Source organism: Streptomyces hokutonensis, from assembly GCF_042751305.1.
In the GTDB taxonomy this organism is placed as follows: domain Bacteria; phylum Actinomycetota; class Actinomycetes; order Streptomycetales; family Streptomycetaceae; genus Streptomyces; species Streptomyces hokutonensis_A.
In genome coordinates this window covers 191,259-240,275 of sequence record NZ_JBHYWD010000014.1, presented here as the reverse complement: position 1 = coordinate 240,275, position 49,017 = coordinate 191,259, and the positions used below count along the sequence as shown (strand labels likewise).

At 70.1% G+C, this 49,017-nt stretch carries 46 protein-coding genes and 1 pseudogene (1 of these 47 cut by a window edge); 20 read left to right on the top strand and 27 right to left on the bottom strand.

All coding sequences use genetic code 11. The annotated features are described in order from the left end of the window. Positions 1 to 207 precede the first annotated feature (207 nt). The 6 genes from ACFXC1_RS32895 to ACFXC1_RS32870 form a co-directional block, all read right to left on the bottom strand. Positions 208 to 1,497: a citrate synthase gene (locus ACFXC1_RS32895; protein WP_093626980.1), complete on the bottom strand. Its 1,290-nt coding sequence runs from the start codon at positions 1,495 to 1,497 to the stop codon at positions 208 to 210. A gap of 180 nt (positions 1,498 to 1,677) precedes the next feature. Beyond that, positions 1,678 to 3,966 carry an SF1B family DNA helicase RecD2 gene (gene recD2, locus ACFXC1_RS32890; protein WP_381249574.1) on the bottom strand — a complete coding sequence of 763 codons (2,289 nt, stop codon included), beginning with the start codon at positions 3,964 to 3,966 and terminating at the stop codon, positions 1,678 to 1,680. A 41-nt stretch (positions 3,967 to 4,007) separates the two neighbouring features. Continuing rightward, positions 4,008 to 4,205 (bottom strand): DUF397 domain-containing protein, encoded by a 198-nt coding sequence (locus tag ACFXC1_RS32885; RefSeq protein ID WP_381249571.1) that lies wholly within the window; start codon positions 4,203 to 4,205, stop codon positions 4,008 to 4,010. A gap of 8 nt (positions 4,206 to 4,213) precedes the next feature. Beyond that, positions 4,214 to 4,402 carry a DUF397 domain-containing protein gene (locus tag ACFXC1_RS32880; protein ID WP_381249567.1) on the bottom strand — a complete coding sequence of 63 codons (189 nt, stop codon included), beginning with the start codon at positions 4,400 to 4,402 and terminating at the stop codon, positions 4,214 to 4,216. Between the two features lie 4 nt (positions 4,403 to 4,406). Beyond that, positions 4,407 to 4,595 carry a DUF397 domain-containing protein gene (locus ACFXC1_RS32875; RefSeq protein ID WP_381249565.1) on the bottom strand — a complete coding sequence of 63 codons (189 nt, stop codon included), beginning with the start codon at positions 4,593 to 4,595 and terminating at the stop codon, positions 4,407 to 4,409. Positions 4,596 to 4,603: 8 nt separating this feature from the next. After that, positions 4,604 to 5,449 carry a helix-turn-helix domain-containing protein gene (locus tag ACFXC1_RS32870; protein ID WP_381249562.1) on the bottom strand — a complete coding sequence of 282 codons (846 nt, stop codon included), beginning with the start codon at positions 5,447 to 5,449 and terminating at the stop codon, positions 4,604 to 4,606. A 231-nt stretch (positions 5,450 to 5,680) separates the two neighbouring features. On the opposite strand from ACFXC1_RS32870, the gene ACFXC1_RS32865 reads away from it, so the two are divergent. Next, the gene (locus ACFXC1_RS32865; RefSeq protein WP_381249559.1) at positions 5,681 to 6,094 is read left to right on the top strand and encodes an ATP-binding protein; all 414 of its coding nucleotides are present in this window, start codon (positions 5,681 to 5,683) and stop codon (positions 6,092 to 6,094) included. 86 nt (positions 6,095 to 6,180) lie between these two features. Here the strand turns inward: ACFXC1_RS32865 and ACFXC1_RS32860 are convergent, their stop codons facing one another. Next, complete coding sequence (locus ACFXC1_RS32860; protein ID WP_381249556.1) at positions 6,181 to 7,275, bottom strand: ABC transporter substrate-binding protein; 1,095 nt, start codon at positions 7,273 to 7,275, stop codon at positions 6,181 to 6,183. Positions 7,276 to 7,546: 271 nt separating this feature from the next. Here ACFXC1_RS32860 and ACFXC1_RS32855 point away from each other — a divergent pair, with 271 nt between their 5' ends. Genes ACFXC1_RS32855 through rbsD form a run of 5 tightly spaced genes read left to right on the top strand, consistent with a single transcriptional unit; the run spans position 7,547 to position 13,397 of the window. Next, a complete protein-coding gene (locus ACFXC1_RS32855) occupies positions 7,547 to 8,593 on the top strand; it encodes a LacI family DNA-binding transcriptional regulator (RefSeq protein WP_381249553.1) in 1,047 nt (348 codons plus the stop codon). Next, positions 8,590 to 10,119 (top strand): sugar ABC transporter ATP-binding protein, encoded by a 1,530-nt coding sequence (locus ACFXC1_RS32850; RefSeq protein ID WP_381249550.1) that lies wholly within the window; start codon positions 8,590 to 8,592, stop codon positions 10,117 to 10,119. The genes ACFXC1_RS32855 and ACFXC1_RS32850 overlap by 4 nt, the downstream gene beginning before the upstream one ends. Continuing rightward, a complete protein-coding gene (locus tag ACFXC1_RS32845) occupies positions 10,109 to 12,061 on the top strand; it encodes an ABC transporter permease/substrate-binding protein (protein ID WP_381249548.1) in 1,953 nt (650 codons plus the stop codon). The genes ACFXC1_RS32850 and ACFXC1_RS32845 overlap by 11 nt, the downstream gene beginning before the upstream one ends. Positions 12,062 to 12,108: 47 nt before the next feature. Continuing rightward, a complete protein-coding gene (locus ACFXC1_RS32840) occupies positions 12,109 to 13,011 on the top strand; it encodes a ribokinase (RefSeq protein ID WP_381249545.1) in 903 nt (300 codons plus the stop codon). Then, positions 13,008 to 13,397 (top strand): D-ribose pyranase, encoded by a 390-nt coding sequence (gene rbsD / locus ACFXC1_RS32835; RefSeq protein WP_381249543.1) that lies wholly within the window; start codon positions 13,008 to 13,010, stop codon positions 13,395 to 13,397. Before ACFXC1_RS32840 ends, rbsD begins: the two co-directional genes overlap by 4 nt. Before the next feature lie 20 nt (positions 13,398 to 13,417). Here rbsD and ACFXC1_RS32830 read toward each other — a convergent pair whose 3' ends face one another. From ACFXC1_RS32830 to ACFXC1_RS32820, 3 genes are all read right to left on the bottom strand, one after another. Beyond that, entirely contained in the window at positions 13,418 to 14,383 is a 966-nt protein-coding gene (locus tag ACFXC1_RS32830) for a hypothetical protein (protein WP_381249540.1), read from the bottom strand. Positions 14,384 to 14,447: 64 nt separating this feature from the next. Then, positions 14,448 to 14,876 carry a hypothetical protein gene (locus tag ACFXC1_RS32825; protein ID WP_381249537.1) on the bottom strand — a complete coding sequence of 143 codons (429 nt, stop codon included), beginning with the start codon at positions 14,874 to 14,876 and terminating at the stop codon, positions 14,448 to 14,450. 141 nt (positions 14,877 to 15,017) lie between these two features. After that, positions 15,018 to 16,100: a DUF5937 family protein gene (locus tag ACFXC1_RS32820; RefSeq protein WP_381249534.1), complete on the bottom strand. Its 1,083-nt coding sequence runs from the start codon at positions 16,098 to 16,100 to the stop codon at positions 15,018 to 15,020. A 357-nt stretch (positions 16,101 to 16,457) separates the two neighbouring features. On the opposite strand from ACFXC1_RS32820, the gene ACFXC1_RS32815 reads away from it, so the two are divergent. Further along, on the top strand, positions 16,458 to 16,835 hold the full coding sequence (locus ACFXC1_RS32815) for a DUF937 domain-containing protein (RefSeq protein WP_381249531.1): 378 nt from the start codon (positions 16,458 to 16,460) through the stop codon (positions 16,833 to 16,835). A gap of 98 nt (positions 16,836 to 16,933) precedes the next feature. Here the strand turns inward: ACFXC1_RS32815 and ACFXC1_RS32810 are convergent, their stop codons facing one another. The 5 genes from ACFXC1_RS32810 to ACFXC1_RS32790 form a co-directional block, all read right to left on the bottom strand. Then, positions 16,934 to 17,290 (bottom strand): hypothetical protein, encoded by a 357-nt coding sequence (locus ACFXC1_RS32810; protein WP_381249528.1) that lies wholly within the window; start codon positions 17,288 to 17,290, stop codon positions 16,934 to 16,936. Positions 17,291 to 17,657: 367 nt separating this feature from the next. Continuing rightward, positions 17,658 to 18,155, bottom strand: coding sequence for a hypothetical protein (locus ACFXC1_RS32805; RefSeq protein ID WP_381249525.1), 498 nt, complete (start codon positions 18,153 to 18,155; stop codon positions 17,658 to 17,660). Positions 18,156 to 18,159: 4 nt separating this feature from the next. Beyond that, entirely contained in the window at positions 18,160 to 18,960 is an 801-nt protein-coding gene (locus ACFXC1_RS32800) for a sugar phosphate isomerase/epimerase family protein (RefSeq protein ID WP_381249605.1), read from the bottom strand. A gap of 35 nt (positions 18,961 to 18,995) precedes the next feature. Continuing rightward, positions 18,996 to 20,147 (bottom strand): dihydrodipicolinate synthase family protein, encoded by a 1,152-nt coding sequence (locus ACFXC1_RS32795; RefSeq protein ID WP_381249522.1) that lies wholly within the window; start codon positions 20,145 to 20,147, stop codon positions 18,996 to 18,998. After that, positions 20,144 to 21,301 (bottom strand): Gfo/Idh/MocA family protein, encoded by a 1,158-nt coding sequence (locus ACFXC1_RS32790; protein ID WP_381249519.1) that lies wholly within the window; start codon positions 21,299 to 21,301, stop codon positions 20,144 to 20,146. The genes ACFXC1_RS32795 and ACFXC1_RS32790 overlap by 4 nt, the downstream gene beginning before the upstream one ends. A 227-nt stretch (positions 21,302 to 21,528) precedes the next feature. Between ACFXC1_RS32790 and ACFXC1_RS32785 the strand changes: the two genes are divergently transcribed. The 5 genes from ACFXC1_RS32785 (at position 21,529) to ACFXC1_RS32765 (ending at position 26,807) form a co-directional block, all read left to right on the top strand. Next, positions 21,529 to 22,575, top strand: coding sequence for a LacI family DNA-binding transcriptional regulator (locus ACFXC1_RS32785; RefSeq protein ID WP_381249516.1), 1,047 nt, complete (start codon positions 21,529 to 21,531; stop codon positions 22,573 to 22,575). Positions 22,576 to 22,725: 150 nt separating this feature from the next. Then, entirely contained in the window at positions 22,726 to 23,595 is an 870-nt protein-coding gene (locus ACFXC1_RS32780) for a hypothetical protein (protein ID WP_381249514.1), read from the top strand. A 126-nt stretch (positions 23,596 to 23,721) separates the two neighbouring features. Continuing rightward, positions 23,722 to 24,657, top strand: coding sequence for a bifunctional helix-turn-helix transcriptional regulator/GNAT family N-acetyltransferase (locus ACFXC1_RS32775; protein WP_381249512.1), 936 nt, complete (start codon positions 23,722 to 23,724; stop codon positions 24,655 to 24,657). A gap of 17 nt (positions 24,658 to 24,674) precedes the next feature. Next, the gene (locus tag ACFXC1_RS32770; RefSeq protein WP_381249510.1) at positions 24,675 to 25,475 is read left to right on the top strand and encodes a sugar phosphate isomerase/epimerase family protein; all 801 of its coding nucleotides are present in this window, start codon (positions 24,675 to 24,677) and stop codon (positions 25,473 to 25,475) included. Positions 25,476 to 25,553: 78 nt separating this feature from the next. Continuing rightward, positions 25,554 to 26,807 (top strand): MFS transporter, encoded by a 1,254-nt coding sequence (locus tag ACFXC1_RS32765; RefSeq protein WP_381249507.1) that lies wholly within the window; start codon positions 25,554 to 25,556, stop codon positions 26,805 to 26,807. Here ACFXC1_RS32765 and ACFXC1_RS32760 read toward each other — a convergent pair. Genes ACFXC1_RS32760 through aroA form a run of 3 tightly spaced genes read right to left on the bottom strand, consistent with a single transcriptional unit; the run spans position 26,788 to position 29,241 of the window. Further along, positions 26,788 to 27,363, bottom strand: coding sequence for an RBBP9/YdeN family alpha/beta hydrolase (locus tag ACFXC1_RS32760; protein ID WP_381249504.1), 576 nt, complete (start codon positions 27,361 to 27,363; stop codon positions 26,788 to 26,790). The two genes, ACFXC1_RS32765 and ACFXC1_RS32760, sit on opposite strands and share 20 nt — an antisense overlap. Further along, a complete protein-coding gene (locus tag ACFXC1_RS32755) occupies positions 27,360 to 27,989 on the bottom strand; it encodes a GNAT family N-acetyltransferase (RefSeq protein ID WP_381249502.1) in 630 nt (209 codons plus the stop codon). The genes ACFXC1_RS32760 and ACFXC1_RS32755 overlap by 4 nt, the downstream gene beginning before the upstream one ends. A gap of 10 nt (positions 27,990 to 27,999) precedes the next feature. Continuing rightward, a complete protein-coding gene (gene aroA, locus ACFXC1_RS32750) occupies positions 28,000 to 29,241 on the bottom strand; it encodes a 3-phosphoshikimate 1-carboxyvinyltransferase (RefSeq protein WP_381249499.1) in 1,242 nt (413 codons plus the stop codon). Between the two features lie 672 nt (positions 29,242 to 29,913). Here aroA and ACFXC1_RS32745 point away from each other — a divergent pair. Both ACFXC1_RS32745 and ACFXC1_RS32740 read left to right on the top strand, forming a co-directional pair. After that, complete coding sequence (locus ACFXC1_RS32745) at positions 29,914 to 31,698, top strand: glycoside hydrolase family 3 protein (protein ID WP_381249496.1); 1,785 nt, start codon at positions 29,914 to 29,916, stop codon at positions 31,696 to 31,698. 112 nt (positions 31,699 to 31,810) lie between these two features. Beyond that, on the top strand, positions 31,811 to 32,431 hold the full coding sequence (locus ACFXC1_RS32740; RefSeq protein WP_381249494.1) for a hypothetical protein: 621 nt from the start codon (positions 31,811 to 31,813) through the stop codon (positions 32,429 to 32,431). 36 nt (positions 32,432 to 32,467) lie between these two features. On the opposite strand, the gene ACFXC1_RS32735 is transcribed toward ACFXC1_RS32740, so the two are convergent. The 5 genes from ACFXC1_RS32735 to ACFXC1_RS32715 all read right to left on the bottom strand — a co-directional run bounded on the left by ACFXC1_RS32735 (position 32,468) and on the right by ACFXC1_RS32715 (position 40,262). Beyond that, positions 32,468 to 33,883 (bottom strand): S28 family serine protease, encoded by a 1,416-nt coding sequence (locus ACFXC1_RS32735; protein WP_381249491.1) that lies wholly within the window; start codon positions 33,881 to 33,883, stop codon positions 32,468 to 32,470. A gap of 96 nt (positions 33,884 to 33,979) precedes the next feature. Continuing rightward, on the bottom strand, positions 33,980 to 34,366 hold the full coding sequence (locus ACFXC1_RS32730) for a hypothetical protein (protein ID WP_381249602.1): 387 nt from the start codon (positions 34,364 to 34,366) through the stop codon (positions 33,980 to 33,982). Positions 34,367 to 34,491: 125 nt separating this feature from the next. Continuing rightward, positions 34,492 to 38,241: an ABC transporter ATP-binding protein gene (locus ACFXC1_RS32725; protein WP_381249489.1), complete on the bottom strand. Its 3,750-nt coding sequence runs from the start codon at positions 38,239 to 38,241 to the stop codon at positions 34,492 to 34,494. A 94-nt stretch (positions 38,242 to 38,335) separates the two neighbouring features. Continuing rightward, on the bottom strand, positions 38,336 to 39,370 hold the full coding sequence (locus tag ACFXC1_RS32720) for an esterase-like activity of phytase family protein (RefSeq protein ID WP_381249487.1): 1,035 nt from the start codon (positions 39,368 to 39,370) through the stop codon (positions 38,336 to 38,338). A 46-nt stretch (positions 39,371 to 39,416) separates the two neighbouring features. Beyond that, entirely contained in the window at positions 39,417 to 40,262 is an 846-nt protein-coding gene (locus ACFXC1_RS32715) for a serine hydrolase (protein WP_381249484.1), read from the bottom strand. 145 nt (positions 40,263 to 40,407) lie between these two features. On the opposite strand from ACFXC1_RS32715, the gene ACFXC1_RS32710 reads away from it, so the two are divergent. Both ACFXC1_RS32710 and ACFXC1_RS32705 read left to right on the top strand, forming a co-directional pair. Continuing rightward, a complete protein-coding gene (locus ACFXC1_RS32710) occupies positions 40,408 to 42,690 on the top strand; it encodes an ArnT family glycosyltransferase (RefSeq protein WP_381249481.1) in 2,283 nt (760 codons plus the stop codon). Positions 42,691 to 42,907: 217 nt separating this feature from the next. Continuing rightward, positions 42,908 to 43,714 carry an endonuclease I family protein gene (locus ACFXC1_RS32705; RefSeq protein WP_381249478.1) on the top strand — a complete coding sequence of 269 codons (807 nt, stop codon included), beginning with the start codon at positions 42,908 to 42,910 and terminating at the stop codon, positions 43,712 to 43,714. A 64-nt stretch (positions 43,715 to 43,778) separates the two neighbouring features. Here ACFXC1_RS32705 and ACFXC1_RS32700 read toward each other — a convergent pair whose 3' ends face one another. After that, positions 43,779 to 44,762 carry a tetratricopeptide repeat protein gene (locus tag ACFXC1_RS32700; protein WP_381249475.1) on the bottom strand — a complete coding sequence of 328 codons (984 nt, stop codon included), beginning with the start codon at positions 44,760 to 44,762 and terminating at the stop codon, positions 43,779 to 43,781. 175 nt (positions 44,763 to 44,937) lie between these two features. Further along, the gene (locus ACFXC1_RS32695) at positions 44,938 to 45,720 is read right to left on the bottom strand and encodes a GntR family transcriptional regulator (RefSeq protein ID WP_381249472.1); all 783 of its coding nucleotides are present in this window, start codon (positions 45,718 to 45,720) and stop codon (positions 44,938 to 44,940) included. A gap of 176 nt (positions 45,721 to 45,896) precedes the next feature. Between ACFXC1_RS32695 and ACFXC1_RS32690 the strand changes: the two genes are divergently transcribed. The 3 genes from ACFXC1_RS32690 (at position 45,897) to ACFXC1_RS32680 (ending at position 47,171) form a co-directional block, all read left to right on the top strand. Further along, positions 45,897 to 46,361 carry an ATP-binding protein gene (locus ACFXC1_RS32690; protein ID WP_381249469.1) on the top strand — a complete coding sequence of 155 codons (465 nt, stop codon included), beginning with the start codon at positions 45,897 to 45,899 and terminating at the stop codon, positions 46,359 to 46,361. 61 nt (positions 46,362 to 46,422) lie between these two features. Then, positions 46,423 to 46,722, top strand: a complete 300-nt coding sequence (locus tag ACFXC1_RS32685; protein WP_381249466.1) for a hypothetical protein — start codon at positions 46,423 to 46,425, stop codon at positions 46,720 to 46,722. Next, complete coding sequence (locus ACFXC1_RS32680) at positions 46,719 to 47,171, top strand: type II toxin-antitoxin system VapC family toxin (RefSeq protein WP_381249464.1); 453 nt, start codon at positions 46,719 to 46,721, stop codon at positions 47,169 to 47,171. Before ACFXC1_RS32685 ends, ACFXC1_RS32680 begins: the two co-directional genes overlap by 4 nt. A gap of 46 nt (positions 47,172 to 47,217) precedes the next feature. Here the strand turns inward: ACFXC1_RS32680 and ACFXC1_RS32675 are convergent. Beyond that, positions 47,218 to 47,632, bottom strand: a pseudogene (locus ACFXC1_RS32675) (HXXEE domain-containing protein). A gap of 171 nt (positions 47,633 to 47,803) precedes the next feature. Here ACFXC1_RS32675 and ACFXC1_RS32670 point away from each other — a divergent pair. Continuing rightward, positions 47,804 to 48,586 (top strand): VOC family protein, encoded by a 783-nt coding sequence (locus ACFXC1_RS32670; RefSeq protein WP_381249462.1) that lies wholly within the window; start codon positions 47,804 to 47,806, stop codon positions 48,584 to 48,586. A 45-nt stretch (positions 48,587 to 48,631) separates the two neighbouring features. On the opposite strand, the gene ACFXC1_RS32665 is transcribed toward ACFXC1_RS32670, so the two are convergent. Then, on the bottom strand, positions 48,632 to 49,017 hold the 3' end of the coding sequence (locus tag ACFXC1_RS32665) for a thiamine pyrophosphate-binding protein (RefSeq protein WP_381249459.1). The gene runs 1,300 nt beyond the window's last position; the window shows 386 of its 1,686 coding nt (coding positions 1,301–1,686); its start codon lies beyond the right edge, outside the window; it ends in the stop codon at positions 48,632 to 48,634.

Sequence of the window (49,017 nt, the reverse complement as noted above, 5' to 3'; positions counted from 1 at the left end):
GCCGCCCGCGCTGCGCCCCGGGCGGCCCCGGGGCGGCCGCCTGCCCACCCCGCCCCGCCGCTACGCGCTCCCGCGGGCGGGGGGCCGCGTGAGCCGAAGGGGCGCCGTGTTGCAGCGGACCTGTTTGCGGCTTTCAGGGGCGCGGGGAACTGCGCGACCAGCCGCCACCGGGCCCGCAGACAAAAACCGGCGGGCCCAGCGGAGCGTCTAGCGACCCTCGACCGGCACGAAGTCCCGCTCGACAACTCCCGTGTAGATCTGGCGCGGACGCCCGATACGCGATCCGGGCTCCTTGATCATCTCGTGCCACTGGGCGATCCAGCCCGGGAGGCGGCCCAGGGCGAACAGGACCGTGAACATCTCGGTCGGGAAGCCCATGGCCCGGTAGATCAGGCCCGTGTAGAAGTCGACGTTCGGGTAGAGGTTGCGCGAGACGAAGTAGTCGTCGGACAGCGCGTGCTCTTCGAGCTTCAGCGCGATGTCCAGCAGCTCGTCGGACTTGCCGAGGGCCGAGAGGACGTCGTGCGCGGCGGCCTTGATGATCTTCGCGCGCGGGTCGAAGGACTTGTACACCCGGTGGCCGAAGCCCATCAGGCGGACGCCGTCCTCCTTGTTCTTCACCTTGCGGATGAAGGAGTCGACATCGCCGCCGTTGGCCTGGATGCCTTCCAGCATCTCCAGGACCGACTGGTTGGCGCCGCCGTGCAGCGGGCCCCACAGCGCGTTGATGCCGGCCGAGATCGAGGCGAACATGTTGGCCTGCGAGGAGCCGACGAGGCGGACCGTGGAGGTCGAACAGTTCTGCTCGTGGTCCGCGTGCAGGATCAGCAGCTTGTCCAGCGCGGAGACGACGACCGGGTCGAGGTCGTACTCCTGGGCGGGGACCGAGAAGGTCATGCGCAGGAAGTTCTCGACGTAGCCGAGGTCGTTGCGCGGGTAGACGAACGGGTGGCCGATCGACTTCTTGTACGCGTACGCCGCGATCGTCGGAAGCTTCGCGAGCAGCCGGATCGTGGAGAGGTTGCGCTGCTTCTCGTCGAACGGGTTGTGGCTGTCCTGGTAGAAGGTGGACAGCGCCGAGACGACCGACGACAGCATCGCCATCGGGTGGGCGTCGCGCGGGAAGCCCTTGTAGAAGTTCTTGACGTCCTCGTGCAGCAGGGTGTGCTGCGTGATGTCGTTCTTGAACACGGTGAGCTCGTCGACGGTCGGCAGCTCGCCGTTGATCAGCAGATAGGCGACCTCCACGAACGTGGAACGCTCGGCCAGCTGCTCGATCGGGTAGCCGCGGTACCGGAGGATGCCCTGCTCACCGTCGAGGTAGGTGATGGCGGATTTATAGGCGGCGGTGTTCCCATAACCGCTGTCCAGCGTCACCAGACCGGTCTGAGCACGGAGCTTCCCGATGTCGAAGCCCTTGTCGCCGACGGTGCTGTCGATCACCGGGTAGGTGTACTCGCCGTCGCCGAACCGCAGTACTACAGAGTTGTCGCTCACGTCATCCCTCACCGACGTTGTGCCTCTTCTTCGAGGTTGCCCTGACTGTCTCTACCATCCCCCATTTGGCGCAGGAGAGTGCACTCGGGGTCGACCATTGGGCCTATCGGCGGCACTCAGTGCCGCCAACTTCCTCATCCTGCCCCCTCCACCCCGGCAACTGGAAGTGCTGTGTGACCTTCATGACTCATTTGATCGATCATTTTTTACGGTCAGTCTGAAGTCCAGTGCCGTGCACCGCCGCCCGGCCGACACCGTACGCACGGCCTGGCCGATCGCCTTGCGCGATCCGACCAGCACAACCAGCTGTTTGGCCCGGGTGACGGCCGTATACAACAGGTTCCGCTGGAGCATCATCCACGCGCTCGTCGTGACCGGGATCACCACGGCCGGATACTCACTTCCCTGCGACCGGTGAATTGTCACCGCATACGCGTGCGCCAGCTCGTCCAGTTCATCGAATTCGTACGGAACCTCCTCGTCCTCGTCCGTCAGCACCGTGAGGCGCTGGTCCACCGGGTCGAGTGAGGTGACGACGCCGACCGTGCCGTTGAAGACACCGTTGGCGCCCTTCTCGTAGTTGTTGCGGATCTGGGTGACCTTGTCGCCGACCCGGAAGACCCGGCCGCCGAACCGCTTCTCCGCGAGGTCGGGCCGGCCGGGCGTGATCGCCTGCTGGAGCAGCCCGTTGAGGTTGCCCGCGCCGGCCGGTCCCCGGTGCATGGGCGCGAGCACCTGCACGTCCCGGCGCGGGTCGAGCCCGAACTTCGCCGGGATCCGGCGCGCCACCACGTCCACGGTGAGCCGGCCGACCTCCTCCGTGTCGTCCTCGACGAAGAGGAAGAAGTCCTTCATGCCGTCGGTGACGGGGTGTTGGCCGGAGTTGATCCGGTGGGCGTTCGTCACCACACCGGACTGCTGCGCCTGGCGGAACACGCGCGTGAGGCGTACGGCGGGAATGGGACCGCCCTCGGCCAGCATGTCCCGCAGCACCTCGCCGGCACCGACGCTGGGAAGCTGGTCCACATCGCCGACGAAGAGGAGATGGGCGCCCGGGGGCACGGCCTTAACGAGCTTGTTGGCGAGGAGGAGGTCGAGCATGGAGGCCTCGTCGACCACGACGAGGTCCGCGTCCAGGGGCCTGTCCTTGTCGTAGGCGGCATCTCCCCCGGGCTTCAGCTCCAGCAGCCGGTGGACGGTCGAGGCCTCGGCGCCGGTGAGTTCGGCAAGTCGCTTGGCGGCACGGCCGGTTGGGGCGGCGAGGACGACCTTGGCCTTCTTCGCGCGGGCCAGCTCGACGATCGAGCGCACGGTGAACGACTTCCCGCAGCCGGGCCCACCGGTCAGTACGGCGACCTTCTTGGTGAGCGCGAGCCGGACGGCGGCCTCCTGCTCGGGCGCCAACTCCACGCCCGTACGCCCCTTCAACCACCCCAGCGCCTTGTCCCAGGCCACGTCGTGGAAGCCGGGCATACGGTCCGCCGGCGAGTGCAGCAGGCGGCGGAGCTGGGCGGCGAGGGAGAGTTCGGCGCGGTGGAAGGGGACGAGGTAGACGGCGGTGACGGGGTCGGGGCTGCCGTCGGGGCCGGGGACCTTCTCCCGTACGACACCGGGGTCGCCCGACTCCTCGTCCGGGAGGGCGAGTTCGGCGAGGCACTCGATGACGAGGCCGGTGTCGACCTGCAGCAGCTTCACCGCGTCGGCGATCAGCCGCTCCTCGGGGAGATAGCAGTTGCCCTGGTCGGTGGCCTGGGAGAGGGCGTACTGCAGCCCCGCCTTTACGCGCTCCGGACTGTCATGGGGAATCCCGACGGACTGGGCGATCTTGTCGGCGGTAAGGAAGCCGATGCCCCAGACGTCGGAGGCCAGGCGGTACGGCTGGTTCTTGACGACGGAGATCGAGGCGTCGCCGTACTTCTTGTAAATGCGCACGGCGATGGACGTGGACACCTCGACGGTCTGGAGGAAGAGCATGACCTCCTTGATCGCCTTCTGTTCCTCCCAGGCGTCGGCGATCTTCTTGGTCCGCTTGGGCCCGAGCCCCGGCACCTCGATCAGCCGCTTCGGCTCCTCCTCGATGATCTGGAGGGTGTCCATGCCGAAGTGCTGGGTGATGCGGTCGGCGAAGACGGGTCCGATGCCCTTGACGAGGCCGGAGCCGAGGTAGCGGCGGATGCCCTGGATGGTGGCCGGGAGGACCGTCGTGTAGTTCTCCACGGTGAACTGCTTGCCGTACTGCGGGTGCGACCCCCAACGCCCCTCCATCCGCAGGGACTCACCGGCTTGCGCACCGAGCAGCGCGCCCACGACGGTGAGCAGATCGCCGCCGCCGCGGCCGGTGTCGACACGGGCGACCGTGTAGCCGTTCTCCTCGTTGGCGTAGGTGATCCGCTCCAGGACACCTTCGAGGACGGCGAGGTGGCGCTCGCCTGTGGAGTTCCCCGGGGGTGTCGGCTGCTGGGTGGGCATGGGTCGACGGTACCGGGAGGGTGTGACAGTGGGGTGGGGAGTCAGGGGTGGGGGTGCTGCCGCTTCAGGGCTTCGACGAAGGCGGTGAAGGCGGGGGCGGGGAAGGTGAGGGTGGCGCGGGCCGGGGTCTTGGAGTCGCGTATGGCTATGCGGGTGGGGCGGTTGGCGATCTCCACGCAGGAGTCTCCGTCGCCCGCGCCGGAGTAGGACGACTTGCGCAAGTTGTCGAGGGGGTCCATGGGGTGCCTCACAGCTCTTTGACCAGCCTGTCGATGAAAGCGGTAAAGGCCTCGGCGGGGAGGGTGAGGGTGGCGCGGGTCGGGGCCTTGGAGTCCCTGACGGCTATGTGCAGGTGACGACGGGCAACCTCCACGCAGGCATCGCCCTGGCCGCCACCGGAGTACGACGACTGCTGCCAATTGTCAGGCGTGATCATGCGGTCACAGTTCCTTCGCCAGCCTATGGATGAAGGCGGTGAAGACCTCGACGGGGAAGGTAAGGGTCGCGCGGGTCGGGACCTTGGAATCCCTGATGGCTATGTGCGGATGACGATGGGCGATCTCCACACAGGAGTCACCGTCGCCCGGGCCCGAGTAGGACGACTTCCTCCAGTTGTCGGGGGTGCCCATGGGGTGCCTCACAACTCCTTCGCCAACCTGTGGATAAAGTCGCGCGACCGTTCAGGGTCGAGCGATGCAGCCTCCACTTTACGGAAAAGCGTTCGAAAGGCGCCCAGTTGGGCTTCGGAGTCGATGAAGGCCGCACCGTGGGGCGCATCGCGTACGACGGTGTCCAGCTTGGGTACGAGGCCTCCCGCATAAGTCATGGCGCTCGCAGCGCCGGCGAACGCTTCCAGTTGGAACGGGATGACGCGCACGGTGACGTGGTCGGCTTCGGAGAGTTCGACGAGGCGGGCGAGCTGGGCTCGTGAGGCGGCGCGATTTCCCACCATGATGCGCAGCGCCGCCTCGTGGACGACCGCCTCGTACGGGGTAGGGCGGGGGCCTTCGAGGATCACCTTGCGTTGCATCCGATGGCGGACGCGCGACTCAAGTTCCTCGTCCGGGAGTTCCGGGACGCGGTAGGCGTAGACGGCGCGAGCGTAGCCCTCTGTCTGAAGCGGGCCGGGGATGAACAGGAACTGGACCTCTCGCAGGAACGTGGCATGGTGCTCCAGTTCCGCGAGGTCGAGAAAAGGGGTGGGTAGTGCCCCTCGGTACTCCTCCCACCAGCCTCGCGTCCGGTCGGCGGCCATCGCGACGAGAGCGTCGACGAACTCCGCGTCCGTGCAGGCGTAATGGGATGCGAGGCGCCGGAGCCGTTGCTCACTCACTCCCGCGAGAGCGGACTCGATGTGCGTGATCTGAGCCGGGCTCACTCCGAGCAGAGCAGCCGCCTCACGGGAGCTGAGTCCTGCCGCTTCGCGGAGCCTGCGTAGCTCAGTGGCCAGACGCAGCTGGCGGGCCGTTGGTTCGCGCCTCAAAGCTCTCGACCACTCCTCGGTTCAACACGCCTGTGCGCGCTCCTCGTTCGGGGGTCAGAATATGCGAACGGCTCGCCGGATCTCTATATTTAGATATACCGTCGGTGACGCGACGCACACTGTGTGGAAACGCCGGACCTCGGAAGCGCACCGCCCCGTCCTGCCGTGACGGCCGCGGCAGAGCCACCGCCGGCACTCTCCAACCCCTCACCACCGAACCGGAGTTGACGCATGCCCGAAACCTCACCCCCACCCTGGGAGTACTGCCTCCGCATCCCGAACGACCCGCTTGCCGTCACCGTCAGCCGCCGCACCCTCCGCCTGATCCTCACCATGCACGGTCTGATCCGCCTGGCGGACACCGCCGAACTCCTCGTGACGGAGCTGGTCGCCAACGCCGTACAGCACACGAAGGGGCCTGCCGCCCTGCGAGTCGAATGGTCCGACGGAGTCCTCCGGCTCGGGGCCTGGGACGCGGATCCCGAACCACCGGACCCGCCAAGGCAGTTGGAGGAACTCGGCGACGCGGAGGACGGCCGCGGCCTCGCGCTGGTCCGGGCCTGCGCCGACCAGTGGGGCTGGCAGCCGCTGTCCCGGAACGGCAACCGGGGGAAGCTCGTATGGTGCGAGCTTGCCGCGGCTTGAGGTGCTGGTTTGCCGGAACTGCCGCGCAGGGCGGGCCAGTTCGAGGAGGGGGAGCGGATGGGACGTTCACACCAGCCCACCCCTCCCTACAGGCGCGCACCCGAAGCCGGCCGGTATCCGCAACTCCGCACCGCCTCGCGGTAATAGCCGAGGTCGTACAACCCGCCCTGCGGCGAGGCAAGCAGGTCAAGGTCCTGCGGTAGCTCGAAGCCGTTGAACTCGGCCCGCAGTTCCAGCACGTTGCGGAAGCCCGCCGGGCTTAGCGCGGCACGTCTGGAGAGACCGTCGGCTGCGACGTTGAGGTCGTATATCTTCGCGGCGAGTTCGGGCGAGGTCTCGTCGTCCACCAGTAACTGGATGGCCGCGTCACGGTTGCGTCGGTCGAACACCCACGTCATGCCGCGAATGAAGGCGCGGAGGAAGCGGACCGCTGCACCGGGGTTGTCCTGGAGCCAGCCGCGGCTCGACGCGAGCATTCCTCCCTGGTACGGCTGGACGGTGTCCGCCACGACCCCTATGACGGGCAGACCGGCTTCCCGGGCACGCACAACGCCCTCGGCGTTGATGATGGCCGCTTCCCACAGCCCGTCGAGCAGACCCTGGAAACGTGCCGGCGTGCTACCGGCCGAGATCAGCGTGTAGTCCGTTCCGGCGGCCAGGCCGGCGTTGAGCATGATCTTCTCGGCGGGCAGTCCGAATCCGGAGTGCGGGACGTCGACCCCCACCCGCTGATGCCGCAGGCTCTCCGCCGTCGGGTACCCGGCCGCCCCCACCAACGCCAGCCCCAGGCCGAGGTCGTGCGCCGCGACGATGACGTTGTCCAGGATCCGCCCGGCCGGATTGCCCGGGTTCAGCTGGTAGTTGATGGCGTTGTCCGTCGCCGAGACGATGAACTCGATTTCACGCTGGTCGACCTGGATGAACGTGGGGCGGGACGAAACGAACTGGGCGTAGTCGACGTCGAGGTTCTCCTTGACGAAGTACTGGTTGGCGATGGCGGCCAGAATCGGCAGCGATCTCGACGCGGAGCGGACACGGACCAGGGGCGGGGACGAAGCTGCGAGTGCGGCCGGGTCGGCAGAGGGGCCGGCGGCCCACGCCTTCGCGCCCGGGGCCAGGGCGCCCGCCGAGGCGGAGGCCAGCAGAACGAAGGATCTTCGCGAGAGATTTCCGAGCGCCATGCCGACTCCCGTCGAGAGTGACTCCGCGATACGCGGAACAGACGCGCCCGTGCCAAGGAGGGATCGGGCGTCTCGCGCCCGGGTCTGCCCGTCAGGTTAGGAGAGCGGGTCGCCCCGGACAACGGGGGCTGATTCGACGTCCTGTGATCAAGTGGCGTTGCCGTTCAGGGCCGCCTCCCTACATCACAATCCGGTCACACCCCCTTGTTAACTCCCATGTAATCGATTCCAATCCTCCATGTAATCGATTCCACGAGGAGGTGGAACGGCGATGGCGAGCATCAAGGACGTCGCCGCCGAGGCCGGGGTCTCCGTGGCCACGGTGTCGCGGGTGCTGAACGACCATCCGTCGGTCAGTGACGACGCACGCACGCGCGTCCTGGCCGCCGTAACGGCGCTGGACTACCGTCCGAACGCCGTCGCCCGGTCGCTGCGCACCGATCAGACCCGCACTCTCGGCCTGGTCATCAGCGATGTGCTGAACCCTTACTTCACCGAGCTGGCCCGTTCCGTGGAGGAAGAGGCCCGCGCCCTCGGGTACAGCGTGATCATCGGCAACGCCGACGAGCGGCCGGAGCTCCAGGACCACCACGTGCGGACGCTGCTGGACCGTCGTATCGACGGACTGCTCGTCTCCCCCACCGACGGCGGCTCCCCCGGGATGCTGGACGCCGCGCGGGCCGGCACGCCGATGGTGTTCGTGGACCGGTGGATCCCGGGGCTCGACGTGCCCGTCGTGCGGGCCGACGGACGCGCCGCCATCAGGGATCTCGTCGCGCATCTGCACGGGCTCGGGCATCGCAGGCTCGCCATCATCGCGGGCCCCGCCGCCACGACGACCGGCAGTGAGCGCGTCGCCGCCTTCCGGGACGCGCTCGCCGAGTACGGGATTCCTCTTCCCGACGAATACATCGGGCAGGGCGACTTCCAGGCCGAGAGCGGGCGGCGGGTGACTGAAGGGTTTCTCGATCTGGCCGAGCCGCCCGAGGTCGTCTTCGCCACCGACAACCTGATGGCGCTCGGCGCCCTGGACGCCGTACGCGCGCGTGGGCTTCGTGTTCCCGACGACCTCGCGCTGGCCGCGTTCGACGACATCCGGTGGTTCGTGCACACCGATCCGCCGATCACCGCGATCGCCCAGCCGACCCCCGAGCTGGGGCGGGCCGCCGTGCGCGCGCTCGTCGACCGGATCGAGGGGCGGGTGCCGGAGTCCGTCACCCTTCCCGCCCGGCTCGTCGTGCGGCGCTCGTGCGGTGAGCCGGGTCCCGCGCAACCCCCTGTCGGAACTGTTGGAACTGTTCGAAGGAGCAAGTCGTGAGCAACGACGACGAGTTGCTGCGCATCGAGGGCATCCGCAAGACCTTCCCCGGTGTCGTCGCGCTGGACGGCGTCGACTTCGATCTGCGCCGGGGCGAGGTCCATGTGCTGCTCGGTGAGAACGGTGCCGGCAAGAGCACCCTCATCAAGATGCTCTCCGGCGCCTACCGTCCCGACGGCGGTCGCATCCTGGCCGGCGGCGAGGAGGTGCGCATCCACAGCGCGCAGGACTCCGCGCACCTCGGGATCGCCACCATCTACCAGGAGTTCAACCTCGTTCCAGATCTGACGGTCGCCGAGAACATCTTCCTGGGGCGGCAACCGCGTCGCCTCGGGATGATCGACCGGAAGCGGATGGAGGCCGAGGCCGCCGTGCTGCTGGAGCGCGTGGGCGTGAACGTGTCGCCGCGTGCGCGCGTGCGTGAACTCGGTATCGCACGGCTCCAGATGGTCGAGATCGCGAAGGCGCTGAGTCTCGACGCGCGTGTGCTGATCATGGATGAGCCGACCGCCGTGCTGACCTCCGAAGAGGTCGAGAAGCTGTTCTCCATCGTGCGTCAACTGCGCGCCGACGGCGTCGGGATCGTTTTCATCACCCATCATCTTGAGGAGATCGCCGCCCTCGGTGACCGCGTCACCGTCATCCGGGACGGGAAGAGTGTGGGGCAGGTGCCTGCCTCCACCCCCGAGGACGAGCTCGTACGGCTCATGGTCGGGCGGTCCATCGAGCAGCAGTATCCGCGTGAACGGGCCGACACCGGCGCCGCGTTGCTCTCCGTCGAGGGGCTCACCCGGGACGGTGTCTTCCACGACATCAGCTTCGAGGTGCGGGCCGGTGAGGTCGTCGGGATCGCCGGGCTCGTGGGGGCGGGTCGTACCGAAGTCGTACGGGCCGTCTTCGGGGCCGACCCGTACGACCACGGGGCCGTGAAGGTCGGCGGCTCCGCGCTGCGCGGGCACGACGTCAACGCGGCGATGACCGCAGGGATCGGGCTCGTGCCCGAGGACCGCAAGGGGCAGGGGCTCGTCCTCGACCAGTCCGTGGAGGAGAACCTCGGGCTCGTCACCATGCGCGCCGCGACCCACGGCGGGCTCGTCGACCTCAAGGGGCAGCGGGCCGCCGCCGCGCGGATCGCCGAGCAACTGGGCGTGCGGATGGCGGGACTTGGGCAGCAGGTACGGACGTTGTCCGGTGGCAACCAGCAGAAGGTCGTCATCGGCAAGTGGCTGCTCGCCGACACCAAGGTGCTGATCCTCGACGAGCCGACGCGCGGGATCGACGTCGGCGCCAAGGTCGAGATCTATCAACTCATCAATGAACTCACGGCCGCCGGGGCCGCCGTGCTCATGATCTCCAGTGATCTGCCGGAAGTCCTCGGCATGAGCGACCGGGTGCTGGTCATGGCCCAGGGGCGGATCGCGGGCGAGCTCTCCGCCGAACAGGCCACGCAGGACTCCGTGATGGCACTCGCCGTCAGCACACCGACTCAAGCAACTACCGCTGTGGAGGGCCACCGTGGCCACTGACACGCTCAAGAGCACGCCGGGCGCGAGTGGCGCCTCGGGAATCCGCCGACTGCTCCTGGACAACGGCGCGTTGACGGCGCTCATCGTCCTCGTCATCGCCATGTCGGCGCTCTCCGGCGACTTCCTCACCACCGACAACCTCCTCAACGTCGGTGTCCAGGCGGCCGTCACCGCGATCCTCGCCTTCGGTGTCACCTTCGTGATCGTCTCGGCGGGCATCGACCTGTCGGTCGGTTCGGTGGCGGCGCTGTCGGCCACCGTGCTCGCGTGGAGCGCCACGCAGCACGGCGTCCCGGTGGTCCTCGCCGTGATCCTCGCGATCGCCACGGGTATCGCGGCCGGTCTCGTCAACGGTTTCCTCGTCGCCTACGGCAAACTCCCGCCGTTCATCGCGACGTTGGCGATGCTGTCGGTGGCGCGCGGGCTGTCGCTGGTGATCTCGCAGGGCTCGCCGATCGCCTTCCCCGACTCGGTCTCGCACCTCGGTGACACGCTGGGCGGCTGGCTGCCGGTGCCGGTCCTGGTGATGATCGTGATGGGGCTGATCGCGGCCTTCGTCCTCGGGCGGACGTATATCGGCCGGTCCATGTACGCGATCGGCGGCAACGAAGAGGCCGCGCGGCTCTCGGGGTTGCGCGTCTCCAAGCAGAAGCTCGCGATCTACGCCCTGTCCGGCGTGTTCGCCGCCGCCGCGGGCATCGTCCTCGCCTCCCGGCTCTCCTCCGCGCAGCCGCAGGCCGCCGACGGTTATGAGCTGGACGCCATCGCCGCGGTCGTCATCGGCGGCGCCTCCCTCGCGGGCGGCACCGGCAAGGCGTCCGGCACTCTCATCGGCGCGCTGATCCTCGCGGTGCTGCGCAACGGCCTCAACCTCCTTTCGGTGTCGGCCTTTTGGCAGCAGGTCGTGATCGGTGTCGTCATCGCGCTGGCCGTCCTGCTCGACACCGTGCGTCGGAAGGCGGGCGCAACTCCCGCCGCCGGTGCGGGTGTTGGCGGTGGCGGCAAGGGCAAGCAGGCGACCACGTACGCCCTCGCCGCCGTCGTCACCATCGCGATCGTGGGCGCGACCTCCTTCCTGCACAACGACTCCTCCACGACGTCGAAGCCCAAGCTCGGCCTCTCCCTCTCCACGCTCAACAACCCGTTCTTCGTGCAGATCCGGTCCGGTGCGCAGGCGGAGGCGAAGAAGCTGGGCCTTGACCTGACGGTCACCGACGCGCAGAACGACGCCTCGCAGCAGGCCAACCAGCTGCAGAACTTCACCAGTTCGAACTACGGCGCGATCATCGTCAACCCGGTGGACTCGGATGCGGCGAGCAACTCCGTGAAGGCCGCCGACAAGGCGAAGATCCCGGTGATCGCGGTCGACCGAGGCGTCAACAAGGCGACCGTCGACACGCTGGTCGCCTCCGACAACGTGGTGGGCGGTGAACTCGCCGCCAAGACCGTCGCCGAGAAGCTGGGCGGCAGCGGGAAGATCGTCATCCTCCAGGGGCAGGCGGGCACTTCGGCGGCGCGCGAGCGGGCCGAGGGCTTCGCCAAGGGCCTGAAGGCCTACCCCGGCATCCAGGTCCTCGCCCAGCAGCCGGCCGACTTCGACCGCACCAAGGGCCTCGACGTGATGTCGAACCTGCTCCAGGCGCACCCCGACGTCCAGGGCGTCATCGCGGCCAACGACGAGATGGCCCTCGGCGCCATCAAGGCGCTCGGTTCCAAGGCGGGCAAGTCGGTATCGGTCGTAGGCTTCGACGGCACGCCCGACGGGCTGACCGCCGTAAAGCAGGGCACGTTGTACGCGTCCGTGGCGCAGCAGCCGAGCCAGTTGGGCAAAATCGCCGTGGACAACGCGCTGCGCGCGGCTCAGGGCAAGAAGGTGGAGACGACGGTGAAGGTGCCCGTGAAGGTGGTCACCCAGGAGAACGTGGCCGGTTTCACCGGCTGACAGCGGACCGGTCACCACGCCAAGTCACCACTGTGGGGAGTCACTTCATGTACGACTACGACCTCCTGGTCGTCGGATCGGCCAACGCCGACCTCGTGATCGACGTCGAGCGGCGGCCGGGCGCCGGCGAGACGGTCCTCGGTTCCGACCTGGCCGTCCACCCCGGCGGCAAGGGCGCCAACCAGGCGGTCGCCGCCGCCCGCTTGGGAGCCCGTACGGTCCTGCTGGCCCGGGTCGGCGACGACGCGTACGGCCGGCTGCTGCTGGACTCGCAGCGGGCCGCCGGGGTCGACACGGTGGGCGTGCTGGTGGGCGGGGCGCCGACCGGGGTCGCGCTGATCACGGTGGACCCGTCCGGCGACAACAGCATCGTGGTGTCGCCCGGGGCCAACGGGAAGCTGTTCCCCGTCGACATCCAGGCCGCCGCGTGCCTCTTCCACGCCTCCCGGGTGGTCTCCGTACAGCTGGAGATCCCGCTGGAGACGGTCGTGGAGGTCGTACGGAGTCTGGCGCCCGACAGCAGGTTCGTACTGAACCCGTCGCCGCCCCGGCCCCTCCCCTCCGAAGTCCTGGCCGCCTGCGACCCGTTGATCGTCAACGAGCACGAGGCGAAGGTGATCCTCGGGGACGCGTGTGTGAGCGACCGGCCCGAGGACTGGGCGCGGATCCTGCTGGCGAAGGGGCCGCGTTCGGTGGTCGTGACGCTGGGCGCGGAGGGCGCGCTGGTGGCCTCGCGGGAGGGGGTCACCCGGGTGCCGTCCGTGAAGGTGGACGCCGTGGACACGACGGGTGCGGGCGATGCCTTCACCGCGGCGCTGGCCTGGAAGCTCGGCACGGGCTCCGGCCTGGCGGAGGCAGCGGGGTACGCGGCCCGGGTCGGGGCGGCGGCCGTCACCAGGAAGGGCGCGCAGGAGTCGTTCCCCACGGCGGACGAGGTCGCCGCGCTGTGAAGAAGGCAGGGATTCTCAACCGTCATCTCTCCGGCGCGCTGGCCGAGTTGGGGCACGGGGACGGGGTGCTGGTGTGCGACGCCGGGATGCCGATACCGGCCGGGCCCCGCGTGGTGGACCTGGCGTTCCGGGCCGGGGTGCCGTCCTTCGCGGAGGTGCTGGACGGGCTGCTGGCCGAGCTGGTGGTGGAGGGTGCGACGGCGGCACGCGAGATCCGCGGCGCCAACCGGGCCGCCACCGCCCTCCTCGACGCCCGCTTCCCCGACCTCGACCTCGTCCCCCACGAGAAGCTCAAGGAGCTGTCGGCGGGCGCGCGGCTGGTCGTACGGACGGGCGAGGCACGGCCGTACGCGAATGTGCTGTTGCGGTGCGGGGTGTTCTTCTGAGCCGCTGACCCCGCGCGGGGTCACGGCGCGGGGAAGGCCAGCCGTACGCCGTACTCCTTCTCCGCGCGGCGGAGTGCGGGGACGAGGGTGGCGCGCAGGGCGCGGATCTCCTGGGCGTTGTCGGCGAGGAACCGTTCACGCAGCGCCCGACGGGCGGGCTCCCGTACGGCTTCGACCGGGCGCATGCAGGTGGCGTAGACGCTGCCGAGTGTGGTGTCGACGCGGGCGAAGTCGGCTGAGGAGGCGGTCATCAGGCGGCTGTCGACGAGGGAGAAGAACGCGTCCTCGTCGCGGACCCGATAGCCCTGCTTCGCCAGGCAGCGGGGCAGGGCCGTGATGGCCTCGGCGGCGGGATCGTCGCGGGTGGCGGCGAGTTCGCCGAACCACCGCTTCTGGAGCGGCAGATAGACGCTCCGCACCTTCCCAGCCGCCGCCGAGCCCCGCGTCTGACAGTCGCGGATCTGGGCGGGGCTGCCGGATTTCGCGGGAGCGGGGCTGCCGGACTCGGTGGGAGCGGGACTCACCAACGGAGCGGGGGTCTCCGCCGGGGAGGGGCTCGTCACCGATCCCGGACTTCCCGCCGGTTGCCGGCTCCGAGCCGATCCCGGCCCCGGCACCTCCGCCCCGTGACCGAACCCGTGGCGGCCCAGGAAGGCCAGATCGGGAAGGTTCGAGTACGAGATGAAGGCCGGCGGGACCTGCTCGGGCAGGGCGAATCCGTGCTCGCGTGCGCAGTCGGCGGCGACGGAACGCGCCACCTGCTGTCCGAAGGCGTCGAGGCCCTGGGTCCAGCGGGACTCGGCGCCGGTGGTCGGCAGCACCATGCGGGCGGGGTCCGCCGGGAGGGCGTAGGTGAGCCGGGCGGGCGCCGGGGCGGAGGCGCGGGTCCCGGCGGCCGTCGTCGAGCCGGCCGCGGTCGAGCACGCGCCGGTGAGCAGGGCTGCCGCGACGGCCATGGCGGCGCGCGCGAGGGTCTTCGGGGTCACGTCCGTCCTTCCGCCGGGCCGGAGCACCGCCGGTCGGCGGCACTCCGGGAGACACGGGTCGGGGTCAGTGGGTGATCGACACGTTGTCGCTGGGGTCCAGCAGACTGGCCACGGTGAAGGGCGTGTTGTCGCTGACGACGGTGCACAGCGCGTAGGTCGAGTCGGTGACGCTGTGGTAGCCGTCGTAGGCGACGACGTACCGCTTGGCGCAGGTGAACCAGGTGCCGTCGGAGCGGCGCAGGCGGCCCGCGTAGTCGTCGTAGTTGCGGGAGTTGGTGTTGTACGAGTAGGTGAGGTTGAGGTCGTTGCAGCTACTGGTGGCCGACTTGTAGCGGATCGTGCCCACGCTCTCGTAGTCCCCGGTGGTCAGTGACTGGGTCACGCACGCCTGCGGGGCGGCGGACGCCGCAGGAGCGAGCGCGACTCCGGTCGCGGCGGATACGAATACGAGCGCCCCGGCGACGAAGGCCCGGTTCATGCTCCACTTCGACATGCTTGTTTCCCCTGTTCGTTCGTGTTCGGCGCCGGTGTACGGACCGGCCCGTGTGGTACCGCCGGACACGGTCGCAGCGTGGGTCCCGTCCGAACCACGACCTTCGAACAGTCTCGAAAGTCCCGGGCCCGGAGCCGGAGTTCATCGCTCCGGCGGAACGTGCGTGACGGGTGGGGCCAAGGGAACGGCCGGCGCTGTTCCGCCCGCTGGGGGAAACGGGGACGGCTGGCCGGAAGTCGTCAGGTGCGGCCCCGGTGGCGGCGGGTAGAGCATCGCCGCGCCGAGCGGGGTGAGGGTGTGCAGGACCGTGTTCTGCGCGCGCTTGCTCATGATCAGGCCGGCGTCGCGCAGCACGGTGGTGTGATGCGTGGCCGTGGCGGGCGAGACACCCAGGCGGCGGGCCAGTTCCGAGGTGGTCGCGCCGTGCGCGAGCGTCGCCAGCGCGGCGGCCCGCGTACGGCCGAGCAGCGCGGACAGAGAGGCCTCGGGGCGGGCGGGCGCGGCGAGCCGGGTGCTGTGCACGGGATAGACCAGCACCGGCTGCATGGCGGGGTCGGCCAGCGACACCGGTGCCTGCCAGCAGAAGTAGGAGGGCACCAGGCGCAGTCCGCGCCCGTCCAGGTACAGGTCGCGGTCCTCCACGTAGTCGACGTGCAGGACCGGCGCGCACCAGCGCATGGCGGGCGAGAGGTCGGTGAGCAGTCCGGCGACACCGCCGTCGAGGATCGCGCGGGAGAGCAGCACCCTCTCACCGGCGAGCGACTCGTACATCCGGTCCTGATGCGGTGCCACGACGGCTTCGTGGTAGGCGCGCAGCACCCGCACCAGTTCCTCGCGCGGCCTGCGTTCCGTCAGCCGGGGCGCCCAGTCGGGGGCGCCGACGAACCGCGCCAGCAGGCCCACCTCGTGGGCGACCCGGGCCGGCGGGGTGTCGAGGATCGCCGCGAGCCCCTGCTCCAGCCCGTCGGCGGACTCCTGCGGCGAAAGGAAGTCGGGCCAGTACCGCGCCCTGGGCAGTATCGGGACGAGCACCCTGCGGACGGCCGCGCCCAGTCGGCTGCCGGTGAGCACGGCCCGGGTGGTGCGGTGCCAGGCGGCGTAGGCCCAGCGGCCCTGCGAGGTCTGGAGCCGGTGCAGGCTGAACGTGATCTCCCAGAGCGGGTCGGGAGCGTTCGCCACCCGGATGCGGGTCAGGTCGTCGGGCGTGAAGTGGATACGCAGCACGGAGCCCCCCGGATCGGCGGTCGTCCCCCGTCCGCCAGGCAGCAGCCTGGGGCCTCACCCACCCCTGGACAACGTATGGATCCGGCCGCTCCCCGCTGTCACCGCGGGAGCGTCATTCTCGGCCACGGACCGGGCACAAATTCGAGGGGGCCCGGTCCGTCGACCAAGCCCCCTCGGCTATTCCCCTCCAACATCAGGACCCCTCAAGATCCCCCCAGATCCCCCTCCAAGAGTCCTGATGCCAAGTAGGACCCGCGGACTGCGGGGAGGGTTGTACGCCGTCTTGAGAATTTTTCAAAACGGCCGCCGGCCGGCCTCCAGGTGCCGATGAAACGGGGCAGACGTAGCGTTTCAGGCATGAGCGAAGACTCTGCTACGGCCTTCCAGGGCGACGTTCTCGACGAGCTGGGCGATGCCAGGGTCCAGGAGATCGCGGGCCTGCTGGGGACGGACGAGGCGGGCGCCAGGGAGGTCGTCGGTACGACGGTCTCGGCGCTGTCCGGCGAGGCGGCGACCGTGGAGACACCTCAGGAGGCTCCCCTCCAGGGCGTGGCCACGCTGGGCGGTTTCGCGACCGGCGGGCTCATGGCCGGGGTGCTGGCCAAGGCGGCCAAGCCGGTGGCGAACGCGGTCGCCAAGAAGACGGGGCTGCCGCCGGCCACCGTCACGCGGGTCGTCGAGATGCTGGTCCCGGTGGTGCTGGCGGTGCTGACGAAGCGGGCGGCGAAGAAGTAGGGCGGGCGGGTACGGCATACTCCTGACCTCCTGCCCCACCCCGGATCGAACGGGGTGGGGCAGGGCTCAGGGGTGTGTCAAGTGCTGGTCGGTCCGCGTCAGCGGACGGTGACCGAGACCGGCTTGGAGACGGTGGCGCCGTCCTTGACGCGCAGGACCTGGACGCCCTTCTTCTGGAACTTGTCGGTCAGCTTGTACGCGCCGTGGTTGACCTTGGCGGTCACGGGCAGGGACTTCCAGGTCGCGCCCGACTTGACCTGGAGCGCCACCTTGGAGCCCTCCTTCAGACCGGCGGACTTGCCGGTGAAGGTCACCACGTCGCCGAGCTTCACGGTGGTGTGGTTGGCCTTGAGCGTGATGCTCGGCGCCGGGGCGGGCGCGGCGACGGCGGCGGTGGCGCCGACGGCGACGAGCGCGGCGGAAGCCAGGGAGACGGCGGCGATACGCAGGTTCACAGATAACTCCTTGTTCGATTCCGAGAATTACTTCCCTTATGCGACTCTCAGACTTCTCTCATGCCAGAGAAAGCCCGGCCAACCGCGTTTCCGGGATTTATCCCGGCCCCGCGGCGAGCACGATCCTATAGACACGACCTGGGGAGATACGGTTCCGGAAGGCTCCGAAAAAGGTGAATCGACAGCTCAATCACAGGAATTGCGGCCATTACACACACCGTGATCTTCATTTATTAAAGAGACCTGTGTGAAGGTGGCTCTCACATTCCGGCGGCGGACATGAAACCGCCCCGCATGACGAATCGCCGATGCGGGGCAGAACACTCTGACGGTGATGAACTTCCAGTGCCGGGCGGCTACGCGGCCCTCAGTGCGGATGCGCCCGGACGACCCCGTCCGCGTCCGGGACCGTCCAGGTGAGGGCGTTCGTACCGTCGTTCTCGTCCCCGGGATGGGCGCCGAAGCAGACCTCCGACAGGTCGCCCAGGGTCTCCTCGAACTCGTCGAGTTCGCCCGCGCCCGCGATGAACTCCACCTCCAGCCGCGGAGGGGCCGCCCCGAGGACGGCCACCACGCAGTCGTGGTCCCGGCGCGCGATGCGGAGGATCTCGGCGCGCACCGAGTCGTCGTAGCGGTGGAAGGACAGACGGCCGTCGAAGTAGGCACTGACCTTGCTGCCGGGGAGGAACCCGGACACGATCCCGTCGTATTCGGTGGCCGTCCGGCAGGCGAACCAGTTCGTCCGGCCGGCCGCGCGGGCGACCCGTTCCAGGACGATCACGGGTTGGGCGGACGCCCGCGTCAGGGAGTCCCAGCGCGCGTCCGCCCGTTCCAGCGGGCCCGGTGACGTGTTCGAGTCGCTCACGGACTCATGAGAGCACGTGCTCCACGAAGCGCGCCGCCGTCTCCGCCAGCACCTCGCGCCCGTCCCGGGCCCACAGGCCGTCGTTGAACAGTTCGACCTCGATGGGGCCGGTGTATCCGGCGGCCTCGACGTACGACTTCCACTCCCGCATGTCGACCGAACCGTCCCCGATCTGTCCGCGGCCGTTGAGGACGCCCTCGGGCAACGGGGTGGTCCAGTCGGCCAGTTGGAAGGTGTGGATACGGCCGCCCGCGCCCGCCCGGGCGATCTGCGCCGGGGCCTGGTCGTCCCACCAGATGTGGTACGTGTCCACCGTGACGCCGACCTGCCGCGCGGGGAAGCGCTCGACGAGGTCGAGGGCCTGGGTGAGCGTCGAGACCACGCAGCGGTCGGAGGCGAACATGGGGTGCAGCGGCTCGATGGCCAGCCGTACGCCCCGCTCCTCGGCGTAGGGCCCCAACTCGCCCAGCGCGTCGGCGATCCGCTCCCGCGCGCCGTGCAGGTCCTTCGAGCCGACCGGCAGGCCGCCGGACACGAGCACGAGGGTGTCCGTGCCGAGCGTGGCCGCCTCGTCGACGGCCTTGCGGTTGTCGTCCAGGGCGCGGGCGCGCTCGGCCGGGTCCAGCGCCGTGAAGAAGCCGCCCCTGCACAACGTTGTCACCACGAGGCCCGCGTCGCGGACCAGCTTCGCGGTGGCGTCCAGGCCGTACGACTGGACCGGCTCGCGCCAGAGGCCCACGCCGGGGACGCCCAACTCCAGGCAGACTTCCACCAGTTCGGGCATGCTCAGCTGCTTCACCGTCATCTGGTTGATGGAGAAGCGGGACAGATCCGGATCGCTCACTGGGTCACTCCGTACAGGGCGAGCAGGTTCTTCATCCGTTCCTCCGCGAGCTTCGGGTCGGGGAACAGGCCCAGGCCGTCGGCGAGTTGGTAGGCGCGGGCGAAGTGCGGGAGGGAGCGGGCCGACTGGAGGCCGCCGACCATCGTGAAGTGCGACTGGTGGCCCGCGAGCCAGGCCAGGAACACCACGCCCGTCTTGTAGAAGCGGGTCGGGGTCTGGAAGAGGTGGCGGGACAACTCGACGGTGGGGTCGAGGAGTTCGCGGAAACCGGCCGTGTTCCCGGTGTCCAGGACGCGTACCGCCTCCGCCGCCAGCGGGCCGAGCGGGTCGAAGATGCCGAGCAGGGCGTGGCTGAAGCCCTGGTCGTCGCCCGCGATCAGCTCGGGGTAGTTGAAGTCGTCGCCGGTGTAGCAGCGGACGCCCTGCGGCAGTCGGCGCCGGATGTCGATCTCCCGCTGAGCCTCCAGGAGCGACACCTTGATGCCGTCCACCTTGTCGGGGTGGGCCGCGATGACTTCGAGGAAGGTGCCGGTGGCCGCGTCCAGGTCGGACGAGCCCCAGTAGCCCTCCAGCGCCGGGTCGAACATCGGGCCCAGCCAGTGCAGGACGACGGGTTCGGACGCCTGGCGGAGCAGATGGCCGTAGACCTCCAAGTAGTCCTCGGGGCCCTTCGCGACGGCCGCGAGCGCGCGGGACGCCATCAGGATGGCCTGCGCGCCCGACTCCTCGACGAGGGCCAACTGCTCCTCGTACGCGGCCTGTACGTCGGCCAGAGTGCCGCCGACGATCTGGTCGGTGCCGACACCGCACGCGATCCGACCACCAACTGCCTTGGCCTCGGCGGCACTTCGGCGGATCAGCTCGGCCGCGCCCGCCCAGTCCAGGCCCATTCCGCGCTGCGCGGTGTCCATCGCCTCGGCGACACCGAGGCCGTGCGACCAGAGGTGGCGGCGGAAGGCGAGGGTGGCGTCCCAGTCGACGGCGGCGGGCGAGTCGGGGCTCGTGTCGGCGAAGGGGTCGGCGACGACATGCGCCGCCGAGAACACCGTACGAGAGGTGAACGGGGTGCCGGTGGTGACGGTGAGGGGTTCGGACCGGGGCTCGTAGGCCCTCAAAACCCCTCCGGCGTCCGGGAGTTGGATGGTCACAGCGAGATCTCCGGGACGTCGAGACGGCGGCCCTCGGCGGACGACTTCAGGCCCAGCTCGGCGAGCTGGACACCGCGGGCGCCGGCCAGCAGGTCCCAGTGGTAGGGGGCGTCGGCGTAGACGTGGCGGAGGAACAGCTCCCACTGCGCCTTGAAGCCGTTGTCGAAGTCGGCGTTGTCGGGGACCTCCTGCCACTGGTCGCGGAAGACTTCGGTGACTGGGATGTCGGGGTTCCACACCGGCTTGGGGGTGGAACTGCGGTGCTGGGCACGGCAGTTGCGCAGGCCCGCGACGGCCGAGCCTTCCGTGCCGTCGACCTGGAACTCGACGAGTTCGTCGCGGTTGACGCGGACGGCCCAGGAGGAGTTGATCTGGGCGATGGCTCCGCTGTCGAGCTCGAAGATGCCGTAGGCGGCGTCGTCGGCGGTGGCGTCGTAGGGCTTGCCGTTCTCGTCCCAGCGCTGCGGGATGTGGGTGGTGGCGATGGCCTGGACGGACCTGACGCGGCCGAACAGCTCGTGGAGGACGTACTCCCAGTGCGGGAACATGTCGACGACGATGCCGCCGCCGTCCTCGGCGCGGTAGTTCCACGAGGGACGCTGGGCGGACTGCCAGTCGCCCTCGAAGACCCAGTAGCCGAACTCGCCCCGGATGGACAGGATCCGGCCGAAGAAGCCGCCGTCGATAAGGCGCTTGAGCTTCAGCAGGCCGGGGAGGAACAGCTTGTCCTGGACGACGCCGTGCTTGATGCCGGCGGCGTCGGCGAGGCGGGCCAGTTCCAGGGCGCCGTCCAGGCCGGTCGCGGTCGGCTTCTCGGTGTAGATGTGCTTGCCCGCGGCGATCGCCTTCTTCAGCGCCTCCTCGCGGGCCGAGGTGACCTGGGCGTCGAAGTAGATCTCGACGGTCGGGTCGGCGAGGACCGCGTCGACGTCCGTGGAGACGTTCGCCGGGTCGAGGCCGTGCTGCTCGGCAAGCGCCTTCAGCGCGTGCTCGCGGCGGCCGACGAGAATCGGCTCCGGCCACAGCACGGTTCCGTCGCCAAGGTCTAGACCACCCTGGTCCCGCAGTGCGAGGATCGAGCGGACGAGGTGCTGTCGGTAGCCCATGCGCCCCGTCACGCCGTTCATGGCGATACGCACCGTCTTGCGTGTCACGTGTTTCCCTTCGTCCACATACGTCTCAACAACGCAGCAAGCGCTTTCTATATATGCAGAAGCTAGCCTTTGCACATAGGTCTGTACAAGACCGTGATGGGGTCGAGTTGTTCGAGGGGGCGAACGACGGGGGTGTATGGCCTTATCGTCTGCTCGGACGGGGGCTTCCTTTGGGCAGCCTGTGCACAACGGCGTACGACAAGATGCGCGACCGGAGGACGAACGACATGACGGTGACCCTGGCGGACGTGGCGGCCCGCGCCCAGGTCTCCCCCGCGACGGTGTCGCGCGTACTGAACGGCAACTACCCGGTCGCGGCCACCACCCGCGAGCGTGTGCTGCGGGCGGTCGACGAGCTGGACTACGTCCTCAACGGTCCCGCGAGCGCGCTCGCGGCGGCCACCTCCGACCTGGTCGGCATCCTGGTCAACGACATCGCCGACCCCTTCTTCGGGATCATGGCGAGCGCGATCCAGTCGGAGATCGGGGGGCCGGGCGGACGGGCGGGCGGGGAACGGCTGGCCGTGGTGTGCAACACGGGGGGCTCCCCGGAGCGCGAGCTGACCTATCTGACCCTGCTGCAACGGCAGCGGGCAGCGGCCGTCGTCCTGACCGGCGGTGCCATGGAGAACGCGCCGCACGCGGCCGCCGTCGCGGCGAAGCTGCGGAAGCTCGGGGAGGCCGGGACGCGGGTGGTGCTGTGCGGGCGCCCGCCGGCGCCGGACACCGGGGCGTTCGCGCTGACCTTCGACAACCGCGGGGGCGGGCGGGAGCTGACCGAGCACCTGATCGGCCTCGGCCACCGGCGGCTCGGCTACATCGCGGGCCCGGAGGAACGGACCACCACCCGGCACCGCCTGGAGGGCCACCGCGAGGCGCTGACCGCGCACGGCATCGCGGAGGACCCCCGCTGGACCGTGCACGGACGCTACGACCGCCGCTCCGGCTACGAGGCGACCCTCGAACTCCTGCGCCGCGACCCGTCGTTGACGGCCGTGGTCGCGGCGAACGACTCCGTCGCGGTGGGCGCGTGCGCGGCCCTGCGCGAGTCCGGCCGGCGGATCCCGGACGACGTCTCGGTCGCCGGCTTCGACGACCTGCCGTTCAGCGTGGACGCGGTGCCCTCTCTTACGACGGTGCGGTTGCCGCTGTCGGAGGCGGGCGCGCGGGCCGGGCGGATCGCAATGGGTCGGGAGGAGCCGCCGCCGGGCGGGATCGCGACGGTTCGCGGGGAGTTGATGGTGCGGGGGTCTTCCGGGGTGCCTCGGAAGTAGCGCGGGCCGGTCGCGAGGGTAAGGGCACCGCTTCCGGTCTCCAGCAGGAAGTCCCCGTCCATTTCTGCTGGTTCAGGGCGTCGACGGCCTCGGAGCGGCGGAGAACAATCGGCCCGATGTACCGCTCCAGCCATGAGGAGAGGGCCGGGAATGACGAGTGCGGGGCGGAGTGGGCCGCCGACGCTGATCGTGCGGTCGCCGGACGCCGTGGCCCGGCTGACGGCCGAGGGTGTCGTGTGGGAGGAGCGGGCCACCGTCACCCGCATTCCCTACCTCGCCGTCGTCCGTGCAGCCGCGGAACCGGTCGGCGCCCGGCGGGTCCGGCTGCGTATCGAGCTCGCCGACGGTGCCCGCGGCCGGCCCGGTGGGTACGAGCTGGTGTGCGGCGGGCGCTCCGCCCAGACCTTCGTACGCGCCGTACTCGCGCAGCGCGCCGCCCGGCCGGCGGCGGACGCGGTCCCGTCCGTGACGGAAGAGCCGCACGCGGCGGCTCCGCCAGCCCGCCGCACCCGGGGTGAGCTGGGCTTTCGCGTACTGGTCGGGGTAGTCGTACTGAACTTCCTGGCCGTCCTGGCGACCGGACGGTTCACGGCCGCCGTGCTGAGCTGCTTCGGGTTCTTCGCCTGGTGGGGCTGTGTCGACCTGGCCGGTCATGTCATCTCGGTCGCGCGCGACCCGTGGGCGTTCCTCACCCGGGGTGTGGAGGTGGAGGCCGACTACGTCAGGTCCGAAATGCGTCCCGGAAGCAGCGGCCGGATGGCGCGCACCTGGGTGTACCGGTACACGGGCCTGGACGGTCAGGAGTCCGAGTACCTGACCGGTCCGCTGCTGCGCGGCTCGAAGCCCCCGCCGACCAGGACGGTCACCGTCGCCCCCGGGAGCAAGCAAGGCGCCCGATCGCGGGCCGACGCCGGGTTCACCCTGCTGATCCTGCTGCCCGCGCTTCTCCTCGGCCTGACGGTGGTGGGCACCGCCGCCCTCGTGGCTATCCCGGGCGTGCTGCTGTGGGGGATCGGCTGATCCGACGCCCCCCGGTGAGCCGTTCCGGGGCAGAACGATGGACGGGCGCCCCTCCCCGGTACTACCGTCAGAACCGCAATACCTCTGACTGAGTCAACTACCCTGAGCGAGCACCGGGGACTGATCATGACCGTCCAGGACATCCGTGCCTTCAACCGCTTCTACACGAACGTCATCGGCGCCCTCGACTACAGCCGCCATCTCTACGCCCCCTTCACCCTCACCGAGTCCCGTGTCCTGTACGAGCTCGCGCACTCCCCGCACACGGACGCGGCCGACCTCCGTTCCGAACTGTCCCTGGACGCCGGGTACTTGAGCCGGATCCTGAACCGGTTCGAGCAGGACGGGCTGATCGAGCGGGCGCCCTCGCGGCGGGATCCGCGGCGGCGGCAGATCACGCTCACCGCGCGGGGGCGGGAGACCGCCGGCCTGCTGGCCGAGCGGGCGGACGAATCCGTCGGCGCGCTGCTCGCGACCGTGCCGGCCGCCGACCGGCCCCGGCTCTCCGAGGCGCTGCACACCGTACGCACCCTCCTGTCGGACGAGTCTCCGCTCCCCCGGTCCGAGGACGTCGTGCTGCGGGAGCCCGGGCCCGGTGACCTGGGGTGGATCGTGCAGCGCAACGCGGCGCTCTACGCGGCCGAGTACGGCTTCAACGCCGACTACGAAGGGCTCGTGGCACGGATCGTCGCCGACTTCGCCCAGGACCACGACCCGCATCTGGAGCGGGTGTGGATCGCCGAGCTGGGCGGGCGGCCGGTGGGGTGTGTGATGTGCGTGCGGGACGACGCCCCGGGGACCGCGCGGCTGCGGCTGCTGCTCGTCGAGCCGGATGCCCGGGGGCTCCGTATCGGGGACCAACTCGTCTCGGCGGTGGTCGAGTTCGCGCGCGGTGTCGGCTACCGCGACCTCGTGCTGTGGACCAACGACATCCTCGGCGCCGCCCGCCGCATCTACCAGCGGCACGGTTTCGTCCTCGTCGCCGAGAAACCCCACCGCTCCTTCGGCCAGGACCTCGTCGGCCAGGACTGGCGCCTCGACCTGCACGGAACCGGAGAGTGACGAGTAGTGTCGTGACCATGAAGCTCGCCTTCTCCACCCTCGGCGTCCCCGGGCTCCCCGTGGCCGACGTGCTCCACCTCGCCGTCACCCACGGCTACCACGGCGTGGAACTGCGCGCCCACCCGGAGGAGCCCGTCCATCCCGGCATCGACGCCGCCCAACGGGCCGACGTGGTCGCCGAGTTCAAGGCCGCCGGGGTCGAAGTCCTGGGCCTCGCCGGGTACGCACGCGTGGCCGCGCCGGGCGACGACACCGCCGTACTCACGGAGATCCGCGAACTCCTGGAACTGGCACGGGACTTGGGAGCTCCGTTCGTACGGGTGTTTCCCGGCGGCAGCAGTGAGCAGCCTCCCGAGGAAGCCGACGCGACCGCCGCCCGCCGCCTCGGCACGGCGGCGGAGTGGGGCGCCGATCTGGGCGTACGAATCCTCCTGGAGACCCACGACTCCCACCGCACCGGCGCCGACGCACTCCGCGTGCTCGGCCCGGTCGGACACCGCCAGGTGGGCGCCCTCTGGGACGTCATGCACACCTGGCTGGGCGGCGAACAGCCGGCCGAGACACTCGCCGCGCTGGGCCCGTACCTCGGATACGTCCAGGTCAAGGACATCGCATCGCCCGAGGACACCACCCCGCTCCCCCTCGGCGCGGGCGTCCTCCCCCTCGCCGAATGCGTGGAACTCCTGACCCGCCACGACTGGGACGGCTGGCTCTGCTGGGAGTACGAGAAGCGCTGGTACGAGACCGCCGCGCCGCTCCCCGAACTGCTGGCCGCCGGTCGCCGGCATCTGGCACGGCTGCTCAACGACTCGGCGTAATTCGCTCGCCGCTGCGGCGGCCGGCGCATAAGGTCCCCCGGTGCCCAAGCGACCCGCCCCGTGCCCCGTCATGCCCTCATGAGCCTCTCCCGTACGTTGCTCGACGTCCGGCCCTTGCGGACGTCCCCGGTGTTCCGGCGGCTGCTGATCGGTCGGACGGTGTCCGTGCTCGGCGGGTTCATGACCATGGTGACCGTCATGTACCAGGTCTGGGACATGACCCACAGCACGGTCTGGACCGGCGCGGTCGGGCTGGCGAACGCCGTTCCCACGGTGGTCGTCGGCCTGTTCGCCGGTTCGTGGGTGGACCGCGGCGACCGGCGGCGCATCTACCTCGTCAACACGGTGGGACAGGCGGTCTGTTCGCTGCTCCTCGCCGCCCAGGGGTTCACGGGTCACGTGCCGGTGCTCGGCGTGCTGGCGCTGGTCGGCGCGCAGTCGTGCTTCGGCGCGGTGGGCGGCCCGGCGTCGGGCGTGTTCATACCCCGGCTGCTGCCGAAGGACCAGGTGGCGGCGGGCCTGGCCCTCAACGCGATGTCCTTCACGACGATGATGCTCGTCGGCCCCGCACTCGGCGGCCTGCTGATCGGCTGGGCCGGCATCGGCGCCTGCTACCTGGCCGACGCGCTCAGCTTCCTCGTCGCCTTCTACGGCGCCGTCGGCCTGCCCGCGCTGCCGCCCGAGGGCGAGCCGTCACGGGCCGGACTGCACGGAGTCCTGGACGGCCTGCGTTTCCTGGCCGGCCATCGGGTGGTGCGCGGCGCGCTGCTGACCGACCTGGCCGCGACGGTCCTGGCGATGCCGGTCAGCCTCTTCCCGCTGATCAACTCCGAGCGTTTCGGCGGCAGTCCGCGCACCCTGGGTCTGTTCCTGTCGGCGATCTCGGTCGGCGGCATCACCGCGTCCGCGTTCTCCGGCGCGGTCACCCGGCTCGGCCGGCCCGGCCCGGTGATGCTGCTCGGCGCGAGCACCTGGGGCGCCGCGCTGGCCGCGTTCGGGCTGATGACGAGCCCGTGGGCGGGTCTCGCCCTCCTCGCCCTGGCCGGCGCCGCCGACTCCACGTCCGTGATCTCCCGCAGCACGATCATCCAGACCCACACCCCGGACGCCCTGCTGGGCCGCGTCTCGGCCGCCGAACAGATCGTCGGCCAGGCGGGCCCCAACCTCGGCAACCTCCGCGGCGGCCTGGTCGCGGGCTGGACCTCCGGCGCGACGGCCCTGCTCACCGGCGGCCTGCTCTGTGTGCTGGCGGTGGCGGGCGTGGCCAGAGGCACGCCCGAACTGCGCGCCGGAGCGGGTGTCACTCCGAGTGTCACTCCGGACGAGCCGTGAGCCGCGCCGTCCCGTCCAGGCACCACTCCAGTACCGCCGGCCAGGACCCGTACCCCGCGTCCAGGTCCAGGTGGCCCGCGCCCGGGATGATCTCGGTGGGGATGCCGAGCGGGTCACCGAAGACCGTGCGGGCGCCTTCCGGGCAGTACGGGTCGTCGTCGCCGGCGACCAGCAAGGTGGCTCCGGGGAGCGCCAACTCGCCGGTGGGCGGCGCGAATTCGGCGACCTCGGGATACTGCACGACGACGGAGGCGGACGGCGGTGCGACGAGCAGCACCCGGTCCGCGTCACCGTCCCGGACCACCCCGCGGGCGACGGCGTGCAGCCACAGCAGGGCGGAGGCGCTGTGCGCGAGGACGACCCGCGGTCCGTCGAGACCGTCGAGGTGACGGCGCAACTCCCCCAGCCATACGTCCAGTTCGGGGTCGTCGGGGTCGGGGAGCTGGGGGTACGTCACCTGGTGGCCGAGTGCGCGCAGCCGGTCGGCGAGCCAGTGCTGCCAGTGGCCCTCGGGGCGGTGGTTCTGCCAGCCGTGGAGGAGGAGGTAGGCGGTCATGACGTGGACACTTCCCGTCCCACCCGCTTCTCCAACGCCTTCCTGCACTCCTCCCACTCCTCGGCCGTGATCGAGTAGATCGCGGAGTCACGCAGCCGGCCGTCCTCGCCCGGTGCCCAGGAGCGGGACCAGTTGCGCAGGACGCCCTCGAAGCGGGCGCCGACGCGCTGGATCGCGGCGCGGGAGCGTTCGTTGCGGGCGTCGGTCTTGAGGTCGACGCGGGAGACGTGCCACTCCTCGAAGGCGTGCCGGAACAGCAGGAGTTTGGCCTCGGTGTTGATGCCGGTGCCCTGTGCCGAACGGGCCAGCCAGGTGAACCCGACCTCGACGGCGTCGAGTTGATCGTCCGTCAGCCAGGACCGTGGTTCCCAGTAGGCCGTGGCGCCGACCGCCCGCCCGGTCGCCGTCGAGATCTGGGCGTACGGCGCGAGCATGCCCGTGGCCGCGCGGGCCAGCTGGGCGTCGATGTACGCGGACACCTGGTCCGCCCTCGGCACCCAGGTGAACGCGTACGACCCCCGGTCCTCCTCCGCCGCCACCGCCAGGTCGGCCGCGTGCCGGTGGTCGAGCGGCTCCAGCCGCACCGACTCACCTGTCAGGACCGGTGCCTTCAGTTCGAACCCCACGCTCATCCCCTCATGTCGGCAGCTGCCCCCGCAGCGCGGCGAACGCCTCGTGGAAAGCCGGGAAAGTCTTGCGTACGCACCCCGGGTCGTCGAACGAAATACCCGGCACCCGCAGTCCGGTCACCGCGAAGGACATGACGACGCGATGGTCGCCGTAGGACTTGATCTCCGCGCCGGCGGGAGCCTCCGAACCCGGGCGGATCTCGATCCAGTCGTCCCCCGTCGCCACCTCCACGCCCAGCCGCCGGAGGTTCTCCGCGCAGGCCTCCAGGCGGTCGCACTCCTTGACCCGCGTGTTGCCGACGTCCTCGATACGGACCGGTCCGGAGGCGAAGGGGGCGATCGCGGCCAGCGTCGGCATGGTGTCCGAGATGTCCCGCATGTTGACCGTGAGGCCGCGCAGTTCGCCGGTGCCGCGCACCCGGGTGCCGTGCGCGTCGGCCGTCACCTCGGCGCCCATGCGGCGCAGTACGTCGACGAAGCCCAGGTCGCCCTGGAGCGCGCCGGTGCCGAGGCCGGGGACGGTGACCTCGCCGCCGGTGACGGCCGCCGCCGCGAAGAAGTAGCTCGCGGTGGAGGCGTCCGGCTCGATGTCGTAGGTGGTCGCGGTGTAGCCGCCCGCGGGGACGACGTAGACCGTGCCCTCCCTGCGGACCTCCACCCCGAACGCCCGCATCATCGCGACGGTGATCTCGACGTACGGCGCGGAGACGAGGTCCGTGACCCTGATCCGCAGGCCCTTCCTGGTCAGCGGGCCGAGCAGGAGCAGGGCGGTGAGGTACTGCGAGGACTGGCCGGCGTCGAGCACCACCTCGCCGCCCTCGACACCGGACGCCTCGATGCGCAGTGGATGGTGACCCTCGGCCTCCTCGTGCCGCAGGTCCACACCCAGGTCGCGCAGCGCCTTGCTCAAAGGACCCAGTGGCCGCCGCCGCATCTGCGGGGACGCGTCGAAGCGGAAGCTGCCGCGGCCGGCCGCCGCGAGGGTGGGCAGGAAGCGGGCCGTCGTCGCACCGTCCCGGCAGTACACGTCGGCCTCGCTGACCGCGGGGCCCTGCGGGCGGCCGTCGATCTGCCAGGCGCCCGGGGTCCTTCCCACCCGGTAGCCGAGCCGGGTCAGTCCCTCCGCGAAGCCCTCGGTGTCGTCCGAGCGGAGCGGACGCCGGAGGGTGGTGACGCCGTCGGCCGCGGCGGCCAGGAAGAGCGCGCGGGCGGTGACGGACTTGGAACCGGGAATGTCGACTACGGTCATGCCCTCATGATCGGTCCGTGGCCGCCCGCTCCGCCGGGACGTCCACGGGATGGACGACCTCCGTTCGCCCGCGCGTACCTGTGCGTGACCGCATCCGTCCCGTTGTGCACCGGTTCACCAACTTCCGGGAATCGGCCCCCGGACGGGAACCCGGGCCCGTTCGACTCCGTCCAACCGGCATGCTGCCGGACGAGTCTCCGCGGTACGGCGTCGGCCTCGCTGCTGGCTGCGAACGCTGACCAACCCTCTCCTCCGTACCGCGGCCGGCAGCAGGCCGTCATCGGCGCGCCCCCCTCCAACTGCGCCGATGGCGGCCCCTCCTCGGGTTGAGGGCCTGCCCGGCGGACCATGCCGGAGACGCGGGGCGTGGCACGCACTCCCCCACTGCCTCAAAGGCGTGGGGGACCCCCAGCGGCGTTGTCGCCGGTCGCCGACTCCCCGGTCTCGGCTTCGCTCGACCGGGGGGGGACCCGCATCGCGTCGGACTCCCTCCTCCGCCTTGCAGCTGCACGCACCACGCCCCGCTCCCCTGCGCTATATGGGTACCGTTCCTTTCCTCCGGCCTGCTCCGCCGGACAGGCCCTGTGCGCTCCCTTGACTGGCAGAAACTTCCCGGATACTGCTGAAAGCTCGGAAGTTTCCTTCATCGGATCACCTCCCGAAGGAGCGCACGTGCCCTCCAGACGCACCGTCCTCGCCGCGACCATGGGCGTCACCGCGTCCCTCGCGGCCGGCGGCACCGCACACGCCGACGACAAGAGACTCCGCTCGCTGATCTCCCGTATGACGCTGCCGGAGAAGGTCGGCCAGCTCTTCGTGACGCGGGTCTACGGCCACTCCGCCACCGCCCCCGACCAAGTCGACGTCGACGCCAACCTGAGTGAGCTCGGGGTGCGCACGGCCGCCGAGCTGATCGCGAAGTACCGGGTCGGCGGGATCATCTACTTCAGCTGGGCGCACAACACCCGCGACCCGCACCAGGTCGCCGGCCTCTCCAACGGCATCCAGAAGGCGTCCCTGGCCCAGCCGCGCGGGCTGCCCGTGCTGATCGCCACCGACCAGGAGCACGGCATCGTCTGCCGGATCGGCAAGCCCGCCACCCTCTTCCCCGGCGCGATGGCGCTCGGCGCCGGCGGCTCCCGCGCCGACGCCCGCACGGTCGGCCGGATCTCCGGCGCCGAGCTGCGCGCGATGGGCGTCAACCAGGACTACTCCCCCGACGCCGACGTGAACGTCAACCCGGCCAACCCGGTCATCGGCGTACGGTCCTTCGGCGCCGACCCGGACGCGGTGGCCGGCCTGGTCGCCGCCGAGGTCACGGGGTACCAGGGCAGCCGGGTCGCGGCGACCGCCAAGCACTTCCCCGGGCACGGGGACACCGCCGTCGACAGCCACACCGGATTCCCCGTCATCACGCACAGCCGCGAGCTGTGGGGGAAGCTGGACGCCGTTCCCTTCCGGGCCGCCGTCAAGGCCGGGATCGACGCGATCATGACCGCGCACCTCAAGGTCCCCGCCCTCGACGACTCCGGCGACCCGGCCACCCTCTCCCAGCCGATCGTCACGGGCGTCCTGCGCGGCGAACTCGGCTACGACGGCGTCGTGGTCACCGACTCGCTGGGCATGGCGGGCGTCCGCCAGAAGTACGGCGACGACCGCGTGCCGGTGCTCGCGCTGAAGGCCGGGGTCGACCAGCTCCTCGACCCGCCCTCCCTGGACATCGCCTGGAACGCCGTCCTCAAGGCAGTGCGGGACGGGGAGTTGACGGAGGCGCGGCTCGACGAGTCGGTGCTGCGGGTACTGCGGCTCAAGTCACGCCTCGGACTCTTCGAAGAGCCGTATGTCAGCCGGGCGGGCGTGGACCTCGTGGTCGGCAGCGCCGGACATCTCGCCACCGCCGACCGCATCGCCGAACGCACCACCACCCTGCTGGTCAACCGGGCGGGGCTGCTCCCGCTGTCCCGCCGTACGCACGGCAACGTCCTGGTCGTCGGCGCCGACCCGGCCTCCCCCTCCGGTACTACGGGACCGCCCACCGGCGTACTGGCCGCCGCCCTGAGGGAGTTGGGCTTCACCGCGACCGTCCTGTCCACCGGCACCGCCCCCTCCCCCGAGACCGTCGCCAAGGCCGTGGCGGCGGCGCGGGCGGCGGACGCGGTGGTGGTGGCGACCTACAACGTCACGGCGGCCGATCCGCAGAAGACCCTGGTCGAGCAACTGGTCGCCACCGGCACACCGGTCGTGGCCGTCGCCGTCCGCAACCCCTACGATGTTGCCCAACTGCCCGCCGTCCCCGCCTACTTGGCGTCCTACTCCTGGACCGACGTCGAACTGCGGGCCACGGCACGGGTGATCGCGGGCCGGGTGTCCCCGCGCGGGAAGCTCCCGGTGGCCGTGCAGCGCGCGGACGACCCGGCGCAGGTGCTGTATCCGGTCGGTCACGGACTGTCGTACTAGAGGTACGTTGGCCACCCGCCCCGCCCCCGCCAACTGGCCCAAAGCCCCCCACACCGCTGGCGTGCGCCCGCCACCGAGGGTCACGCTTGGCGGGGGCAGTCCGGGGGGAACGATGGGTGAGAGATGGAGCGCCGGGGCGGTGTGCGCGCTGCTCGCGGCCCTGCTGACCGGCTGCTCGTCCGGCTCCGACGCCGGTGACAGCAGTTCCGGCGCCAAGGCGTCCGCGTCCTCGACCACCCAACCCTCCGGCTACGGCGCGGTGTTCCTCGGCGTGGACGAGTGCAGTTCCTTCGGTACGACGAGCTTCACCGAGGTGCCCTGCACCAGCGAACGGGCCGCCGCCCGGGTCGTCGCCCGCTACGACGGCGATGTCGGCACCGGCCCCGCCTGCCCGGCGACCACCGACTTCGTGCTGCACATCAGCGCCCAGGGCACCCCGGGCACGGGCCGCGACAGCGCCGTACCGAAGGGCTACGCCTGCATGCGCAACCTCGAACCCCCGCACCCCGGCGACCCGGGCGGCGGAGGCGGCCCCCGCACAATCGTCGGCGACTGCGTCTACGGCTCGGGCAGCGGCCAGGTCCGGGAGACCGCGTGCGACGGCTCGGGGCAGAGGAAACCGCAGTACAAGGTGGTCAAGGCCGTGCTGAAACGCGCGAGTTGCCCGGCCTCGACCGCCCTGTACGTCCAGCTCGGCGGCAGCCAACCCGTGGGCTGCGCCCGGCCGGTGTAGTCGTACGACCACCAATGGCCGGGCGCGGCAAGGGTGTTACGGGCGCAGGGTCGGCTCGCGCTCAACGCCCGGCCGGTCCAGCCTCGCGTCGTACGGTGCCAGCGGCTTCGCCTGTGCCGTCGTCGCGGCGGGGACACCCGCCCAGGCCAGGATGCGGGCGGTGGCCAGCGCCTTCTGGTCGGCGGTCAGGGCCGCGACGTTCGCGCCGTGGTTGAGACCGGGCGCGGTGAAGACGTACGAGTCCTTCGAGCCCTTGCCGACGGCGAACCGCTCCGCGCCCCACGGGTCGTTCTGGCCGTAGACGAAGAGCATGTGGTCGGCGTGGTGGCGGACCCAGCGGTCCACGTCCCGCATCGCGCCCGGCTGGAACCTCATCGGGATGGAGCGCGGGACGAAGTTGCGGGGCGGCTGGTAGCCGTAGCGGATGTACTTCTTCTCGATGTACGGGAACTGGATGGTGGGGGCGCCGAGTTGGGTGCCGGCCTGGTAGTAGTACGGGGTGTACGGGGACAGGCCCTGGTCGGTGTAGAAGGAGAAGCCGGAGATCGTGTCGACCGAGGTCCAGATCTCGTCGTCGGTGGCGGTCGCCGCGTTCGCGGGGATGCTCTCGCAGTCGGAGAGCAGGCTGTACTGCCAGAAGCCCCAGACGTAGTCGAGGACGACGGCTTCGTAGGCCTTGTCCAGGCTGCCGACGGTGGTGAAGGTGAAGCCGTTCTCCGCCGCGTAGGCCGCGTACTTCTGCTCCAGCGTCGCCCGGCGCACCAGCGCCTCGCGCTGTACGGCGTCCAGGCGGTCGCGGCACTCCTTGGTGCCGACCTTGGTGAAGAAGCGGTCGTAGGCCGAGTCCTCGTTGTTCACCACGTCGTTGGGGGCGACGTAGGCGACGACGCCGTCCATGTCGTGCGGGTAGAACCGCTCGAAGTAGGTGGCCGTCATACCGCCCTTGGAGCCGCCGGTGGCGATCCAGTTCTTGGTGTAGATCGACTTGAGGGCCTTGAAGACGCGGTGCTGGTCGCCGGCCGCCTGCCAGATGTCGAGCTTGGACCAGTCGGCGGGCTCGGGCCGGGAGGGCGTGAAGTAGCGGTATTCCAGGGAGACTTGGTTGGCGTCCGCGATCCGGGTGGGTTCGCTGCGGCTGGGGTTCGTGGAGACGTTGTAGCCGCTGGTGTAGAAGACCGTCGGGCGCGAGACGTCCTTGTGCAGGACGGTGATCCGCTGCTGGAACGTGCCCTTGGACGGGTGCCGGTGGTCGATCGGCTGGGTGTAGTTCAGGACGAAGTAGCGGTAGCCGGTGTACGGCTTCTCCTGGACCAGACTCATGCCGGGTATCGCGAGCAACTGGTCCTTGATGTCAGTGACTTGGCCGGCCTGGGCGGCGGTGGCCACCCCGGCCGTACTCAGCGTGCCTATGAGCACGGTGAGCGCCAGCAGCCATCTGAGCGCCTTGCGCATGCGGTCTCCCCTGTGAGGCAGTTGTGAACCGGAAGCTATCCGAGCAACTACCGTCACACCAGAGGGGGTTGTTCACTCAGGACACTGGCCGGCGGTTCAGCACAGGATCCAGCCCGAACTGACCGAGCCGCCCGCGACCGCACCCTTGATCCGCACGCACCGATGGCCGGCGTGCACGGTGACCGGTCCGGCTCTGCGCGTGTACCGCCCCTTGTCGACGACCGGGCGGCTGCCGCGGGCCTGGACGCTGACCGACATCGTGCGCTTCGCGCCGGGGTTCTTGGGGGCCGTGTACGCGCAGATGTAGCCGCCCCGGCGGAAGACATGGACGGTACCGGTGGAGAAGGGCAGCGTCGCCACCTCCCGCCCCGGGCAGACCGAGGCCGCCTGGGCACTGCCGGGGGCCGCGAGCGCGAGCAGTCCGGACGCGGTGAGCACGGCCATGCCGAGCGCCACCCGCCGTCGAAGCGCACCCATGTCCACAGTCATCCCTCCCGCACAGCAGCCGAACAGCGTACTGATGTACGGACGCACGACGTATGTCGAACGGTTGCGCGCCCCCTCAGCGGGCCTACCGACCACCCCTCAGCGGGCCTACCGACCACCCCTCAGCGGACCGTACCGACCGGCTCCTCGGTCCCGGGGACACCGACGAAAGTCCGCCACAGCTCGGCGTAATACCCGCCGAGCGCCAACAGCTCGTCGTGGGTACCGTCCTCCACCACCCGCCCGTGGTCCATCACCACGACCCGGTCCGCGCGGGCCGCCGTCGTCAGGCGGTGGGCCACCACAAGGGTGGTGCGGCGGCCTGCCAGGCGGTCGGTGGCCTGGTTGACCTGGGCTTCTGTGGCCAGGTCAAGGGCTGCCGTCGCCTCGTCCAGGAGGAGGATGTCGGGGTCGACCAGTTCGGCGCGGGCCAGGGCGATCAGCTGGCGCTGGCCCGCCGAGAGGTTGCGGCCGCGCTCGGCGACGTCGTGGAGGTAGCCGCCGTCCAGCGTGGCGATCATCTCGTGCGCGCCGACCGCGCGGGCCGCCGCCTCCACCTCGGCGTCGGTGGCCTCGGGGCGGCCGTAGGCGATGGCGTCGCGGACGGTGCCCTGGAAGAGGTACGCCTCCTGGGGGACTACGCCCAGGTGGTGGCGGTACGACGTGATGTCCAGGGCGCGGAGGTCCGTGCCGTCGACCGTGACCCGGCCGCCCGTCGGGTCGTAGAAGCGGGCCACCAGCTTCACGAGCGTCGACTTGCCCGCGCCCGTCTCGCCGACGAAGGCGACCGTCTGGCCCGCCGGGATCCTCAACTCGACGCCCCCGATGGCCTCTTCAGTATCTGCCTCTTCGGCGGAGCCGTACGCGAAGTGCACGTCCTCGAAGGCGATTTCGCCGCGCAGGGAGAGGACTTCGAGCGGTTCGTCCGCCGCTCGGGTCGACGTCGGTTCCTGGAGGAGTTCCTGGATGCGGCCCAGGGAGACCGTGGCCTGCTGGTAGCCGTCGAAGACCTGGGAGAGCTGCTGGACCGGGGCGAAGAACAGGTCGATGTAGAGGAGGTAGGCGACCAACGCGCCTGTCGTCAGCGTCGCGTCGTCCACCCTTCCCGCGCCCGCGATCAGTACCGACGCCGCCGCCACCGACGACAGGAACTGCACGAAGGGGAAGTAGACCGAGATCAGCCGCTGGCCCCGGGTGCGGGCGGCGCGGTAGCTGCTGCTGCGTTCGGCGAACCGCCGGCCGCCGTCCTTCTCGCGCCGGAACGCCTGCACGATCCGCAGCCCCGACACCGACTCCTGGAGGTCCGCGTTGACCAACGACACACGCTCACGGGCGAGTTCGTACGCCTTCACGCTCGCCCGGCGGAAGAAGAAGGTCGCGATGATCAGCGGCGGGAGCGTCGCGAACACGACCAGCGCCAGCTGTACGTCGATCACCAGCAGGGCGACCATGATGCCGAAGAAGGTGACGACCGAGACGAAGGCCGTGACCAGGCCCGTCTGGAGGAAGGACGAGAGAGCGTCCACGTCCGTCGTCATCCTCGTCATGATCCGGCCGGTCAACTCCCGCTCGTAGTAGTCGAGTCCGAGTCGCTGGAGCTGGGCGAAGATCTTGAGGCGGAGGGTGTAGAGGACCCGCTCCCCGGTGCGTCCGGTCATCCTCGTCTCGCCGCGCTGTGCCGCCCACTGCACCGCCACCGCGACGAGCGCCAGCAGCGAGGCGGACCAGATCGCGCCGATCGCCATCTTCGTCACGCCCTGGTCGATGCCGTGCCGGATCATGACCGGCAGCAGCAGGCTCATGCTCGCGTCCACGGCGACGAGGCCGAGGCTGATCAGCAGCGGGGCGCCGAAACCGCGCAGCAGCCGGCGCAGGCCGTACGAGTCCTCGGCGCGCACCGCCCGCGCCTCGTCGATGTCGGGGGTGTCGGTCGCCGGGGGCAACGCGTCGACCTGGGCGAGGAGTTCGGGCGTCGCGGGCATGCCCGACAGCGCGGTGTCCTTGGGTTCGCGGTCGCCGGTCCACAGCCGGGGCGTGACCCCGCGCTCGGCGTCGAACTCGGCGTCCAACTCCGCGCGTACGGAGGTGTCTTCGGCCGGTTCGGAGGTGGGCAGGGCATGACCGGGCGAGACACCGCCGAGTTCGTCGGGGTCGGTGAGCAGGCGGCGGTAGAGCGGTGAGCGCTCCTGCAACTCCTCGTGCGTGCCGATGTCGGCGAGGCGGCCCCCGTCAAGGACGGCGATGCGGTCGGCGAGGTTGAGGGTGGAGCGGCGGTGCGCGATGAGGAGGGTGGTGCGGCCCTCCATGACCTGTTTCAGCGCCTCGTGGATTTCGTGCTCGACCCTCGCGTCCACCGCCGAGGTCGCGTCGTCCAGGACCAGCAGGCGCGGGTCGGTGAGGATCGCGCGGGCGAGGGCGACGCGCTGGCGCTGGCCGCCGGAGAGGGTGAGGCCGTGCTCGCCGACTGTCGTGGCGTAGCCCTCGGGGAGTTCCTTGATGAACCGGTCGGCCTGTGCGGCCCGGGACGCGGTGAGGATCTCCTCCTCGGTCGCGTCGGGGCGGCCGTAGGCGATGTTGTTGCGGACCGTGTCGGAGAAGAGGAAGGAGTCCTCGGGGACCAGGCCGATCGCGGCGCGGAGGGAGTCGAGGGTGAGTTCGCGGACGTCGTGGCCGCCGATGAGGACGGCACCGTGGGTGACGTCGTAGAAGCGGGGCAGCAGGAGCGAGACCGTGGACTTGCCGGAGCCGGAGGAGCCGACGACCGCGAGGGTCTCGCCGGGGCGGATCTCGAAGCTGAGGCCGTTCAGGACCGGGCGGTCGTCGTCGTAGCCGAAGGAGACGTCGTCGAACTCGACCGTGGCCGGGGCGTCGGCGGGGAGTTCCTTGGTGCCGTCCGTCATGGAGGGCTCGGTGTCGATGAGCTCCAGGACGCGTTCGGTGCCGGCGCGGGCCTGCTGGCCGACCGTCAGGACGACGGCCAACATGCGGACCGGGCCGACGAGTTGGGCGAGGTAGGTCGAGAAGGCGACGAACGTGCCGAGCGTGATGTGCCCGCGCACCGCGAGCCAGCCGCCGAGGGCGAGCATCGCGACCTGGCCGAGGGCGGGGACGGCCTGGAGGGCGGGGGTGTAGCGGGCGTTCTGCCGGATGGTGCGGAGGCGTCCCGCGTAGAGGCGGCGGCCGACCTCGCGCAGCTTTCCGGTCTCCTGGTCCTCCTGGCCGAAGCCCTTCACCACGCGTACGCCGCTGACGGCGCCGTCGACGACTCCCGCGACGGCGGCGGCCTGGGCCTGCGCGTACCAGGTGGAGGGGTGGAGCTTGCTGCGGCTGCGCTTGGCGATCCAGCCGAGCGCGGGCGCGACGGCGAGGGCGATCAGGGTCAGGGGCAGCGACAGCCAGGCCATGATCGCGAGGGAGATCACGAAGAGCAGCACGTTCCCGATCGTCATCGGGAGCATGAAGAGGAGGCCCTGGATCAGCTGGAGGTCGCTGGTGGCGCGGCCGACGACCTGGCCCGTGGACAGCTCGTCCTGGCGGCGGCCGTCGAGGCGGGTGATCGTGCCGTACATCTCGGTACGGAGGTCGTGCTGGACGTCGAGGGCGAGGCGGCCGCCGTAGTAGCGCCGGATGTAGGTGGAGACGTAGACGAGGAGCGCGGCGACGATCAGCGCGCCCGCCCAGGGGGCCATGGAGCGGGTGTGGCCGTCGATCACGTCGTCGATGATCACCTTGGTGACCAGCGGGACGACGGCCGTGACCGCCATGCCGGCGAGGGAGGCGCCGAGAGCCAGGACCACGTCCTTTGGGTACCGCCAGGCGTACCCGGCGAGCCTTCGGGCCCAGCCCTGTGTCTCCCCCTGTTTCGCTGCCACGCGGGTGCCTTCCGTTCGCCGATCTACGGAAGGCACCAACGCGAATCGAAGCGGATTTCATCCCTCCGCAACAAACAGGGGGACGGCGGGTGGATCAGACGCGCACCCGGAGGTAGTAGAAGCGGGTCGTCTGTACCGCGTTCTGGTTGTCGTCGCTGACCAGCAGGACCTTCAGGCGGCCCTTGTCGTGGCCGGTGATCACCATGCCCTCGATGTTGTCGAGGAGGGGGTTGGGCTGGGGCTGCTTCGCCGTCGCGCCGAGGGACGGGCAGTCGGCGATGTCGGCGAGCAGGGTCTTCTTGATCAGGCGGACGCCGGGCTGGCCGGTGAGGGTGTCGATCTTGCCGGTGTCCGTCGCGTGGCGCGGGTCGGCCAGGTAGAGGCGGACGGTGTTGCCGACGCCGCTGGTGAAGCCGCGCTCCAGGACGAGGAGGCGGCCGTCGGGGAGCGCCTGCACCTCGGGTACGCCGAGGAAGGCCGCGTCGGTCTTGTAGGCGTACTGCGCGGCGAGCTTGAAGTGGTCGCCCTTGGTCCGGGTCCAGGTCTGGAAGCGGACGGCGCCGGAGGTGTCGCCGTCGATCGGGTACTCCATCGACGCGAGGAGGGTGTGACGGCCGGGCAGCAGGGTCAGGCCCTCGAAGGTCTGGTTGGAGACGGCCCGCCCGGCCGGGGCGACGAGGAGGGAGGACGGGACCGGGAGGCGGTCGAGGATCTTGCCGTCGGTGGAGTAGCGGCGGATCGACGGCTCGGTCTCGGAGGTGATGAGGCGGGTGCCGTCCCGGTCGATGACCAGGCCCTCGGAGTCGAGCGCGGCGCCGTTCTCGTCGGCGAGCGGGACGACCCGTTCCGGCTGGAGGGTCTTCGCGTCCAGGTCGAACAGGGAGGAACGGTCCTCCAGCGCGGCGAGCGAGCCGTCCTTGTCCACCGCGAGCGCGGAGAAGTTGCCGACGAAGGTGCCGTCGTACGTCGTCTTGTCGAGCGCGTCGGAGAAGCGGTCGATCGAGACGGACGACGAACAGGCGTTGCTGGTAAGGGAGTTGCTGACGGCGCTCGCGGGCCCGGCGGCGGTGAGGCAGGTGGCCGCCGCCAGGCCGGCGGTCGCGGTCGCGAGTACGGTTCTCAGGCGCATGGGCGCCACCGTAGGACGGGTGGGTGACGTGCGGGAGACCCGTCGGTTAAGCCAGGTCCTTGTGAATCGCCTTTGCGACGCCCTGGATCGTGGTGATCCCGTAGCTCATCGTGCTGTTGTCCTGGGTGAGCACGGACATCATGTAGTCGTGGCCGCCGCCGTCGAAGGTGCCCAGGCTGTGCACGCGCCAGCCGTGCGTGGACCGTTGCAGCCAGCCGTTCTTGACGTGCACGGTGACGGTCGACGGGGCTCCGTACGGAGTGCCCCAACGCTGGCTGGAGATCACCTGGTTCATCAACTTCAGGATGTACGCACGGGAGTTGTCGCTCAGCACGGTGTTCTTGGCGGTGACCAGCTTGAGCAGCTTCTGCTCGTCGGTCACGGTCTCCTGGGTCAGACCCCAGTAGTTGTTCGCGCCCGGCTTGGTCTGCGTCATGCCGGCGGCGGCGAGGAAGCCCTTGATCTTCGTCAGGCCCAGCTGCCTCCACAGGGTGGAGGTCGCGTCGTTGTCCGACTTGGTGATCATGGCCGTGGCGAGCGTGGTCTCCCGCGTCGTCAGATAGCGGTTGTGCTTCTTCGCGTCCCACAGCAGCGTGGCGAGCACGGTCACCTTGACGGTGCTGGCCGAGTCGTAGGCGGTCGCCGCCCGCAGGGTGCAGGTGGTGTTGGTCTTGCGGTCGTAGAGGCCGACGGCCACGGTTCCCTTACGGGTCGCGAGGGCGGCGGTGATGTCCTTCTTCAGCTTGTCGGCGAGGCCGGCCCTGGCCGACGTACAGCTGACCGTCGGGGTGGCGGCGGCAGCGGGCGTTGCGGCGGCCAGCACGGGTATGAGCACCCCGGCGCCCGCGCCGGCCGCCAGCACTCTGGCCCGGCGGGATATCCATTGAGTCATGCATGACATGACTCACAGGAAGGCGTGAAAGGTTGTACGGGTTGGGGAACGGTTGTACGGCCCGTTACCCGGGCCTTTGCGAATTCACAGCCGAGCACCAGGTCTGGCACAGCACCCACCCACCCTGCGTTCGCACGATGGCCGGGTGACATCTGCCACCGATCCACACCCCCACACCGAACCCGCGTCCGCCGACTGGCCGCCGCCGGCCCCACCCGAGACGGCCCCGCCCGAGAAGGCGCCCCGCTGGTCGCTGCCCGCACTGGTCGCGATCATGGTCCTGGCCGCCGTGCTGTACTCCTGGAACCTGACCGGCTCCAGCCTCAACAGCTTCTACAGCAGCGCCATTTACAGCGGCACGCAGAGCTGGAAGGCCTGGTTCTTCGGCTCGCTGGACGCGGGCAACTTCATCACGGTCGACAAGCCGCCCTTCTCCCTGATGGTGATGGGCCTGTCGTGCCGGATCTTCGGCTTCGGCACCTGGCAGATGATGCTGCCGGAGGTCGCCGCCGCGATCGGCACGATCTGGATCCTGCACTCCTCCGTGAAGCGGTACTTCGGCCACGTGGCCGCGACCATCGCGGCGCTGGTCCTCGCCCTCACCCCGATCACGGTCGCGATCAACCGCGACAACAACCCCGACACCCTCCTCGTCCTGCTGATGGTGGCGGGCGCGGCCCTCGGCCTGCGCGCCGTGCGCACCGAGCGACTGCTGCCGCTGGTCGGCTCCGCGGTCTGCTTCGGCCTCGCCTTCAACACCAAGCTCCTCCAGGGCTACATCGCACTGCCCGCCGTCTTCGCCGTGTACCTCTTCGCGTCGAAGCTCGGCTGGAAGAAGAAGCTGGTCCAACTCGCCGTGGCCACGGTCGCGTTGGCCGTCTCCAGCTTCTGGTGGGCCACCGCCGTCTCCCTCGTCCCCGCCTCCGACCGCCCCTACATCGGCGGCTCCACGGACGGCACGGCCTGGGACCTGATCATGGGCTACGACGGCTTCGGCCGCGTCTTCGGCGGCGAGGGCAACGGCGGCGGAGGCGCGGGTGGTGGCGGAGGCGGCGGTACGTTCGCCGGCACCGCGGGCATCGGCCGTATGTTCAACGACATCCTCGGCGGCCAGATCTCCTGGCTGCTCCCCTTCTCCGCGATCGCCCTGATCGCCGGTCTGGTGCTGGTCGGCCGCGCCCCGCGCACCGACGCGACCCGCGCCGCGCTGATCATGTGGGGCGGCTGGACCCTGCTCCACTACGTCACCTTCAGCATGGCCCAGGGCACGATGCACCCGTACTACACGACCGCGCTCGCTCCCGGCATCGCGGCCCTGTGCGGTGGCGGCGGCGTGATGCTGTGGCGCGCGTTCCGCAGCGGCGACGCCCGCTGGTCGTGGGTCCTCCCGGCCGGCCTCGCGGTCACCGGAATATGGGCGATCGTCGTCCTGCGCCGCGCCTCCGGCTGGAACACCTGGCTGTGGCCGACGGTGGGCGTGCTGATGGTCGCGGCGATCATCGGCCTGTTCGTCTTCCGCTCCGGCAACCGCGGCCGGCTCCTCACCGCCTCCATCGCGGCGGCGATCGTCGCCGCGCTCGCCGGTCCGACGGCGTACGCCGTGACCCCGGCCGCGTCCAGCGGCTCCGGCGGCGGCATGGGCGGCACCAACCCGACGGCCGGTCCGTCGACCGGCGGCGGCTTCGGCGGCGGCGGTCCGGGCGGCGGCAACCGCGGCGGCTTCGGCGGCCAGCGGGGCGGCGAGCTGCCCGGCGGCACCCAGGCGGGCGGCCAGGCCGGCGGCGAACTTCCCGGCGGCGGCACGGCTCCCGGCGGGATGACGCCGGGTGGCGGCGGCACGGGCGAGGTGCCGCAGGGCGGCGGAGCGCCGAGCGGCGCACCGACGACCGGTGGCGCGGCCGGTGGTCAACAGGGCGGTACGACCGGGGAGTTGCCCGGCGGCGGTACGGCTCCCGGTGGGACCGGGACCGGCGGTACGCGCGGCGGCTTCGGCGGTGGCGGCGGCATGGGCGGTACGACGTCCAGCGCGCTCATCTCCTACCTGGAGAAGCACCAGGACGGCGCCAAGTGGCTGCTCGCGGTGTCCAATTCGCAGAGCGCTGGCCAGCTGATCCTCAGCACCCACAAGCCCGTCATCTCCATGTGGGGCTTCACCGGCTCCGACAAGGCGATGACCCTCGCCAAGCTCAAGGAACTGGTGAAGAAGGGCGAGTTGCACTACATCCAGCTCGGTGGCGGCGGGATGGGCGGCAACAGCACCCTGAACACCGAGATCACCGCGTGGGTGCAGAAGAACGCGACGGCGGTGAAGGAGAGCGCGTACGACAAGAGCGCGGCGACGGAGTCGAGTTCTTCGACCTCCACGTCGTCGACGTCGACGACCAACACGTCGACGCTGTACCGGCTGGACCCGTCGGACGTGAAGTGACGCCGACGCGACTGCCGTAGACAACGCCGAACGGCCCCCGACCCACCCGGTCGGGGGCCGTTCCCGTGCGCCTCCGCGCGGTCAACTCGCGTAGACACGAGGCAAATTGTCGCGCCCGGTCACCTGATCGACACGCCTCGTTTATTTACAGGACCGCATGTGCATGTCACGCTCCCGTTTGCCGCCCCATTCAACCCGCGTAGATGGGACACTCTTTATGTTGGTGACTCGCATGCACCGCTGGAAAACGGTGGCGTTGACCACCGCAGCGGTCCTGGTGGGCCTCGCGGCCCCGACCCTGACGGCGACTCCGGCCTCCGCCACGACGACGGCGTACGACTCGACGTACTACAAGAACGCGGTCGGCAAGACCGGTACGAGCCTGAAGTCCTCGCTGCACACGATCATCAGCACCAACGTCACGAAGATCTCGTACTCCGCGGTCTGGGACGCGCTGAAGGCCACCGACCAGGACCCGAACAACAGCAACAACGTGATCCTGCTGTACAGCGGTGTCTCCCGCGCGAAGTCCCTGAACGGCGGCGACGTCGGCGACTGGAACCGCGAACACACCTGGGCCAAGTCCCACGGCGACTTCGGCGAGGTGGTCGGCCCCGGCACGGACCTGCACCACCTGCGTCCCGCCGACGTCCAGGTCAACAGCATCCGCGGCAACCTGGACTTCGACAACGGCGGCAGCGCGGTCACCAACGGCGGCGGCAGCACGGTCGACTCCGACTCCTTCGCACCGCGCGCGGCGGACCGGGGCGACGTGGCCCGCATGATCCTCTACATGGCCGTCCGCTACGAGGGCGACGACGGCTTCGCCGACCTTGAGCCCAACGAGAAGGTCAACAACGGCAGCAACCCCTACATGGGCAAGCTCTCCGTCCTCAAGGCCTGGAACGAGGCGGACCCGCCGAGCGCCTTCGAGGAGAACCGCAACAACGTCATCTACAACACGTACCAGCACAACCGGAACCCGTTCATCGACCACCCGGAGTGGGTGGAGGCGATCTGGTAGGCGGGAGTTGCGGGTTGGGCTCCTCGTGATCTGCGGGGAGCCCGGCCAACCGCTGTCAGGAACCTCAGCTGTTCTGGATGCGGCGGGCCGCGGTCACGAGTTCGGCAGGCAGCGCGGGACCGGCACACGCGTAGTCGATCAGCAGGTCCCGGTAGGAGTCGTTCGGCAGGTTCGGCGCCAGTTCGATGAGTTCGCCCAGTTCGGCGGGTGAGCCGGTCAGCCGTGCGCGGTAGGCGGCCCCGGCAGCGCGGAGTGTGGGTTCGGTCGGCTCGTGCTTCATTCCCTGGTCGATCAGGCGGACCGCGGCGGCGAAGTCGCCCTGCTCGGCGTGGACGTCGGCCAGGTCGAGGTGGAGCGACCAGTTGGCCGGGTCCAGGGCGATACCGCGCTCGAACGCCGCCACCGTCCGTTCAGGATCACCCAGCTTGCGCCATGTCCCCGCTCGCACGACCTCCGTCAGCATGATCCGCTCCACGGAGTCCGCCCGGTCGCAGAGGGCGAACGACGCGTCGGTGAGACCGCAGGTCCGCAGCAGGATCGCCATCTTGGCCAACGCGTCCGGCAAGGGCCGGCGGGCAGCCACCGCGTCGATCGCCCGGAACCAGGGCCGGAACCGTTCCCGCGTGCTTTCGCTGTCCAGAACACGGCCACGGCCCATCGTCCGCATTGCGGCCTCGGCCAACGCATCGGCACTCACCACGCCGAGGAACCGTGCATCGCCGAACCAGGGGGCATGGGCCCATGCGATGTCGGGTCGCGCACCCGTAACCGATCCGATCGCCAGCGCCGCACGGTCCATGTCACCGTCAAGGAAGCTGACGTACGACAGCGCCAGCAGCGCCCTCAAGGAGTCGGCACCCTGAACGACCTCGGCCAGTTCGGACGGCTTGTCCCTCCACAACTCGGCAAGGACCGTATAGGGCTGGGGATCCTCAGGTGCGGAGGCGATGGCACCCGCCAGATAGTGCACGGCCGCTGCGGGGCTGCCCCCGCAGTGCGCCATCACCTGCGCGAGACCTACCCCAACTGCCACCGCCCGATTCGACATTGCCAGAGGGTATCCCTGACGGCCGCCGCCTCCACCGGTGACCCCATCGTGGGCTCGCCCTGCCTCAAATACCGGCCGCACCCCAGCCCACAGCATCAAGCACAAGAGGGCGAATACGTTGAATCCGACGGCCGGCAGCTGCGTTTTCAAGACCGCGCAACCGTCCGAGCCGCACTCAGCCCTCGAAGTCGTACTCCAAGATGTACGACGCCGCGTCCAGCACCATGTCGTTCACCTCGACCACCCGCCCCTCCGCGTCGAACGCGGTACGTACGACGAGCACCACAGGCACCCCGGACGACAGGGCCAGCCGGTCGGCCTCCTGGGCGCTGGGCATGCGGGAGCGGATTTCCTCGCGGAAGCGGACGGGCCTGCGGCCGAGTTCCTCAAGCCTGGCGTACATACCGCCGGGGCCGGTCTCGGGCTGCATGATCCGCGTACCGGCGACCAGTTCGGCCGGAAGGTAGGAGGTGGACAGCAGCACCGGCTTGCCGTCGAGAACGTACCGGCGGCGACGCACGCAGACCCGTACCCCCTCGTCACTCAGATTCAGCACTCCCGCGATCGCGGCCGGAGCATCCTCCTCGGCCACTTCCACCGAGTCGACGACGAGTTCGCGGTCTCCGGCATCGGTCGCCCAGATGGAACGCCCCTCGCCCCACTGCGCGTGCGCGAGGCGTTCGAGCCCGCGTCGCCGGATGGGCTTGAAGTCACGGACGAACACCCCGGCTCCTTTGCGCGCTTCCGCGATGCCCTCCGTCTGGAGAACCCCGAGAGCCTGTCGGGCCGTCATCCGAGCCACGCCGTGTTCGGCCATGAGGTCGTTCTCGCCGGGAAGCCGTTCACCGGGCCCGTACTCGCCGGCCTCGACAGCCGCTCGCAGTTGCGCCGCGATGCGCTGGTACTTCGGCTGACGCCCCGTGTCCCCGCCGCTCATCCAGGCCTCTCCTCCGGTCATCTCTAGACATCTTAGGCATCAGCCGCCACACCTTCACAGCCGACCGCCGATCTCGGACGAGCAATTTCTCACATCTCTAGAGATCTATTGACGCACCTAGACGTAGGCCGCTTCACTGACCACGGATCACATCTCTAGAGATGTGCGTCCGTCCGCTGCCTGCCGTGGAGGTCTTCATGTCAGCCCACACCGCGACCGCACAGCCCGCAAGCCCCGACATGCGGGAGGCTTTGTGGCAACTCCCGCACAGTCCGCGCAGTGCTGGGCACGCACGCGCGCTCCTTCGCCTGCAGCTCACGGACTGGAAGATCGCCGGCGAAGTCGCCGACACCGCCGAGCTGTTGCTCTCGGAACTCGTCACCAACTCCGTCCGGCACGCACGGACTCCGCCCGGCCGCGAAATCGGCGTGCGCTTCGCCACGTACGACGGACGGCTGCGCGTGGAGGTCGCAGACGCGAGCGACCACCGGCCCCAGCCCCGAGAAGCCGCCCTCGAAGACGAAGGAGGCCGGGGGCTGGCCCTCGTGCAGTCCTTGGCGAAGCGCTGGGGATGCTGTCCCCGCCTGCACGGCATCGGAAAGGCGACATGGGCGGAGCTGTCGCTGCCACGATCAACGCGGGCAACACTGCGGTACCGCTGATGCGTCGATACCGTTGAAATCGTCGTACACCGCATCTCGCCGCCCATATAAGGAGATCCCTGTGGCCGACGCCTCCGTACCCCCGCCGGACCGACCGGCCACGCCGGACGACGCCGTCACGGTGACGCTCACCTACACCGGCGACCAGGCCGAAGTGCTGCGCACTCTCGCACTCCTGGAGGGACGTACACCAGAGGAAGTGGCGTTGGACCACATCGCACGCGGCATCCCGTTGTCCTTCACCTCGCCCTTGGGGGAGGACTCGGAGGCGATGGCCGTTCTGGCGCGGGCCATGTTCGACGGACCTTCAGACTTGGCCACTCGATCCAGCGAGGACCTGTTCGAGGAAGGTGGCCGTTGAAGCGGCATCTGTTCGGCGTCGCGGACACATCGGTGCTCCTCGCCGTCTACAACCGGAAGGACGCTCATCATGAGTCCTCCGTACAAGCGCTCTCCCTGGTCGACCGACTCGTGGTGTCACCGATGGTCCTGGCCGAGCTGGACTACCACCTGACGACGAAGATCAGCGGCAAGGCGGCAGCGGACGCCCTGGCGAGCATGCGCGCCTGGGCGAGTACGGATCGGCTCACACTCGCCACGGTGGGCTGGCCGCTCCTGAGCGAGGCCGAGCGTCTGATGCGTACGTACGCGGATCACGACGCCATCGGCATGACCGACGCGGTCAACGCCGTTCTGGCCTGGGCGCTGCCACAGCCGGTTGTCCTCGCCCTCGACCATCACTACCGAGATGTCATCGCACCCAGGACTCGCGCCGAGGTTCCGCTGCAGGTGCTCCCAGCGCTCGCATAGCGGGTTGAACTCCTATTATTTCAGGGGGAGTTCAACCGTTTCCTGATCACCTCCGGCGCAGCAGCCGCCGCGCCACCGCATGCGCCCCGACCGTGGCCACCCCGGCAAGCACCGCAACCCCGTGTCACATCACGCGGTCCCGTGGGACGCACGACACCAGCCCGCCGCAACCGCCCCCGGGCCCACAGCGTGAATGGGACGGCCACCAGCGGCGAGGTGACCACCTCGGGCGTGTATCCGCGGACGGCGACGGCTGTGGCGAACTCCCGCCCGTCCGTGGCCTCCAGCCGCCGCCACACCAGTTCCGGCACGCGGGGGTACCGCCGCCGCAGCCCGGGCACCCGCCCTCGGGTCCAGCCCGGCATCGCGGCCACCTCCTCCAGATCGTGTACCGCCCAGGCCGCCAACAGCCCGAAAGTCACACCGACTTCGACGGCAAGGGGCGCCCTCGCCCACCCCATGTCCACCCATGGCAGGAAGTCTGTCAGCGCGCGGGACACCGGTACCGGCGAACATTCGGCCGTTCGGAGGAAACCCGGGTCCCGTCCGCGCTCGTACGCCGACGGCGGCGGCCGGAACGGCATCGTGGCTCCCGACCCGACCCACCCCCAACCCCCGTCCAGGAGGACTTCATGCTCGGCACCGACTTCGTCACCGGATCGCCCAACTGGCTCGACCTCGGCAGCCCGGACACCGACGCCGCCGCCGCGTTCTACGGCGCTGTCTTCGGCTGGCAGTTCGTCTCCGCCGGGCCCGAGACGGGTGGATACGGCTTCTTCCAGGTGGACGGCAAGACCGTCGCCGCCCTCGGACCGCTCACCGAGGAAGGGGCGCGGTCCGCCTGGATGATCCACTTCAAGACCGAGGACATCACGGCCACCGTCCAGGCCGTCACGGCCGGCGGCGGAACCGTACGGATGGAGCCCATGGACGTCATGGGTGAGGGCATGCTGGCCCAGGCCACCGACCCGCAGGGCGCGCAGTTCGCGCTCTGGCAGCCGGGCAGGACGGCGGGCCTGGAGCTCACCTCGGCCCCGAACACCCTGCTCTGGGCGGAACTGCACGCCACCGACCCGGAGGCCGACATCGCCTTCTACCAGGGCCTGTTCGGCTGGCGCAGCCAGGACATGCCGGCCCCCGGCATGACGTACCGGGTACTGAGCACCAGCGCCGGCGACCAGCAGGACGCTTCCTTCGGCGGGGTCGCACCGCTCAACGCGGGCGAGGGCGAACAGCCGCGCTGGGTACCGTACTTCCACTCGGCGGACGTCGACGCCACGATCGACTCGGCCCGCTCCAACGGCGGTTCGGTACTGATGCCGGCGGCGGACGTACCGGAGGTCGGCCGCATCGCCTGGCTCGCGGACCCCTTCGGCGCGGCCTTCGCCCTGCTGAAGCCGGACCCGCGGATGTGACCGAGAACGTGGGAGGGGCCGGCGAAGACGGCCGCCGGCCCCCCCTCACCCCAAATGCGTAGCCGCGAACATCCGCAACACAGCCGGGAGTACGACCACGGATGGCCCCGGTTCCCCCAACGCCTTCGCCAGGTCCGACTCCAGCGCCTCCGGCGACGTACGCACACCCGGCACCCCGAACGACTCCGCCAGCGCCACGTAATCCGGCCGGGTCAGTTCCGTCGCCGTCGCCTCGCCGAAGGCGTCCGTCATGTACTCCCGCAGAATCCCGTAGCCGCCGTCGTCGACGATGAGCCACGTGACGTTCAGGTCGTACTGTCGCGCCGTCGCCAGTTCCGCGATCGAGTACAGCGCGCCCCCGTCACCCGACACCGCCAGCACCGGCCGCGTCGGGTCCGCCGCCGCCGCGCCCAGCGCCGCAGGGAAGCCGT

Bases quoted from the DNA above. Each gene is read 5' to 3' on its own strand.
- recD2 (WP_381249574.1), bottom strand. From the start codon at position 3,966: ATGCCCACCCAGCAGCCGACACCCCCGGGGAACTCCACAGGCGAGCGC.
- ACFXC1_RS32885 (WP_381249571.1), bottom strand. From the start codon at position 4,205: ATGGACCCCCTCGACAACTTGCGCAAGTCGTCCTACTCCGGCGCGGGC.
- ACFXC1_RS32880 (WP_381249567.1), bottom strand. From the start codon at position 4,402: ATGATCACGCCTGACAATTGGCAGCAGTCGTCGTACTCCGGTGGCGGC.
- ACFXC1_RS32875 (WP_381249565.1), bottom strand. From the start codon at position 4,595: ATGGGCACCCCCGACAACTGGAGGAAGTCGTCCTACTCGGGCCCGGGC.
- ACFXC1_RS32865 (WP_381249559.1), top strand. From the start codon at position 5,681: ATGCCCGAAACCTCACCCCCACCCTGGGAGTACTGCCTCCGCATCCCG.
- ACFXC1_RS32860 (WP_381249556.1), bottom strand. From the start codon at position 7,275: ATGGCGCTCGGAAATCTCTCGCGAAGATCCTTCGTTCTGCTGGCCTCC.
- ACFXC1_RS32855 (WP_381249553.1), top strand. From the start codon at position 7,547: ATGGCGAGCATCAAGGACGTCGCCGCCGAGGCCGGGGTCTCCGTGGCC.
- ACFXC1_RS32840 (WP_381249545.1), top strand. From the start codon at position 12,109: ATGTACGACTACGACCTCCTGGTCGTCGGATCGGCCAACGCCGACCTC.
- ACFXC1_RS32825 (WP_381249537.1), bottom strand. From the start codon at position 14,876: ATGTCGAAGTGGAGCATGAACCGGGCCTTCGTCGCCGGGGCGCTCGTA.
- ACFXC1_RS32815 (WP_381249531.1), top strand. From the start codon at position 16,458: ATGAGCGAAGACTCTGCTACGGCCTTCCAGGGCGACGTTCTCGACGAG.
- ACFXC1_RS32800 (WP_381249605.1), bottom strand. From the start codon at position 18,960: ATGACGGTGAAGCAGCTGAGCATGCCCGAACTGGTGGAAGTCTGCCTG.
- ACFXC1_RS32785 (WP_381249516.1), top strand. From the start codon at position 21,529: ATGACGGTGACCCTGGCGGACGTGGCGGCCCGCGCCCAGGTCTCCCCC.
- ACFXC1_RS32780 (WP_381249514.1), top strand. From the start codon at position 22,726: ATGACGAGTGCGGGGCGGAGTGGGCCGCCGACGCTGATCGTGCGGTCG.
- ACFXC1_RS32775 (WP_381249512.1), top strand. From the start codon at position 23,722: ATGACCGTCCAGGACATCCGTGCCTTCAACCGCTTCTACACGAACGTC.
- ACFXC1_RS32770 (WP_381249510.1), top strand. From the start codon at position 24,675: ATGAAGCTCGCCTTCTCCACCCTCGGCGTCCCCGGGCTCCCCGTGGCC.
- ACFXC1_RS32765 (WP_381249507.1), top strand. From the start codon at position 25,554: ATGAGCCTCTCCCGTACGTTGCTCGACGTCCGGCCCTTGCGGACGTCC.
- ACFXC1_RS32760 (WP_381249504.1), bottom strand. From the start codon at position 27,363: ATGACCGCCTACCTCCTCCTCCACGGCTGGCAGAACCACCGCCCCGAG.
- aroA (WP_381249499.1), bottom strand. From the start codon at position 29,241: ATGACCGTAGTCGACATTCCCGGTTCCAAGTCCGTCACCGCCCGCGCG.
- ACFXC1_RS32740 (WP_381249494.1), top strand. From the start codon at position 31,811: ATGGGTGAGAGATGGAGCGCCGGGGCGGTGTGCGCGCTGCTCGCGGCC.
- ACFXC1_RS32735 (WP_381249491.1), bottom strand. From the start codon at position 33,883: ATGCGCAAGGCGCTCAGATGGCTGCTGGCGCTCACCGTGCTCATAGGC.
- ACFXC1_RS32720 (WP_381249487.1), bottom strand. From the start codon at position 39,370: ATGCGCCTGAGAACCGTACTCGCGACCGCGACCGCCGGCCTGGCGGCG.
- ACFXC1_RS32715 (WP_381249484.1), bottom strand. From the start codon at position 40,262: ATGACTCAATGGATATCCCGCCGGGCCAGAGTGCTGGCGGCCGGCGCG.
- ACFXC1_RS32705 (WP_381249478.1), top strand. From the start codon at position 42,908: ATGTTGGTGACTCGCATGCACCGCTGGAAAACGGTGGCGTTGACCACC.
- ACFXC1_RS32700 (WP_381249475.1), bottom strand. From the start codon at position 44,762: ATGTCGAATCGGGCGGTGGCAGTTGGGGTAGGTCTCGCGCAGGTGATG.
- ACFXC1_RS32695 (WP_381249472.1), bottom strand. From the start codon at position 45,720: ATGACCGGAGGAGAGGCCTGGATGAGCGGCGGGGACACGGGGCGTCAG.
- ACFXC1_RS32690 (WP_381249469.1), top strand. From the start codon at position 45,897: ATGTCAGCCCACACCGCGACCGCACAGCCCGCAAGCCCCGACATGCGG.
- ACFXC1_RS32670 (WP_381249462.1), top strand. From the start codon at position 47,804: ATGCTCGGCACCGACTTCGTCACCGGATCGCCCAACTGGCTCGACCTC.